61 protein-coding genes and 2 tRNA genes (1 of these 63 only partly in view) are annotated in these 56495 nt (G+C 31.5%); 18 read left to right on the top strand and 45 right to left on the bottom strand.

Annotated features, from left to right (window positions below):
• Nucleotides 1–1149 (top strand): hypothetical protein (locus L8T90_RS05240; RefSeq protein ID WP_263736912.1); only part of this gene is annotated, 1149 nt, incomplete at its 5' end.
• A gap of 3 nt (nt 1150–1152) precedes the next feature.
• Nucleotides 1153–1425 (top strand): hypothetical protein, encoded by a 273-nt coding sequence (locus L8T90_RS05235; protein ID WP_263736911.1) that lies wholly within the window; start codon nt 1153–1155, stop codon nt 1423–1425.
• An 8-nt stretch (nt 1426–1433) separates the two neighbouring features.
• Here L8T90_RS05235 and L8T90_RS05230 read toward each other — a convergent pair.
• A tRNA-Met gene (locus L8T90_RS05230) sits at nt 1434–1510 on the bottom strand.
• A gap of 116 nt (nt 1511–1626) precedes the next feature.
• On the opposite strand from L8T90_RS05230, the gene L8T90_RS05225 reads away from it, so the two are divergent.
• Nucleotides 1627–2277, top strand: a complete 651-nt coding sequence (locus L8T90_RS05225; protein ID WP_263736910.1) for a putative metalloprotease CJM1_0395 family protein — start codon at nt 1627–1629, stop codon at nt 2275–2277.
• Here the strand turns inward: L8T90_RS05225 and L8T90_RS05220 are convergent.
• Nucleotides 2278–2365: transfer RNA gene (locus L8T90_RS05220), tRNA-Ser, on the bottom strand.
• Between the two features lie 171 nt (nt 2366–2536).
• On the opposite strand from L8T90_RS05220, the gene L8T90_RS05215 reads away from it, so the two are divergent.
• Entirely contained in the window at nt 2537–3406 is an 870-nt protein-coding gene (locus L8T90_RS05215; RefSeq protein ID WP_263736909.1) for a hypothetical protein, read from the top strand.
• Here the strand turns inward: L8T90_RS05215 and L8T90_RS05210 are convergent.
• Nucleotides 3390–4247, bottom strand: coding sequence for a radical SAM/SPASM domain-containing protein (locus L8T90_RS05210; protein WP_263736908.1), 858 nt, complete (start codon nt 4245–4247; stop codon nt 3390–3392). The two genes, L8T90_RS05215 and L8T90_RS05210, sit on opposite strands and share 17 nt — an antisense overlap.
• Complete coding sequence (gene mutY, locus L8T90_RS05205) at nt 4237–5280, bottom strand: A/G-specific adenine glycosylase (protein WP_263736914.1); 1044 nt, start codon at nt 5278–5280, stop codon at nt 4237–4239. The genes L8T90_RS05210 and mutY overlap by 11 nt, the downstream gene beginning before the upstream one ends.
• Nucleotides 5281–5355: 75 nt before the next feature.
• Between mutY and L8T90_RS05200 the strand changes: the two genes are divergently transcribed.
• The 7 genes from L8T90_RS05200 to L8T90_RS05170 all read left to right on the top strand — a co-directional run bounded on the left by L8T90_RS05200 (nt 5356) and on the right by L8T90_RS05170 (nt 10243).
• Nucleotides 5356–6108, top strand: a complete 753-nt coding sequence (locus L8T90_RS05200) for an SIMPL domain-containing protein (protein ID WP_263736907.1) — start codon at nt 5356–5358, stop codon at nt 6106–6108.
• A gap of 62 nt (nt 6109–6170) precedes the next feature.
• Entirely contained in the window at nt 6171–6587 is a 417-nt protein-coding gene (locus L8T90_RS05195) for a DUF1104 domain-containing protein (protein WP_263736906.1), read from the top strand.
• 1 nt (nt 6588) lies between these two features.
• Nucleotides 6589–7275: a response regulator transcription factor gene (locus tag L8T90_RS05190; protein WP_263736905.1), complete on the top strand. Its 687-nt coding sequence runs from the start codon at nt 6589–6591 to the stop codon at nt 7273–7275.
• Nucleotides 7265–8572 carry a sensor histidine kinase gene (locus L8T90_RS05185; protein ID WP_263736904.1) on the top strand — a complete coding sequence of 436 codons (1308 nt, stop codon included), beginning with the start codon at nt 7265–7267 and terminating at the stop codon, nt 8570–8572. Before L8T90_RS05190 ends, L8T90_RS05185 begins: the two co-directional genes overlap by 11 nt.
• A gap of 8 nt (nt 8573–8580) precedes the next feature.
• Nucleotides 8581–9270: a uracil-DNA glycosylase gene (ung, locus tag L8T90_RS05180; RefSeq protein ID WP_263736903.1), complete on the top strand. Its 690-nt coding sequence runs from the start codon at nt 8581–8583 to the stop codon at nt 9268–9270.
• Between the two features lie 49 nt (nt 9271–9319).
• Nucleotides 9320–9577 carry a zf-TFIIB domain-containing protein gene (locus L8T90_RS05175; RefSeq protein ID WP_263708728.1) on the top strand — a complete coding sequence of 86 codons (258 nt, stop codon included), beginning with the start codon at nt 9320–9322 and terminating at the stop codon, nt 9575–9577.
• Nucleotides 9578–9703: 126 nt separating this feature from the next.
• Nucleotides 9704–10243 (top strand): superoxide dismutase family protein, encoded by a 540-nt coding sequence (locus tag L8T90_RS05170; protein ID WP_263736902.1) that lies wholly within the window; start codon nt 9704–9706, stop codon nt 10241–10243.
• A 31-nt stretch (nt 10244–10274) separates the two neighbouring features.
• On the opposite strand, the gene L8T90_RS05165 is transcribed toward L8T90_RS05170, so the two are convergent.
• Genes L8T90_RS05165 through L8T90_RS05110 form a run of 12 tightly spaced genes read right to left on the bottom strand, consistent with a single transcriptional unit; the run spans nt 10275 to nt 20279 of the window.
• Complete coding sequence (locus L8T90_RS05165; protein WP_263736901.1) at nt 10275–10796, bottom strand: flagellar FLiS export co-chaperone; 522 nt, start codon at nt 10794–10796, stop codon at nt 10275–10277.
• Nucleotides 10797–10838: 42 nt separating this feature from the next.
• The gene (locus L8T90_RS05160; RefSeq protein WP_263736900.1) at nt 10839–11432 is read right to left on the bottom strand and encodes a hypothetical protein; all 594 of its coding nucleotides are present in this window, start codon (nt 11430–11432) and stop codon (nt 10839–10841) included.
• A gap of 1 nt (nt 11433) precedes the next feature.
• Nucleotides 11434–12261, bottom strand: coding sequence for an MlaD family protein (locus L8T90_RS05155; RefSeq protein ID WP_263736899.1), 828 nt, complete (start codon nt 12259–12261; stop codon nt 11434–11436).
• Nucleotides 12261–12983: an ABC transporter ATP-binding protein gene (locus L8T90_RS05150; protein ID WP_263736898.1), complete on the bottom strand. Its 723-nt coding sequence runs from the start codon at nt 12981–12983 to the stop codon at nt 12261–12263. The genes L8T90_RS05155 and L8T90_RS05150 overlap by 1 nt, the downstream gene beginning before the upstream one ends.
• Nucleotides 12980–14080 carry an MlaE family lipid ABC transporter permease subunit gene (locus L8T90_RS05145; protein WP_412175002.1) on the bottom strand — a complete coding sequence of 367 codons (1101 nt, stop codon included), beginning with the start codon at nt 14078–14080 and terminating at the stop codon, nt 12980–12982. Before L8T90_RS05145 ends, L8T90_RS05150 begins: the two co-directional genes overlap by 4 nt.
• 1 nt (nt 14081) lies before the next feature.
• The gene (tkt, locus tag L8T90_RS05140; protein WP_263736896.1) at nt 14082–15986 is read right to left on the bottom strand and encodes a transketolase; all 1905 of its coding nucleotides are present in this window, start codon (nt 15984–15986) and stop codon (nt 14082–14084) included.
• Between the two features lie 3 nt (nt 15987–15989).
• Nucleotides 15990–16835: a polyprenyl synthetase family protein gene (locus tag L8T90_RS05135; protein WP_263736913.1), complete on the bottom strand. Its 846-nt coding sequence runs from the start codon at nt 16833–16835 to the stop codon at nt 15990–15992.
• On the bottom strand, nt 16835–17914 hold the full coding sequence (locus tag L8T90_RS05130; RefSeq protein ID WP_263736895.1) for a PDZ domain-containing protein: 1080 nt from the start codon (nt 17912–17914) through the stop codon (nt 16835–16837). Before L8T90_RS05130 ends, L8T90_RS05135 begins: the two co-directional genes overlap by 1 nt.
• A complete protein-coding gene (locus L8T90_RS05125; RefSeq protein ID WP_039617208.1) occupies nt 17911–18216 on the bottom strand; it encodes a YbaB/EbfC family nucleoid-associated protein in 306 nt (101 codons plus the stop codon). The genes L8T90_RS05130 and L8T90_RS05125 overlap by 4 nt, the downstream gene beginning before the upstream one ends.
• A complete protein-coding gene (locus L8T90_RS05120; protein WP_263736894.1) occupies nt 18217–19500 on the bottom strand; it encodes a UDP-N-acetylmuramoyl-L-alanyl-D-glutamate--2,6-diaminopimelate ligase in 1284 nt (427 codons plus the stop codon).
• Nucleotides 19484–20023 (bottom strand): histidine kinase, encoded by a 540-nt coding sequence (locus L8T90_RS05115; RefSeq protein ID WP_263663742.1) that lies wholly within the window; start codon nt 20021–20023, stop codon nt 19484–19486. The genes L8T90_RS05120 and L8T90_RS05115 overlap by 17 nt, the downstream gene beginning before the upstream one ends.
• Nucleotides 20010–20279, bottom strand: a complete 270-nt coding sequence (locus tag L8T90_RS05110; protein WP_041570315.1) for a NifU family protein — start codon at nt 20277–20279, stop codon at nt 20010–20012. The genes L8T90_RS05115 and L8T90_RS05110 overlap by 14 nt, the downstream gene beginning before the upstream one ends.
• Before the next feature lie 123 nt (nt 20280–20402).
• Between L8T90_RS05110 and L8T90_RS05105 the strand changes: the two genes are divergently transcribed.
• Nucleotides 20403–21644 carry a multidrug effflux MFS transporter gene (locus tag L8T90_RS05105; protein WP_263736893.1) on the top strand — a complete coding sequence of 414 codons (1242 nt, stop codon included), beginning with the start codon at nt 20403–20405 and terminating at the stop codon, nt 21642–21644.
• 128 nt (nt 21645–21772) lie between these two features.
• Nucleotides 21773–22354, top strand: a complete 582-nt coding sequence (locus L8T90_RS05100; protein WP_214118545.1) for a zeta toxin family protein — start codon at nt 21773–21775, stop codon at nt 22352–22354.
• A 167-nt stretch (nt 22355–22521) separates the two neighbouring features.
• Here the strand turns inward: L8T90_RS05100 and flgE are convergent, their stop codons facing one another.
• The 17 genes from flgE to infA form a co-directional block, all read right to left on the bottom strand.
• Complete coding sequence (gene flgE, locus L8T90_RS05095) at nt 22522–24912, bottom strand: flagellar hook protein FlgE (RefSeq protein ID WP_263736892.1); 2391 nt, start codon at nt 24910–24912, stop codon at nt 22522–22524.
• Nucleotides 24913–25224: 312 nt separating this feature from the next.
• Entirely contained in the window at nt 25225–25851 is a 627-nt protein-coding gene (gene hisIE, locus L8T90_RS05090) for a bifunctional phosphoribosyl-AMP cyclohydrolase/phosphoribosyl-ATP diphosphatase HisIE (protein ID WP_263708708.1), read from the bottom strand.
• Between the two features lie 10 nt (nt 25852–25861).
• Complete coding sequence (gene hisF / locus L8T90_RS05085) at nt 25862–26629, bottom strand: imidazole glycerol phosphate synthase subunit HisF (RefSeq protein ID WP_039625107.1); 768 nt, start codon at nt 26627–26629, stop codon at nt 25862–25864.
• Complete coding sequence (gene hisA / locus L8T90_RS05080) at nt 26611–27345, bottom strand: 1-(5-phosphoribosyl)-5-[(5-phosphoribosylamino)methylideneamino]imidazole-4-carboxamide isomerase (RefSeq protein WP_263736891.1); 735 nt, start codon at nt 27343–27345, stop codon at nt 26611–26613. Before hisA ends, hisF begins: the two co-directional genes overlap by 19 nt.
• Nucleotides 27346–27351: 6 nt before the next feature.
• Complete coding sequence (gene hisH / locus L8T90_RS05075; RefSeq protein ID WP_263736890.1) at nt 27352–27933, bottom strand: imidazole glycerol phosphate synthase subunit HisH; 582 nt, start codon at nt 27931–27933, stop codon at nt 27352–27354.
• Nucleotides 27930–28772 carry a DNA-methyltransferase gene (locus L8T90_RS05070; protein ID WP_263736889.1) on the bottom strand — a complete coding sequence of 281 codons (843 nt, stop codon included), beginning with the start codon at nt 28770–28772 and terminating at the stop codon, nt 27930–27932. The genes hisH and L8T90_RS05070 overlap by 4 nt, the downstream gene beginning before the upstream one ends.
• Entirely contained in the window at nt 28765–29601 is an 837-nt protein-coding gene (locus L8T90_RS05065; RefSeq protein WP_263726690.1) for a type II restriction endonuclease, read from the bottom strand. The genes L8T90_RS05070 and L8T90_RS05065 overlap by 8 nt, the downstream gene beginning before the upstream one ends.
• Entirely contained in the window at nt 29598–30665 is a 1068-nt protein-coding gene (hisB, locus tag L8T90_RS05060) for a bifunctional histidinol-phosphatase/imidazoleglycerol-phosphate dehydratase HisB (protein WP_263736888.1), read from the bottom strand. Before hisB ends, L8T90_RS05065 begins: the two co-directional genes overlap by 4 nt.
• Nucleotides 30662–31942 (bottom strand): histidinol dehydrogenase, encoded by a 1281-nt coding sequence (hisD, locus tag L8T90_RS05055; RefSeq protein WP_263736887.1) that lies wholly within the window; start codon nt 31940–31942, stop codon nt 30662–30664. Before hisD ends, hisB begins: the two co-directional genes overlap by 4 nt.
• Nucleotides 31943–31951: 9 nt before the next feature.
• Nucleotides 31952–32851 (bottom strand): ATP phosphoribosyltransferase, encoded by a 900-nt coding sequence (gene hisG, locus L8T90_RS05050; protein WP_039667846.1) that lies wholly within the window; start codon nt 32849–32851, stop codon nt 31952–31954.
• Nucleotides 32852–32968: 117 nt separating this feature from the next.
• Nucleotides 32969–33322 (bottom strand): 50S ribosomal protein L17, encoded by a 354-nt coding sequence (rplQ, locus tag L8T90_RS05045; protein ID WP_012660847.1) that lies wholly within the window; start codon nt 33320–33322, stop codon nt 32969–32971.
• Between the two features lie 3 nt (nt 33323–33325).
• Nucleotides 33326–34339 (bottom strand): DNA-directed RNA polymerase subunit alpha, encoded by a 1014-nt coding sequence (locus tag L8T90_RS05040; protein ID WP_263736886.1) that lies wholly within the window; start codon nt 34337–34339, stop codon nt 33326–33328.
• 14 nt (nt 34340–34353) lie between these two features.
• Nucleotides 34354–34980 (bottom strand): 30S ribosomal protein S4, encoded by a 627-nt coding sequence (rpsD, locus tag L8T90_RS05035; RefSeq protein WP_039617184.1) that lies wholly within the window; start codon nt 34978–34980, stop codon nt 34354–34356.
• A gap of 30 nt (nt 34981–35010) precedes the next feature.
• A complete protein-coding gene (gene rpsK, locus L8T90_RS05030) occupies nt 35011–35403 on the bottom strand; it encodes a 30S ribosomal protein S11 (protein WP_012660844.1) in 393 nt (130 codons plus the stop codon).
• Between the two features lie 9 nt (nt 35404–35412).
• Nucleotides 35413–35778 carry a 30S ribosomal protein S13 gene (rpsM, locus tag L8T90_RS05025; protein WP_012660843.1) on the bottom strand — a complete coding sequence of 122 codons (366 nt, stop codon included), beginning with the start codon at nt 35776–35778 and terminating at the stop codon, nt 35413–35415.
• Between the two features lie 3 nt (nt 35779–35781).
• A complete protein-coding gene (rpmJ, locus tag L8T90_RS05020) occupies nt 35782–35895 on the bottom strand; it encodes a 50S ribosomal protein L36 (protein WP_002781429.1) in 114 nt (37 codons plus the stop codon).
• 174 nt (nt 35896–36069) lie between these two features.
• Nucleotides 36070–36288: a translation initiation factor IF-1 gene (infA, locus tag L8T90_RS05015; RefSeq protein ID WP_012660842.1), complete on the bottom strand. Its 219-nt coding sequence runs from the start codon at nt 36286–36288 to the stop codon at nt 36070–36072.
• 132 nt (nt 36289–36420) lie between these two features.
• Here infA and L8T90_RS05010 point away from each other — a divergent pair, with 132 nt between their 5' ends.
• From L8T90_RS05010 to L8T90_RS05000, 3 genes are read left to right on the top strand one after another with little or no spacing between them, the layout of a single operon-like run.
• Entirely contained in the window at nt 36421–37710 is a 1290-nt protein-coding gene (locus tag L8T90_RS05010; RefSeq protein WP_263736885.1) for an MFS transporter, read from the top strand.
• A gap of 53 nt (nt 37711–37763) precedes the next feature.
• The gene (locus tag L8T90_RS05005; protein WP_412175001.1) at nt 37764–38687 is read left to right on the top strand and encodes a cytochrome-c peroxidase; all 924 of its coding nucleotides are present in this window, start codon (nt 37764–37766) and stop codon (nt 38685–38687) included.
• Nucleotides 38671–40473: a methyl-accepting chemotaxis protein gene (locus L8T90_RS05000; protein WP_263727981.1), complete on the top strand. Its 1803-nt coding sequence runs from the start codon at nt 38671–38673 to the stop codon at nt 40471–40473. Before L8T90_RS05005 ends, L8T90_RS05000 begins: the two co-directional genes overlap by 17 nt.
• 16 nt (nt 40474–40489) lie before the next feature.
• Here the strand turns inward: L8T90_RS05000 and map are convergent, their stop codons facing one another.
• Nucleotides 40490–41245: a type I methionyl aminopeptidase gene (map, locus tag L8T90_RS04995; protein WP_039617176.1), complete on the bottom strand. Its 756-nt coding sequence runs from the start codon at nt 41243–41245 to the stop codon at nt 40490–40492.
• A 692-nt stretch (nt 41246–41937) separates the two neighbouring features.
• Here map and L8T90_RS04990 point away from each other — a divergent pair.
• Nucleotides 41938–42117: a hypothetical protein gene (locus tag L8T90_RS04990; RefSeq protein ID WP_263736884.1), complete on the top strand. Its 180-nt coding sequence runs from the start codon at nt 41938–41940 to the stop codon at nt 42115–42117.
• 323 nt (nt 42118–42440) lie between these two features.
• A complete protein-coding gene (locus L8T90_RS04985) occupies nt 42441–46760 on the top strand; it encodes a pertactin-like passenger domain-containing protein (protein ID WP_263736883.1) in 4320 nt (1439 codons plus the stop codon).
• A gap of 30 nt (nt 46761–46790) precedes the next feature.
• Here L8T90_RS04985 and L8T90_RS04980 read toward each other — a convergent pair whose 3' ends face one another.
• The 11 genes from L8T90_RS04980 to rpsE form a co-directional block, all read right to left on the bottom strand.
• On the bottom strand, nt 46791–48158 hold the full coding sequence (locus L8T90_RS04980; protein ID WP_066007744.1) for an L-serine ammonia-lyase: 1368 nt from the start codon (nt 48156–48158) through the stop codon (nt 46791–46793).
• 11 nt (nt 48159–48169) lie between these two features.
• Nucleotides 48170–49453: an aromatic amino acid transport family protein gene (locus L8T90_RS04975; protein ID WP_412175000.1), complete on the bottom strand. Its 1284-nt coding sequence runs from the start codon at nt 49451–49453 to the stop codon at nt 48170–48172.
• A 101-nt stretch (nt 49454–49554) separates the two neighbouring features.
• The gene (locus tag L8T90_RS04970; protein WP_263736881.1) at nt 49555–50583 is read right to left on the bottom strand and encodes a tRNA-dihydrouridine synthase; all 1029 of its coding nucleotides are present in this window, start codon (nt 50581–50583) and stop codon (nt 49555–49557) included.
• Nucleotides 50584–50808: 225 nt separating this feature from the next.
• Nucleotides 50809–51360, bottom strand: coding sequence for a ribonuclease HII (locus L8T90_RS04965; protein WP_263679245.1), 552 nt, complete (start codon nt 51358–51360; stop codon nt 50809–50811).
• Complete coding sequence (locus L8T90_RS04960; protein ID WP_263736880.1) at nt 51360–51833, bottom strand: DNA-deoxyinosine glycosylase; 474 nt, start codon at nt 51831–51833, stop codon at nt 51360–51362. Before L8T90_RS04960 ends, L8T90_RS04965 begins: the two co-directional genes overlap by 1 nt.
• A gap of 54 nt (nt 51834–51887) precedes the next feature.
• Entirely contained in the window at nt 51888–52535 is a 648-nt protein-coding gene (locus L8T90_RS04955; RefSeq protein WP_012660833.1) for a ferritin family protein, read from the bottom strand.
• An 83-nt stretch (nt 52536–52618) separates the two neighbouring features.
• Entirely contained in the window at nt 52619–53650 is a 1032-nt protein-coding gene (locus L8T90_RS04950; protein WP_256374651.1) for a type II asparaginase, read from the bottom strand.
• A gap of 115 nt (nt 53651–53765) precedes the next feature.
• The gene (gene murI / locus L8T90_RS04945) at nt 53766–54506 is read right to left on the bottom strand and encodes a glutamate racemase (protein ID WP_263663720.1); all 741 of its coding nucleotides are present in this window, start codon (nt 54504–54506) and stop codon (nt 53766–53768) included.
• Nucleotides 54507–54547: 41 nt separating this feature from the next.
• Nucleotides 54548–55810 (bottom strand): preprotein translocase subunit SecY, encoded by a 1263-nt coding sequence (gene secY, locus L8T90_RS04940; RefSeq protein WP_039667833.1) that lies wholly within the window; start codon nt 55808–55810, stop codon nt 54548–54550.
• Entirely contained in the window at nt 55810–56202 is a 393-nt protein-coding gene (gene rplO, locus L8T90_RS04935; protein ID WP_039617163.1) for a 50S ribosomal protein L15, read from the bottom strand. Before rplO ends, secY begins: the two co-directional genes overlap by 1 nt.
• Nucleotides 56203–56205: 3 nt before the next feature.
• Nucleotides 56206–56495: the 3' portion of a 30S ribosomal protein S5 gene (gene rpsE / locus L8T90_RS04930; RefSeq protein ID WP_039617161.1), read on the bottom strand. Its footprint extends 154 nt past the window's final position; only the last 290 of its 444 coding nucleotides appear in the window; the start codon falls outside the window, past its right edge — the gene reads right to left on this strand; the stop codon is at nt 56206–56208.

The raw sequence follows: 56495 nt of genomic DNA, 5'->3' as shown, positions 1-56495 counted from the left end.
ACTTATCCAAGTTATAAAGGACAAGAAAAAACCATAGATTATGAAAGTCCTTATGAAATTAAAATAAGTAATCTTTTACCTAATTCAGTTATTGATGGAATTAGTGGAAGCAAAGGAGTTAATCCTGAATCTACTAGCTTTAAGGTAAATGAAAAAGGCGAAGCTGTTTTAAAATTTAAAGCTATTGAAGATTATAGTATTAAAGATATTACTATTCAGTTTAAGTATATTAAGCAAGGTAATGTTAAAGAGGAACTTAATTTAGATAAAATCAAACTTTATCAATATAATCTACAAATACAGTCAAATCGAAATTGGTTTTACAATAAACTCAATGAACAATCTGAAATAAAAATTACTGGAGGACGATTAAATTCTGAAATCACATGGAACATCCAAGGAGATGGGACAATAATCAATAAAGATAGCAAATTCAATTCTCAGGGTGAAGCTAAAGCAACTATTACTTCTAAAGATCCATTTGAAAATGAAATAACAATAAATGCTTCGACATTAGGAAAAAAAATGGATCAAAAAATTTCCTATAAATGGGAAAAATTTTTCTTGCCAAAAATTATATTTCCTTATGGTTTGTTATATCCATATGAAGTTTATTATGTGAAACATTTTCCGGTAACAATAACTCATTTAAAGCCGGGATTTATTAAAGTTATACTGCCAGATGGAGTTAAAAGCGAAAAAGATCTTAGCAGATTATATACCAATGGAGAAACAACCATAAATCTATATGTTGATGACCCACATCTTAGATATTTTAGAATAGAACTTGAATGTGAATATAGAGAAAGTACAAGCGAATTAAAAAAATTTAAATCTGATGACGTTAAAGTACTGTTCCCAGAAGTTTATTTAGATAGAAAAAATTGGAGAGTAGGATACAATCCTATGACTCTTTTTTCACAATTTTCTTTAAAATTTAAAGATGAAGACATAAAAAATTCTCCAGATTGCAGGATAACTTCGTATGAATTAAAAAAATATATGACTAGGGTATCAAGTGGAGGTATAGGATTTAGTTCCATTACCTTTGTTAATAATGACGATGCGGGAAGCTATGATGAAGGTAAAATTAACTTCTCTTGTTTTGATGGGGAACGAAATTTTGGATTTACTGTAGAAGGAATATAAAATTTGCCATTTTACAATTTTATGCAATTTCTATCTCTGTTAGCTCAACTTTCAGAGGTAGAAATTAAAACTCTTATGGAATATAAAGATTTATTATTAAAAGCATTGTCATCTTTAAATGAATCAAAAACATTTGATGTAAAAGAATGCGCGCGACTTGTTAACACTCTTGAAGAAACTTTTTTAGATAAACTACAAATAGAAGAAAGCAAAAAGAAAGAAATTTGCAAAAATATCATCAAAATACTAAAAAATCATTGGAAAATGTTTTTTTGAAAGCTAGATGGTGTCAAGGGGGAGACTTGAACTCCCGACCTCCGGCTTATGAGACCAGCGCTCTAGCCAGCTGAGCTACCCTGACATAAAAAGAAGTTAAAATTATACTTTATTTTGCTTAACATTTTATAAAACATTTATTTTATAAATTTTTCAACTTTTTTGTGATAAAAATATGAAATTATATTAGAAAGGATTTTTATGCAAATAAGCTCAAGTTATAACAATGCTTTTTATACACAAAATCCTTATCAAAACAAAGACAAAGAAGAAATCAAAGAAAACATTTCTGAAAAAGAAAATCCACAGCAAACAAAAGAAAATAAAAACAATCAAGAAAAAGAAGAAAAAACTCAAAAAGTCAACGGTAAAGACTTAAGTGCTGAAGAGGTAAAACAAGTACGAGAACTTGAAAAAATCGACAGAGAAGTAAGAGCTCATGAAGCAGCCCATCAAGCAGCTGGCGGAGCTTTAGCTGGTGTTGCGAGCTTTGGCTATACAAGGGGTCCTGATAATAAAATGTATGCAGTCGAAGGGGAAGTGCCTATAAGAATGCAAAAAGGCAATACTCCTGAAGAAACTATAGCAAATGCAATGCAAGTAATTGCTGCAGCTATGGCACCAGCTGATCCTAGTCCACAAGATTACAAAGTAGCAGCTAATGCTATGCAAATGCAAAATGACGCGCGCGCCGAACAAGCTAAGATAAAAGCAGAAGAGCTAAAAGCACAAAATAAAAAAAACGAAAATGAGAATGAGGAAAAAACAAATTCAAATTCCAAAGCTATAAATTCATACACACAAAATGCATCACAAGATTACATAGGAAGTCAGTACAACAAAAGCGCATAGTGGCAGAGAGGAAGGGATTCGAACCCTCGGTGAGTTGCCCCACACACGCGTTCCAGGCGTGCTCCTTCGACCGCTCGGACACCTCTCTAAAATTAAAGATTATAACTTATTTTTTTAAATTTATAATAAAAATTTTATAGACTTTCTGGATATTTAATCTTGAGTATAAAATTTGCAGTCAAGATATGATTAAACTTTATAATGTTAAAATAAAAATAAAATATTTATTTTATTATTTAAAAACAAAAAGAGAATAGTTATGATAAAAAAACTACTTATACTTTTTTTAAGTCTTGTTTGTACTTATCAAGCACAGGCTGTTTTAAACAAAGAAAGTCTTGGAGAAGGCTTTGGAAGTACAAGAAGCGAAGCGATTAAAAACGCTATTAATGATGCCTTGGGAAAAACAGAAGGTTTAAAACAAGTCAAATTGAAAAAATTTGAGTTTAATTTTAATGGAAATTTTAATATAGGTTATGATGAAGAACTTGACTTTGTTAGCAATGGTGTTTTTAATAGTTATGATATAAAGTCTCTAACTCAAACAAATCAAAGTGAATTTCACGCAAAAGTTTTAATCTATAAAAAACTTTATAGCGACAAAAGTCTTGAAAATAAAAGCTCTCTAATCATCATTAATAGAATCAAAACTGGACTTTCAGCCAAATTTGAACAAGAGCTTTTAAGTGTTTTACTTCAGAATAAAAAATTTAAAATCTTAGATAAAACAAATCTTGATCTTTATAATCAGGAAAAATTTTTGCTTTCTAAAAATTCAAGCGATGAAGAACTTGTAAAGCTTTATAAGACTTTAGAAGCTGATTTTTTGCTCATTTTAAACCCAAAAATACAACAAATACAAAATGAAAACAACACTCAATCTTATGATATTATCATTGATTATCGCTTAATAGAATTTGCTACAAATGAAAGCAAATCTTCTAATACTTTAGAGTTTAAAATGAGCTCTACAAGTAGTTCAAGCAAACAAAAAGCTCTTAGAGGTATTGCTACAAAAATTACTGAAGATATTTTTAAACATTCTAAAGACAATCAAGAAGAAACAAAACAAGACTTGGATACAAATCATCAAATCAATGATGAAGATGAAATTAATTTAGGTTTTTAGCCTCTAAAAACTCACACCTTTTACAAAGCTCGGCTTTTAAAATTCCTTGTTTAAAACCTTCTTTTAGTTCTATATATAAAGAGGAATTTAAAAGCTCATTAAGATCTTTTTCAAAGCAATTTCCAAGTTTTATATCCCCTTTAGTATCCAAACAACAAGGCACTAAAGTCCCATCACTTAAAATAGCAATTTGCCCATTTAAAGCATGACAAAACCCATTCTCTCTAACAACCTCATCCTTTAAAGAAGGCCATTTAAAAAGTCTAGCTTGGTGTAAGATAATATGCCTTTCTAAGCGATTTTTAGTTTTTTGCTTTTGAATTTTTATTTTAAAAATTTGCTCTAAAAAATCATAAATTTTCTCATTTTCTAAAGGTGGATTGAAATTTTTATCTAAATTCCAAAGTCTTAAGTTGATAAAAGAATTATTTTTATTTTCCAAGTGTAAAAAAATAAGTTTCAAAATAGGTTCAAAATATTCTTTTAAGCTCATTCTACTTTGAGATAAAAAAGCACCTAAGGAAATATTGATTTGTCGTACGTTTTTAGAGTCTAAAATGAGTTTTATCTTCTCATCATCAAAATAAAACCCACTTGTAGTAAGCTCTATTTGCATATTAAATTTTAAAGCTATTTTTAGATACTCCGTTAAATTTAAAATCCTTAAAGGATCTCCAAGCACGTGAAAAGTAAAAAGCTTGGCATGATTATGCACGCTTTTGCAAATTTTTTCAAAATTTTCAAGGTTCATTTGTTTTCTTTGGGCTTTTTGGCTAGGACAAAAATCACATTTTAACCCACAAATATCACTTAATTCTATATAAATTTTCTCAAAATACATAATCACTCTTTTTAAAAAGCTCAAGTGTTTTTAGAGCAAGTTTTGAAAGAGTAAGATGCTCTAAATCTTTATAAGAAAACGCTTTTGCTTTTAAATCTTTAAAATCATCATCTTTTAAAAAATACACCTTAGCATTGATTTTGTATTTGGTATAAGAATGCTTAAATTCTCCTATAAATTTTGCTTTTTTTTGATTTTTATATTCTAAAAAATTATACATATTAAAATACAATTTTTCCTCACTTTTAACAAGTAAGAATTGCTCATTTTTTTGCACTATAAGTATATTTAAAACAATGTTTTCATATTGAATTTTTTTAGGTAAGTTAAATTTTTCATATTCATTTTTTCCACTACAAAAGCTTTCTAAAGGACAAAGCTTACATTTTGCATTTTTAGGCAAGCAAACCAAAGCCCCTATATCTAGCAAAGCTTGATTATGATCAAATGCATTATCATGGTTTAAAAACTCTTTTGCTTTTTGCACTAAAATCTTAGAGTTTGGATTTTGTAAGCCATAAAATCTACTCAAAACTCTTTTAATATTTGCATCCACAAAAGACTTAGCTTGCAAAAAGCCAAAACAAGCTATAGCTCCGGCTGTATATTCTCCAATACCAGGAAGTTTTTGAAGCTCTTTAATCTCAAATGGTAATTTTGCATCAAATTCTTGCACACAAATTTTTGCGCATTTGTGCATATTTCTAGCTCTGGTATAATACCCAAGTCCTTGCCAAGCTTTTAAAACCTCATCTTCACTTGCCACAGAAAGTACTTTTAAAGAAGGAAATTTAGCTAAAAACTGAAAATAATAATTTTGCAAAACACTTTTTACCTGAGTTTGCTGAAGCATAATCTCACTAACATAAACAGCATAAGCAATATCAATATTTTTTAGTTTTTTTAAATCATCCTCGCTACCATATTTTCTATACTCTTCGTGTAAAATACGCCAAGGAAGGTTTTTCCTGCCATTTTGTTCATACCATTTTAAAATACTTTTATGAATTTTTTGCATTAAGACTTTCTTTATTTTTAAAAAAATTATACAATCTATTCTTAAAGGCTTTATGTTAAAATTAAAAAATATTTTTAAAAAGGAGCAAAAATGAAAAGTTTTTTAAAAGGCTTAGGCTTAGGACTACTTTGTTTAGTATTATTTGTACTAGGAGTGGTTTTTAACACTGAATTTTTAGGCTTAAAAAATCACAATAAACAAAATATAGAATTTTCAAGAAACATAGAAGTATCCAATGAAATCATGCCAAATATCTTTAATGCTACTTTAAATTTTAGTGCTAGCGAGGAACTTAGTAAAAAAACCATTGTTTCTAGTGAAGAAAAAAATCATATTGCTAAAACTTTCAAAGAAATCTCAGATCGTATTGCTAAAGAAAATTATTGTAAAGGTGGAAGTTATACTTTAGAACCAAGTTATAATTACTATCAAGGGGTAAAAACATTAAATGGATATAGATTACACTCTAATTTTACTTGTCAAATCCCGCAAAACAAAAATAAAGACTATGAAAATCTTATAAAAGATATAGAAAATATTAGTGCTACTAATACTTTAATTTCTTTTAACACCAAAGCTTTGCAAGCTGGTTTTGATGAGGCTATTTTAGAAGCAAATAAAGAAGATTTATATGATCTTGCATTTAAAAAAGCTTTTGAAAAGGCTCAATATTATTCTAAAACTTTGGCAAAAACTTGCGTGATAAAAAACATTCATTTTGATAGTTGCAACATCAAACACAATGCTCCAAGTTTAGCAGCTAGTGCAGATAGTGTTGTATTGCCTATTATTAAAATTGAAAAACAAAATTTAAGAGCTAATGTGCTTTTTATTTGTCAATAAATTTCATTTTGGCTTTATTTTGAGCTTTTATAATTTCTCATCATTAATTTAAAGGAGAAACAATGAAAAAAATTGTAAGTTTATTTATCGTGGGTTCTTTGGCTGCTTCATTTGCCCTAGGAGCTGATTTTTCTAAAAAAAGTAATGATGAGATTTTAAATCTTGCAAAAAGTGTAAAAGCGCAAGATCAAGCTGATTTAGTTATTGAGATGAAAAAAAGAATGAATGAAATGAAATACAAAGATGCAAAAGATTTTCATCAACAATTTAGAGCTAATTTACACGAAAACATCTCTAAACTTTCTACTCAAGAAAGAAACCAAAGAAGAGTTATCGTTCAAGAAGATATGCAAAAACTAACCGATGAAATGAGTGGCAAAGAAATAAGAGAGTTAAATTTGCACCATTACAATAACACCCATTCCCATAAAAATCATCATGGTTTAAGATCACACCATGCAAATTGTCCGATGAGATAAAATGGCAGCAAAAATTCTGCTCTTAGAAGATGATTTAAGTTTAAATGAAATTATAAACGAAGCCTTAAGTGATGAGGGCTTTAAAGTCTCTTGTGTGTATGATGCACAAGAGGCACTAGAAAAAGCCTATGAAGAAAATTTTGATCTTTGGATTTTTGATGTTAAAGTTCCAAAAGGCAATGGTTTTGAAGTTTTAAAAGAATTAAGAGAAAGTGGTAAAAATACTCCTGCTATATTTTTAACTTCTTTATCTATGCTTGATGATGTAAAACAAGGATTTTTATCAGGTTGTGATGATTATGTTAAAAAACCTTTTGACATAGATGAATTAATTATCCGTGTAAAAAATATCATTAAAAGAAATTTTAGCCACCAAAAAGAAGATCTAATTTTGCTTAACTCCTCAAAAAATATTTCTTTTGATACGCTTAATAAAACTCTTTATCAAGATAAAACAATCATCAATCTTACTAACAAAGAAAAAGAGCTCTTAGCCTTGCTTTTAAAAAAACGCCCACACTTTGTAAGTATAGAAACCATTTTTGATGAAATTTGGAGTTTGGATGAAGAGCCAGCAATTATGAGCCTTAGAGTTTATGTAAAAAATTTAAGAAAAATTCTTGGCAAAGATCTTATTATTAATCAAAGAAACATAGGCTATGCCATAAGGTTAGAAAATGAAAAGTGAAAATTTTAATAATACTATTTTTAAAATTCTAGCCCTTTATATCATCACAAGTGGTGTATTTCTAACAATTTTTTTTATCACTTTTTATCAAAAAGAAGCAAACTACATACGATTAAATCAAATAACACATTCATACACTCACTATAATTATATTTTGCAAAATATCATCGAAGCAAGACACGATAGAACATATTTAAATCAAGAAGATTTTTCCTATATATCCAAAAGACTCAACACTCAATTTGCCATTATCGCAAATAACCAAGTTATTTTTAGCAATTTAACTTTTGATGCTTTAAAAATATTAACACAACTTAAAAAAAATGATTTTATTTACAATGAAAACAAAAGATTATTTATAGATTTTTCAAGGATTAGAAATCTCAACACCTATATAGACACAAGTAATCTAAAAAAACCAAAACACCATTCTCATTTCTTAAGACATAAAAATATTCATATCATTATAGAAACTGATGATCTTGGTTTTAAAAAAGAACAATACCGCAAAGATAATTATAATAATCTAGACATCAATGATTTTTCCCATGAGCTTTGGAAATTAAAATTAAAAACTATTTTTTATACTCTTATATGTATTTTGTTGCTTGCTGTGGTTGCTTACATACTCATCTTGCTTGTCTTTAAAAATATCAAAGAACAATTTAAAGCACTGAATGATTTTATCAAAGATACCACGCACGAAATTAATACACCTTTAAGTGTGATTTTAGCTAGTATTAAAAAATTTGATGATACAAATTTAAATCCAAATAACATAAAAAAACTAAATCATATCAAACTAGCAAGTAAAAATTTAAACCACATCTATCAAAATCTCATAGCCTTGAATTTTTTCTTGCAAAAAGAAAATACAAAAGAAGATATCAATTTAAAAGAGCTTTTGGAACAAAGGTTAGAATACTTTGAAACTTTAATCACGCAAAAAAATCTCATCATTGAAAAAAATCTTTTAGAGCAAAACTTTTATGCCAATAAAGAAGAAATGCAAATTTTAATCGATAATCTTTTAAGCAATGCCATAAAATACACCAATGCTCATAAAAAAATCTATATTTACTTAAAAGAAAAAACACTTAGCATTAAAGATGAGGGTCAAGGTATGAGTACTAAAGAAATAGCTCAAATTTTTACACGCTACAAACGCTTTAATCAAGATCAAGGTGGCTTTGGCATAGGTTTAAACTTAGTCAAGCAAATAGCTGATAAAAACAATATCAACATTAAAGTTTTAAGTAAAGAAAATGAGGGAAGTGAGTTTATACTTTCTTGGTAAGGATAAAAATGGATATTTGTTTAGAAAAAATAAAAATAGAACAAACTTGGAAAGATTTTTTAAAAGATGAGTTTTTAAAACCTTATTTTTTAGAGATAAAAACTCATTATATCAATGCCTTAAGCGAAGGAAAAACTATATATCCACCAGCAAATTTAATCTTTAATGCATTTAACCTAGCTCCTTTACAGGATTTAAAAATCATACTTTTAGGACAAGATCCTTATCACAACCCTCATCAAGCTATGGGTTTAAGCTTTAGCGTACCAATAGGAGTTAGAATTCCCCCATCTTTACTTAATATCTACAAAGAATTACAAGATGATTTAAACATTCCTATAGCAAGACATGGAGATCTTAGCAAATGGGCTAAACAAGGAATTTTACTTTTAAACTCTATCTTAAGCGTAGAAGCAAACAAACCTGCTTCACATGCACATTTTGGCTGGCAAAAATTTACCGATGCAGTTATATCAAAACTTAGCGATGAAAAAGAGGGATTAGTGTTTTTGCTTTGGGGAAATTATGCTAAAAATAAAAAAGTTTTAATCAACCCTCAAAAACACTTTATCCTAGAAGCAGCACATCCATCACCTTTAGCAAGGAATGCTTTTTTAGGTTGTAAACATTTTTCAAAAAGCAATGAAATTTTATTAAAACTTGGCAAAAGTCCTATTGATTGGGATTTAAACTCATAATTTACTTTAAGCCTATATACTTTAATGAAATTTTTTATAAAGGATAAATATGAATTGCCCAGTTTGTGCAAATACAGCTTTATTAATGAGTGAAAGAAATGGAGTTGAGATTGATTATTGTCCAAAATGCCGTGGTGTTTGGCTTGATCGTGGTGAACTTGATAAAATCATAGAAAGAAGTACATCTCAAAGCACGCCACAACAACCTCATCAACAAAACTATAACCAACAAGCAAACTATCATCATAACAATGGTTATAAATACAAGAAAAAAGAAAGTTGGCTCGGAGAATTATTTGACTTTTAAGCCAAAAGGCTTAAAAGTTTTACTTAAACCCTCATTTTTACTTCTATATTATTTTTATTTATCAAAAAATACTTTTTATTAATAATATATGCTACAATAAAATAATTTTTAACAAAAGGAGAGAAAATGAGAAAAATAATTCTAGGATCTTTACTAGCATCAAGTTTTTTAATTGGGGCAAATTTGGAAAATTTTGATCCAAAAGCACAAAAAGATCATTTAGTTATCAAAATGGAAATTCTTGATAAAAACACCAACAAAAACGCAGGTGAAGTAGTAGCAGTACAAACTCCTTATGGGGTAGCGTTTTACCCAAATCTTCAAGGCTTAGAAAGTGGAATTCATGGTTTCCATGTTCATGCAAACGCTGATTGTGGAGCAACTGATAAGGGTTTAGGTATGAAAGCTGGTGGTCACTGGGATCCTGAAAAAACTGACGCACACTCAAGCCCATGGGATGATAAAGGCCACAGAGGTGATTTACCACCACTTTATGTAGAAAAAGATGGCAAAGCAACTAATCCTGTATTAGCACCAAAAATCAAAACACTTAATGAACTTAAAAATCACTCTTTAATGATACATTTTGGAGGAGATAATCATAGCGATCATCCTGCAGCACTTGGCGGTGGTGGTGCTAGAATGGCTTGTGGAGTTATTAAATAAAACACATACTAAAGGCTTTTTGCCTTTAGTATTATTTAAAAAGCTTAGTAAAATCTAAATCATTCATAAAATCATGGTTTGATCCGCCAAAACTTTGACTAGGACTATAAGTAGCAATAGCCACTGCAAGATCACTAAGCATAGAAGCTATTTCTTCTCTTTTATCTATTATATAAGCTTTCATACCCTCATAATCACTAGTTTCTAAAATTTTTAAAGGGTTGTAAATTTCAAAAGCAAAAGCCTTTGAGCCTACATTTACATTATAATTATTATCAAATAAAGCATTTCCTAAAAACGAGCAATTATCTACTATTTTTAAACTTTCACTTGCGATTAATACCTTATCTTGCACATCTTCATAGTTTTTATCTTCTAAAAGTTTTGAAATTTTTTTCAACGAAGAATCTAAAATTTGCAAAGCACCAACAAAATCATTTGCATCAGTAATATCTTCGCTAAATTTTTGTGTTTGGTGTTTTAAATTCGCACCATCTATACTTGAACCTACTTGTCCTAAATGCTTTTGTAAGATTTCTAATTCATCTCTCATAATACACCTTCCTTGTTATTGCTACAACAAGAAAAGCATTTTTTATTCCAAATTTTGATCTATCCAAACTCTAAAATCTTTAGCAAAAAGCAAAAAAACCTCATCATAATTTTGGATTAAATTTTGGGGATTAGTATCATTTAATTCTTTTTCATAGTAAAAATGCTTGCTTGCTATAAGTTTTTTAGTGTTTATTTGCACCAAATTTAAATTAATACCTAATTTTATTTTAGAATACACCTCATCACTAAAATCTTGCTCTAAAATATCTACTTTACTTTCTAAAACATAATCAGCACTAGCTAGACTATCTTGGTTTAAAACTGCTTTAAATACTCCTAAATCTTGCAAATGAAATTCCAAAAAAGTTTTAATCATCAAAGCAGGATTTTCTTTCCAAAAATGATAAGCATAAGCATCAACAACATGATTTTTTTTATAAAAAATTTCATTAGTATAAGATAAGCCCTTAGGTAAAGAAACCATGATGGTAGAATTTTTTACTTTATTTTGACTTTGCTCTAGCTTTTCTAAATTAATACTAAAATATTTATTTGCAGGCAAAGTTTGACTTGGACTAATCAAAGAACAAGCACTAAAAAAAATAGCTATTAAACTAATATATAAAAATTTCATTTTATTCTCCTGGAGCATATTGAATGGCTTTATCTTTATAAATCACATCTGAAGGATTTTGCTTTAAATTTTTTAATAATTGTGTAAAATCTAAAAACAAAACTCTTAAAATATCTAGATTTTCATTTAAAAGCATTCTACTTTTATTAAGCTCATTAAGTTGGCCATTAGCATTATTTAAAAAATTTGAAAAATCATCTGAACTTTTACCAAGTTTAGAGCTTGTTTTATTTAAATTTTCCAAAAATACTGGTGTTTTAGTATTTAAATACGCAGAAAACTCAGATGTATTTTGTAAAATACGCTCTATGTTTTTTAAATTTTTATCACTTAAAAGACTTTCTAATTTTACTTTTGAACTGGTAATTAATTCTAATAAATTTGAAGTTTGTTTATCTATGCTTGCAAAAAAACTTTCTTTTGATTTTATAATAGGATATACATCACCATCTGTTTTTAAAACACTAGCTTCCTCACTACCTCCTGCAAGCTGAATAAACTTAAATCCTGTTATACCTTGAATTTGTAAGCTTGCATAAGTGTCTGTTTTAACCGCTAAATCAGAATCAAGCTTGACTAAGATTTTCACTCTTAGTTGATTACTTGAACTATCTATGCTGATATTTTCAACACTTCCAACATCCACTCCTAAAAATTTAACCGGAGCTTTAACGCTAAGCCCTGCAACCGATTCTTCCATATAGATCTCATAATATTTAAAAGATTTTTCATCTTTTAAATTCCCATACCACACTATAAAAAACAAGCTAATAAAAAATAATACACTAACAAAAATTCCAATCAAAATATAATTTGCTTTATTTTCCATTATTGCATAAACCTCTCATAAAGTCTTGGATTTTGCTCTTGTAAAGTCTCAACATTTCCCAAAAAACCAACTTTTTTATTCTCTATAATCAAAAAGCGATTTAATACATTTTTCATACTTTCTTTATCATGAGTAATTAAAACCACACATAATTTAAAGCTTTGTTTTAAACTCAAAAGCAACTCATCAAATTCTCTTGAACTATAAGGATCAAGCCCTGAAGTTGGCTCATCTAAAAAAAGCAATTTAGAATCAAGTGCCAAAGCTCTAGCTATGGCCACTCTTTTTTTCATACCCCCACTTAATTCACTTGGATAAAGCTTAGCCACACTCTCATCAAGCCCCACCATTTTAAGCTTCATCATGGCTATTTCTTTGATATCGTTTTTGCTAAGTTTTGTGTATTCAACTAAAGGTATGCTAATGTTTTCAAGTATATTAAAAAAGCTAAATAATGCTCCATATTGAAAAACAACACCCCATTGTTTTTGCAAAAACAAAGCATCTTCATCGCTTATATTTTTTAATCTCTTGCCTAAAATTTCATACTCTCCCTTATCAAAATGCTCAAGCATTAACATTTGTCTTAAAAGTACAGATTTGCCACTACCACTACCACCTAAAATGCCAAAAATTTCATTATCTTGTACTTCAAAACTAATATCCTCATGTACACATTTACTTCCAAAATAAGTGCTGATATCTTTAGCCTTTATAATCAAAATCCAGCCTTTGTTAAAAATACAGAAAAAATCGCATCAAAAGCTATCACCCAAAAAATAGCATTTACAACACTTTTTGTCGTATAAACACCTATACTTTCGGTGGTTTTTTGCACAAAAAATCCTCTAAAACAAGCAATAGAAGCAATCAAAAATCCAAAAATAGGTGCCTTTATAAGTCCTATGATGATATGTTTAAGCTCCACTGCTTCTTTAAAGCGACTCATAAACTCACTCGCACTAATTTCTAAACTAAACCAAGCAACTACAATTCCACCTATAATACTTAAAATATCAGCTACTATTACCACTAAAGGCATGGCAAGTGCTAAGGCTAAAACTCTAGGTAAAATGATAAACTCACTTTCTTTAAAACCCATAGTTTTCATCGCATCAATTTCATCAGTAAGTTTCATCACTCCAATTTGAGCTGTATAAGAACTTGCACTCCTACCAGCTATAACAATAGCACTAATTAATGGCGCAAGTTCTCTAGTAGCAGAAATTCCCATTAAATCAACAATGTAAATATTAGCTCCAAATTGTGCAAGTTGATACGCAGCTTGATAAGCAAGCACCACACCCACAAGTAATGAGGTTAGCATAATAATAGGCAAAGCATTAATAGCACTATTTTCTACATGATATAAAAATGCCCTAAAACGAAGTTTTTTAGGGTTTAAAAGTGTTTTAAAACAAGTATAAATAATAAGCCCTATGAAATTTAAAAACTGCACCAAGAGGGCAAAAGATTCAATAACCTTTTTTCCTAAATTTTCAAAAAAATCTTTGATTGTTTTTTTATTTTCATGAGTATTATGAAAACTTTTATAGTGTTTTTGACAAAGTTCAAAAAGCTTAGCATGTTCGCTTTTAAGATTTATCCTACTAAACTCAAAACCTTTTTGCTTAAGTTCATTTTCTAAAGCTAGAAAATACCTAATCCCCGCAGTATCTATAAAATCTAAATTTGCAAAATCAAAAATAATATTTTTTTGAGTAGGAAAATCTAACTTTTCTAATTTTCCTACGCTAGTTTTATCCCATATACCAAAAACACTAAAAACACATTCTTGGTTTTTAATATCTTTGATGATTTTATTTTTCATTACATAAACTTAAAACATATGAGCTTAATTTTTCCTCACTAAATCCAAAATGCTCAAATACATCTTTATCTTTACCGCTCTCACCAAAACTTTCTATGCCATAAAGCTCATCACAAATTCTATAAAGTTCATTTGAATTTGCAGCTTCCACGCCTATAACCTTACCTTGTAAAATTCTTTCTTTATAAGATTTTTCTTGAGCGATGAATAACTCATAACAAGGCATAGAAACTACATTGACAATCACACCTTTTTCTTTTAAAATCTTAGCTACTTTTAAACACAATGATACTTCACTACCACTTGCTAAAAGTGTAAATTGCGCATTTGCGTTTTCTTCTAATAAATAAGCCCCATTTTCCACATCTCCAAAAACAGGCTCGCTTAAAGCGCTTAGTTTTTGACGCGATAAAACAAAAACACTTGGCATATTAGTTTTAAGTGCAATCTGCCATGCTTTTACATTTTCAACCCCATCAGCTACTCTAAATGTCAATGAATTTGGCATAGCTCTAAAAGTGCTAAGTTGCTCTATAGGTTGGTGTGTTGGGCCATCTTCGCCAACCCCTATACTATCATGAGTAAAAATGAAAAAGTGTTTAACCCTCATCAAAGCTGCTATTCTTGCAGCAGGTTTTAAATACTCGCTAAATATAAAAAAGGTAGCACAATAAGGCAAAAACAAACCATATCTAGCAAAAGCATTTGATATAGCAGCCATTGCATGCTCTCTTATACCATAGTGGATATTTTTTCCATTTGGAAAATCCCCCATATCTTTAAGCTCGGTTTTATTTGATGGACCTAAATCTGCACTACCACCTAAAAATCCCGGTAAAGCTTTAGCGATAGTATTTAAAATCATACCATTACTATCTCTAGTAGCTAGATCTTTTCCTTTAAAATCAGGAAATTGTATTTTTGAAAAATCAGGTTCTAAAAGCTCTTTTAATAAAGCTTGTTTTTCTGCATTTAAATTTTGCACTTTTTGATTCCACTTAGCTTGTGCTAAATCTCCAAGCTCTATTGTGGCATTAAAGCGAATTTTAACTTCTTCTGGGATTTCAAAAGTTTTTTGTGGATCAAAACCTAAAGCCTCTTTTGCTTTTTTAATAAGCTCTTCACCCAAAGGCGCTCCATGAGAATGATGACTTCCTTCAAGCTCCAAAGCTCCTTTAGCTATGGTAGTATGAGCGATAATTAAACAAGGCTTTTTACTTTCTTTAGCTGTTTTTAATGCTAAATCAATTTGCTCAAAATCATGCCCATCTATCTCAAGTACTTCAAAATTTTGCGCTCTAAAACGCTCTTTTACATTTTCATTAAAGGCAATAGCCACATCACCTTCGATTGAAATATTATTACTATCATAAATGATGATTAAATTATCAAGTTTGTGAAGTCCTGCTAAAGAACAAGCTTCATAAGAAATTCCTTCTTGTAAATCCCCATCACCACACAAACAATATACTTTGTGATTGATAATATCCTCACCCAAGAGCAAACTTGCCTTTTTAGCTGCCATAGCAAAACCAACCGCATTTGCAATGCCTTGTCCTAAAGGCCCTGTAGCAATTTCAACACCTGGGGTAAAAATTTCAGGATGGCCTGGGGTTTTAGAGTGTAATTGACGGAAGTTTTTTAAATCTTCTAAACTTACATCATAACCACTCAAATGTAAAAAGCTATAAAGTAAAGCACTAGCATGACCGCCTGAAAAAACTAATCTATCGCGGTTTAGCCATGTAGGATCTTTTGGATTATGCACTAAATGAGTACTTAAAACACTCATAATATCTGCTAAACCCATAGGTGCACCTGGATGGCCCGAATTTGCCTTTTGTATCATATCCGCACATAAAAATCTTATAGTATTGGCTTGTTTTTGTAACATTGTTTAACCTTTTAAATATTTATCAATCAAAATTTGAAGCTCATTAGCAAGCTTAGAGTCTAAATTTTTCATTTTTTCTTCACATAATGCAATTTTATCATCTTTTGCCTTTTTGGCACCTTCTAAACCCAAAAGTTTTACAAAAGAATTTTTATGCAAATCATTATGAGTTGGCTTTCCTGCTTCTTGGGCATCTAAAGTCGCATCGATAATGTCATCTTTAATTTGAAAAACCAATCCTATCAAAAGCCCTATTTCATAAATTTGCTCACATTCTTTTTCATCTAACTCACAAATTTCACAGCCCATTTTTAAAGCTGCTGCAATCAATCTTGCAGTTTTATGGATATGCAAAAACTCAACTTGTTCTAAATTTAAAGGTATATCTTCAAAATAACAATCAATAGCCTGACCAATGATCATACCACCAAGCCCTGCATTAAAAGCTAAAGTTTCTATGAGTTTTAATCTAACATTTTCTTTTAAATCAAGTCTTGAAAGTAGTAAAAAAGCTTGAGTATTTAAAGCATCACCCACTAAAATAGCTGTAGTTTCATCGTATTTTTTATGTAAAGTTTGCTTTCCTCTGCGCAAAGAAGCATTATCCATAGCAGGCAAATCATCATGTATTAAAGAGTAAGTATGGATAAATTCTAAAGCCAAAGCCGCATTTAAAGCCTTTTCAAACAAAGCAGGATTTTTAGCATTCACTATCCCTAAAAGCAGTTGGGCTCTAAAATGCTTCCCACCAGCTTCTAACATCCATTTTAAAGCTTCATTGAAAAATGGATGAAAGCTTTGAGTTTTAGGAAAATTTTGCTCTAAATGTTGTTTGAATTTTTCTAAAATCACTTATTTAGCCTTATAAAAAAGTCAAAGTATCCTTTATTAAAATGCTCAAAATCATTATTTTTCGCTGAAGGGATATTACTTGCTTGTCTTGAGATCAAAATATCAAAAGTATTAGCTTGAGTTAATATGGCTTGAAGCTCATTGAAATTATTGATTTTTTGATTATTAATTCTTAAAATTTTATCCCCTTTTAAAAATCCAGCCATTTGCGCTTTAGAATTTGGAGTTACCTCTGTAACATTCATTTTCATATCTACGCGCAATCCTAGATTGCTATAAAAAGAAGTTGGCTTAGCTTGAACTACTTTTTTAGGTTTAGCAAATATACCCAAATCTTTATCAAAAACTGTCGTAGAAATATTAATATCTTTATTATCCCTTAGCATATTAAAATACAAAGTTGCACCACGATCAGCAAATAAAATTTTCTCATTTAATTTTCTTATATCATCATAAACTTGTCCATCTACACTCACAAGCTCATCATTAAGTAAAAATTGTCCATTTTTACGTACATTTTTAACATAAATTTTGCCATCACGCATATCAAAATCCACACCTATATCACCCCAATAAACATCAGGATATTTTGCAAAGTGTTTTAAATAGCGATTACCTATAAGCTTACCATCTTCTAAGCTTATACCAAGCATTTTACAACATGGTGAGTTAAGCTCTCCGATTTTAGAAGTAAAATCAAGTTGATCACGCTCTGTTAAACTTTGTCCAAAATACTTCAAATGTCCTATATAGCTTTGATTATTATCTAAAATTCCCACCCAGCTATTGCGTGTTAATTCTTCTTCATTTCCCATAGGCGCTGGGATTAAACTAAAATCAGTTTTTACTAAATATAAATTTAAATAAGGATCATATTTAGTATAGCTGTTTAATTTTGCATTTTTAGTTTTAACTACTGCTAGGGTGTTTTCATTTAAAGCAAAAGCAGGTAAGCCTTCATAAATTAACATACTAGCTTTATTTTTTTCATAACAACCCAAAAAATCATTAAAAGTCGGTCTTGGCACAGCAAAAAGCACACAAGTTATACCCAAAATACAAAGTAAAATTCTCATAGCATTCCCATTCCGCTAAATAAATTACTAGCCATTGATTTTTTATTTTGTTCTACCATTTTCATCACATCATTCATCGCTGCGATTAATAAAATTTGCATAGATTCTTTATCTTCAAGCAAAGAATCATCAATATTTATATCGATGATTTCACCTTTTCCATTAGCGCTAACTTTTACTAAACCACCGCCACTTTTTGCGCTAAATTCTTTTTTTAAAGCTTCTTGCTCTAATTCATTTGCTTTTTCTTGAGCCTTAGTTAAAAGCTCACCCATTTTAGAAAAATCCATATTTTCAAACATTTATTTTCCTTCTTTTAATATCTCTAATACCACTTCTTTATCATTAAAAGGATATTTTACTCCTTTAATCTCTTGATAAGTCTCATCACCCTTACCCAAAATCACTACAAAATCATTTTTCGTTTTAAGCTCTAATGCTTTTTTTATCGCTTCTTTTCTATCGCATTCTATAAAAACACTCTCATCTTTTTCTATCCCACTTAAAATATCATTAATGATATCCATAGGCTCTTCTGAGCGTGGATTATCACTTGTGATGATGAGTTTTTTAGCATAATGTTTGGCGATTTTAGCCATTAATGGACGCTTAGTTTTATCCCTATCTCCCCCTGCTCCAAAAACCACAATCAAATCGCGATATTTTAAAGCATCTAAAACTTTTTCTATACCATCGGGCGTATGAGCAAAATCCACAATCACATCTTTTGCAACTACTTGCATTCTACCCTCAATGCCGCCAAAATTACTAATGGCCTTTTCAAGTTCTTTTAAATTTGGCTTAACAAGTTCATTCACACAAGCACTTGCAGCCAAAAGATTATAAAGATTAAAAAGCCCCACTAAAGAAGAATCAATCATAAAAGTTTCTTTGCCAAAATTTACCACAGCTTCAATGCCATTTTTTAAAGCATAAGCTTTGATATGATAATAACTTGGATTTTCTACTCCATAAGTAAAAGCACCTTTGACATTAAAATTTATAGCTTTTGCATCTTTATTGATAAATTTCATACACTCATCAGTAAAAAAACTTTCTTTTGCCGCTTGATAGTTTTGAAAGCTTCCATGAAAATCTAAATGATCTTGAGTGATATTCGTAAAAATTTTAGCCTTAAACTCAAGCCCTTCAATGCGGTTTTGTACCAAAGCATGTGAGCTTACTTCCATAATTAAAAATTCACATTTTTCCTTACTTGCTAAAGATAAAAGCTCTAAAGTTTGCAAAATAGGAGCAGTGGTTAAGCCTTTTGGAGAGATATTTTTATCATTTATAAAACTACCCCTAGTTCCCATCAAGGCACATTTATAACCTAAATCAAGCAAGATAGAGTAAATAGCCCCTGCAGTAGTTGTCTTGCCATTTGTGCCTGTAATGCCTATGATTTTTATATTTTCATCTATATTTAAAAGTTTCTTGCACTCAGCTATATTTATAACTTTTGCTTGTTTTTCTAAAGCTTGGTGAAGAAATTTTTCATTTTGAGCAGTTTTTAAGAAAAAACAATCTTTTTCGCATTCATTAGAATTATCACAAATGAAAGTATTTTCAATCTTTACTATCATAATTTAATTCCTTGATTTTCTCACTAAGCTTGATAAATCTATAATTAGAATAAAAATGCACCGAAACATCTTCCATATAGGCTACAAGCATATCTTTATAACCATGCTCTAAAAGTTTTTCTAAAAAATCCACAAAATCTTCTTTATCATTAATGATAAGTTTATTTGATATTATAACATTTTCCAAAGCTTGTTTAAACCCAACTTTTGCTTCACTAAGTAAAAAATCTTGATAACTCAACCCCTCAAAGTCTTCACTTTCTTCTTCATACTGCACACTTTGACTAAGACTAATGAGTTTTTCAATATCTTTATCTACTTTAGTATTTTTATAATTTTGCATAAAAAACTCAAAAAACACAAAGGCTTCTTCAGGGCTTTTTAAAGCTAAATCACAAATGTTGATAAAAGTTAAGAGTCTTTTATTTTTACGCTTTTCATAAGCAAGAGAAAAATACATCTTAGCGTTTTTAAAATCTTTTTTATAAAAGCATTCTATGGCTATTTTTTTATAATTTTGCAAATTCGCTTTCCCCGCCTGCTAAATTTACTATAGTTATATCTGGGTGTATGTCGATTTTAAGCTGTTTTTCTAAGCCATATTTCAAAGTCGTTCCACTTGAAGGACAACCATGACAAGCTCCGGTTAATTTCACATAAACCACACCATTTTTAACCCCTAAAAAATCAAGCCCACCACCATCATTTTCTAAAATATGCATAGTTTTAGCCAAACTTGCTTTTACAGGCTCGATTAATTCCTCATCACTAAAAGGCATATTCATAACTTTTCCTTGATTGTTTTTTAATTTAATTTTATCTTATTTGCCTTTAAAAAATGTAAATTATTGTTTATTTTAGACTTTTTGCTATACAATGGTAAAAATATTTTAGGATTTTGTATGCAAAAACGCACTCAAATAAAAGGTTTTGAAAAGCTCAAACTCATTTTTATACTAGGCTTTTTATCTGCCATAGCACCACTTTCAACTGATATGTATTTACCTGCTTTAAATGAGGTAGAAAAAAGCTTTCAAACCAATTCTTTTTACACTCAACTTTCTCTTGCAAGTTTTTTTATAGCCTTTTCTTTGGGTCAGCTTTTTTATGGGCCATTAAGTGATGTATATGGTAGAAAAAAACCTTTATATATAGGACTTTTTCTTTTTATTTCTTCAAGCATTGCTTGTGTTTTAGTTGATTCCATTCATGCTTTTATAGCTTTGCGTTTTTTTGAAGCTTTGGGAGGTTGTGTGGGTGTAGTTGTAGCAAGAGCTATAGTAAATGATGTTTTTGAGCTTAAAGAAGCAGCGGGAGTTTATGCTTTGATGATGGTTTTTACTTCTTTAGCTCCTATGCTCTCTCCTACTTTTGGTGGGATTTTGCTTGAGTTTTTTTCTTGGCGTAGTATATTTTTGACATTGTTTATCTTAGGTTTTATTTTATTTTTACTTGTTATTTTTGCCTTAAAAGAAAGTAACCTCAACACCCAAGGTAAAAAATTCAATCACAAAGAAGTTGCAAAAAGTTACAAAAAAATCTTAAAAGATCGTCGTTTTGTGGTGTATTTGCTTTGTGGGAATTTAATCTTTGCAGGATTTTTTGCTTATTTAACTGGCTCATCTTTTGTTTTTACGCGTGTTTTTGAACTCAGCCCTCAACAATACGCAGCCCTTTTTGGAGCTCATGCTTTAAGTTTTGTTATATGTGCTAATATAAACGCAAGGATAGTTCTTAAACTCTCACCTTATTATGTTTTACCAAGAGCACTTATGATGATTACCTTTTTAACTTTTTTACTTATTTTAGGAGCAACTTTTGATCTAGGTTTTTGGGCTTTTGAAATTCCTTTATGTTTAATCATAGCAAGTTTGGGTTTTATCCTGCCAAATACCACCACTTTAGCTATGGCAAGATCAAAACAAAATGCAGGTAGTGCTTCAGCACTCTTAGGGGCAGCACAATTTGCTATGGCGGGAGTGATGGCATTTTTAGTAAGTCTTTTAAATGCTAATACACCTATATTTTTATCGCTTATTTTAGGAACTTGTGCATTTTTATCTTTGATTTCTTATCTGAGTTTGATTAATAAAAGAAAGTTAAGTAAAATCAAAAAGAAGTTAAGCGTGATTTCTCACGCTTAATTAAGCAATATTTTTGAAAAGATTCACTGACTATATCGAACCTTTTTCAAAAAACTTTATATTTATTTTCAAAACACTTATAAACAATTTATGTTAAAATTTCTCATCAATCAATAAAGGCTTTATTAATGAAAAAAATAGCTACTATTTTTGCAGGAGCCGAAGGATGTGGAAAAACTACCTTGTATTATAATGAACTTGAAAAAAACAAAGACTTTGGGCTTAGAATCAACATCGATGAAATTGTAAGTAGCTTTGGCGACTGGAAAAATCAAGAAGATCAATTTAGAGCTTCAAGGATAGCCATTAAAATGCGTGAAAACTATATCAAAAAAGCTTATGATTTTAACCAAGAAACCACACTTTGTGGCACTAGCATTTTATCTTTATTCAAAAAACTACAGAAAAATTCTTACACTATAAATCTTTACTACATCGGACTAGACTCTCCAAGTACGGCAAAGCAAAGAGTTAAAATTCGCGTTGCTAAAGGTGGGCATGATATAAAAGAAGAACTTATAGAAAAAAGATACTATGAGTCTTTACAAAATTTTAACACCGTTGCTAAATTTTGTAATCACATTACTATTTTTGATAATACCCAAAATTATAAAAAACTCTTAGAATTTAAAAACAATAAACTAGAAGTATTTGAAACTACTAAATGGCTAGAACCATTAATGATAAATTTTAAAAATCCAAGTTTATAAATTTTTATTTTAACTTGTCGATATGCAAATCATGCTACTCACTCCTTAAGGCAAGAAAGAAGTGAGTTAGCAATAGATTGAAGGCTTCAAGGTCATCAAGTATTACAAGGCTACCTTGATAACCTTGTAAAGCTTGATCCCAAGGTTTTAAAAACCTTGGGTTAGAATTATTGTTTTAATTGAAGCAAAGTATTTAAAAGCTGATCACTTGTGGTAATCGTTTTTGAGTTTGCTTGATAACCCCTTTGGATTACGATAAGCTCAGTTAATGCACGACTTAAATCCACGTTTGACATTTCTATAGCTGAGCCTTTTAAGCCCCCTCTACCACCTTCACCAGCATGACCTATAGTAGGTGTTCCTGAGTTTGCTGTCGCTTTGAAAAGGTTATTACCCATTTCTTCAAGACCCATATTATTTGGGAAAGTAGCTAGAGCAACCTTAGCTAAAGCTAGAGTTTTACCATTTGTAAATTCTCCATAAATATAACCATTCTCATCAGTTCTTAATGCATCTGGCTTTAAGTTACCCCCTGTGTAACCATCTGTTTCTTGTTTAGTGGTAGCTGAGTCTTTATCATAGCTTGTTAAACCATCAAAACCACCTGTTGTACCAAAGTCAAGTTTTATAACTTGATCAGGTTTTGAGCCGTTATTTCCAGTGAAGTTTAATACATTTGGCGTATAGCTTTGAAGTGAGCCATCATTACCAAATCTTAAATTTCCTACTACTATGTTTCCTGGGGCTCCGTCACCACTAAAATTTATCTCTGCAGGCTCAGGTACTGAGATGATGATAGACCACTCAGCTCCACCATCTGCTGTTTTACTTTGCTTAGTAAATTGCACAGTTAGCTCATGTCTAGTTCCTAATGAGTCAAAAATTTCTATACTAGCAGTGTGAGCTGATAAATACATGTCTTGAGAGTATTTTTCATTATTACCTGCATTGAAATTTCCATCTAAGGCGCTAAACATTGCTGTAAATTTATCATTGGTAGAAATTTTATTAGCTTCATTAGAATAACCCGTAACTTTAAAAGTCATATCCTTGGAATTATCATCTAACTTAGGATTTGTAATTTTATATCTACCATCACTTTCTACCACTACTTTCACACCAACATTCGCATCAGTTTGTTCTCTTTGTCCACTTCCATCATAATCCACTGCAAATCTAGCATCTCTTTGTAAAAGCTCTCTTAAATCCTCTGTAGTATGAAAAGTTCTTCTTCCAGTCATATCGGGCCAAGTTTGCATATCATCAGCTTGTGGATTCTCTCCAATATCTACACTATTTGAACTATAAATATACTCATGAGCAGTAATAACACTTACTGGACCATTTTGATTTCCTAATATAAAATTATTTCCAGGATTAGGAGGAGTAACGGTTATAGGATCTGCTTGAGCTCCAGTAGTAACTTGACCGCCAGCAGTATTTGTAGCACCCACTGTAATATTTAAATTCTTAGATTTTGCTGTAGTTCCTGTGCTATTATCATTAGTAAAAGTCATTCTACCGTCTACTATAGAAGCTACTACACCTGTTTCTGATGTTTTAGCGTTAATAGCATTGATAAAAGTATCTTTTCCTACACCTGTAGCTGTTATTTGAACACCATTAATTGTAATATCCAATGTAGCAGGAACCTGAGTACCGTCTTCTCCAGTATAACCCCAAAAAGTATAATTTGTATCTGGCTGAAAATCTGCCTGATTAGCTGGCAAATCTGCAGCAAACTGTTGATCGTTTGTCCATTTTGCCTCTTTATAGCTTACCCATATGCCTTGCCCATCTCTTAAATTTAAACCCTCACCCTGAGCATTAAATACTACGCCCATATCAATACCTTTTTCAGTTACTTGGGCTCCACTTTTTGAAGTAGTATAAAACTCAGTATGGCCAGTATCATTTTCATCTACAGTTGTTCCAGTATCTTCCCTATGACCATGAGTAGAATCTAGTGCATAAATAGGTCTTTTAGCAGAAGCATTAGCACCTAGGGTATTACCACTATCCAAATTTGCTGTAAGGCTTACTGAAGTACTTGGTCTAGCAGGCATGCTCATACCAGGTGGGATCACTATATCGCCTACTGAGGTTGAAGAGTCGATTTGCCCTGTTTCTTGATTATAGTTCCAACCTTGAACGGTATAGCCGTTATTATCTACGAAATTTCCTACAGCATCTGTTTTAAAGTCCCCTGCACGGGTATAATACTGAGTAGTACCACCATCATTTGAAACGATGAAAAATCCATCACCATTGATAGCCATATCGGTGTTTTTATCTGTAGTTTGGATATTACCTTGAGAGTGAATTCTAGTAGTAGAATTTACACCTGAACCAAGTCCTACTTGCATAGGGTTTTTACCACCTAGGTTACCATCTGGAGCTGTAGCTATCTTAGAAGTTTGACTCATAAGCGTTGAGAAATCCGCACGAGAATATTTAAAACCAAATGTATTAACATTGGCTATGTTGTTACCTTCTACATCCATTGCGTATTGATGTGCTTGGAGTCCAGAAACCCCAGCCCAAAGAGATCTCATCATAATTAAATCCTTTAAAAAATATTGCTTTGTGAATATCTCACAATCTTCTATTGCTTATGCAGATATAAAGCAATAAGTGTTCCAAAAATACAAATAAAATGTTATTTAATTGAATACATATATTGCAAAAGTATTTTAGTAAAATAATGGAGAAATCAAGCTTTTAGTCAAAAATTAATGTCTAAATTTTCATAACAAATTGTTATAAAAATGCATACTATGTCTTTAAAGTGTAAAGTTTTTTTAAAATTACTCGATATAGTCAGTGAATCTTTTCAAAAATATTGCTTAATTAAGCGTGAGAAATCACGCTTAACTTTTATTTCTTTCTTTTAATTTAGCAATCACATCATTTAAACTCAAATCCGCATCAGCTAATAAAACATCTAAATGATAAAGTAAATCAGCTGCTTCATTTATCAACTCATCTTTATCTTTAACAGTAGCAGCTAAAGCCGTTTCAACGCCTTCTTCGCCTACTTTTTGTGCTATGCGTTTAGTGCCTTTTGAAAAAAGTTCAGCCGTGTAAGAAGAGCTTGCACAGGTACTTTTACGTGAATTAATCAGTCTTTCAAGACGCGATAAAAACACAAAATCAGCCTTTTTAGAAAGCGTTTCAAAACAAGAAGTATCACCCGTGTGACAAGTAGCCCCGCTAGGTTTAACTAAAATCAAGATACAATCTCTATCGCAATCAAGCCCCATATCTATAATATGCAAAAAATTCCCACTCTGCTCGCCTTTCATCCACAAACGCTCTTTAGTGCGTGAGTAAAACACAACCTTTTGGTGCTTAAAACTCTCTCTTAAAGCTTGTTCATTCATAAAACCTTGCATTAAAACTTCACAAGAATGATAATCTTGAATGATCACAGGAACAAGGTTATTAACCTTTTGCCAGTTAATGCTTTTTATGAATTCTTCTTCATTTATCTTCATAGCTTTTCCTTTAAATACGAATTTGTATGCCTTGATCTTTTAAAAATAGTTTTAATTCTTTAATATCTATAAGTTTTTTATGAAACACTGAAGCTGCCAAAGCTCCATCAACACCAAGTTTAAAAGCATCTAAAAAATGCTCTTTGGCTCCTGCGCCACCGCTTGCTACTAAAGGCACAGGGCAAATCTGTCTAACTTTAGCAAGTTGATCAAGATCATAGCCCTTTCTCATACCATCTTGATTCATCATATTTAGCACGATTTCACCCGCTCCTAGCTCACATACTTGCTTTACCCACTCTAGTGTTTTTTTACCGCTATGATGAGATTTGCTCTCATCTCCGGTGTATTTATAGACTAAAAGTTCGTTGTTTTCATCTTTAAAAGTATCTATACCTACAACTACGCATTGCACTCCAAAGCTTTTTGCAAGGCGTGAGATTAAATCAGGGTCATTTAAAGCAGGGGAATTAATAGAAATTTTATCAGCACCATTTGCTAAAAGCTCTTTTGCGTCATCTTCGCTTTTTATACCCCCTGCAACACAAAATGGTATAGAGATATTTTGTGCTACTTTGCTTACCCAAGTTCTATCAATGCGCTCATTTTTAGCTGAAGCGGTTATATCATAAAATACAAGCTCATCAATGCCATTTTGTGAGTAGAATTTAGCAAGCTCGATGATATCGCCCATATCTTCATGGTTTTTAAATTGCACCCCTTTAACTACTCTACCATCTTTTACATCCAAACATGCGATTATGCGTTTTGCAAGCATTCTTGAGCCTCCTTTATGCTAAATTCTTTATCAAGCAAGGCTTTACCTACGATGATACCACTTACTATGCCATTTAACTTTTTAAAATCTTCTAAGCTTGCCACGCCTCCGCTTGCTTGAGTTTGTAAATGTGGGAATTTCTCATGCAAAGTTTTATATAAAGTGATATTTGCTCCACTCATCGTGCCATCTTTAGAAATATCTGTGCATAAAATGTGCTTTACATCTTTATAAAAATTTAAAAGCTCAAATAATTTTTCATCGCTTGTTTTACTCCATGCATCAACAGCCACAAAAAACTCATCTTTAATGTAAATACTATCAAGCGCTAAGACTATATTTTCTACGCCAAATTCATTTAAAAGCTTTTGTGTAAAGGCTTTGTTTTTAACCGCTAAAGAGCCTATAACTACGCGTTTAACACCACTATCAAACAAAGCTTTAACCTCATCTTTAGTGCGAACTCCTCCGCCTACTTGAAGATTTACTTTGATTTTAGAAGCTAGGTTTTCTATGAGTTTTAGTTGTCTTTTACTAGGATCTTTTGCACCGCTTAAATCCACCAAATGAAGCCAAGTAATGCCTTGAGCCTCATACTCTTGAAATTTAGCCAAAGGGTCAAAGCTGTATTCTTGCTTTTTAGCATAATCACCCTTATAAAGCCTTACTACTTTACCATCTATTAAGTCTAATGCTGGAATGATTTGAGTTTGCATTTTTACCTACATATTTATGAAATTTTTTAATAACACTTCACCTGCTTCGCCACTTCTTTCAGGGTGAAACTGCACACCATAAAAATTGTCTTTGTTTAAACTTGCACTAAATTTGGTAGAGTACTCACACTCTGCGATGGTGTATTCATTTAAGCCCACACAATAACTATGCACAAAATAAAAATAAGCTCCATCTAAGCCTTTAAAAAGCTCATGTGAGCTAAAGACTTGATTCCACCCCATATGCGGGAAAGTAAAATTTGCTTTTTCTTGGAATTTTTGCGTATCAAAAGGCATAATGCCAAGTGTTTTTTGGTGTAATTCTTCTGAAAATTTACCCAGAATTTGCATACCAAGACAAATTCCTAAAAGTGGTTTTGTAGTAGTTTGGATAAAATTTTCTAAACTAAGTGCTTGTAAATTTTCCATTGCTTTAGCTGCTGTGCCAACCCCAGGAAGCAAAAGCTTATCTGCTTGTGAGAGTTCTTTTAAATCATGCGTGATGATACTTTTTTGCCCTAAACGCTCGAGTGCAAAAGCAAGTGAAGCTAAATTCGCACAACCTGTATCTATAATAGCTAGTTTCATATCATTCTCTCTTGAAATAAATTTGCTTTTGTTAAAACTTTCAAATCGTTAATCTTGTTTTTAATCATTTGAAAATTTTTCTCTAACTCTATTTTACGATTTACAGAAATTTTAATAAATTCATCTTCCTTTTCAAACCCTATAAATTTTCTATTTAATAAATTAGCTGCAATCCCTGTAGTCGAACTTCCACTAAATGGATCGCAAATTAACGAATTTTCATTACTTGCCATTAAAACTAATCTAACAAGTAAGGATAGTGGCTTTTGGGTGGGATGTTTGCCATTATTTTTTTCCCACGGAGCTATAGCGCTAAATTGCCATACATCTCGCATTTGCTTATTATCATTTAATTTTTTCATCAACTCATAATTAAATATATGTTTATGTTTAGGACTTTTTCTAGCCCATATAATCTGTTCTGTAGAATGAGTTAAATATCTACAAGAAAAATTAGGCGGTGGGTTAGTTTTTTGCCAAGTAATAATATTTAAAATTTTAAAATCAAGTTTTTGTAAAATTCTGCCAAGAGAGAAAATATTATGATAAGTTCCGCTTATTAAAATACTTCCAGTATCTTTAAGTGCTATTTTTGCATTTGAAAGCCATTTTAAGTTAAACTCATCTATTTTTTCAATATCATCACCTTTATCCCATTGCCCCTTATTTACACTTACTATTTTACCACTTTGGATACTCAAACCATCATTAGATAAAAAATAAGGGGGATCTGCAAAGATTAGATCAATTTGATTTTTAAATTGAGGTAATAATTTATTACAATCATCTTGATAAAGCTGAAAAAGTTTATCTTTACTTGTAAAAATAGACTTAGACATTTTTTACCTTTAAGATAAAATCATTAATATTGGAAAGATTATAAATTTCTACTTTTTCATAAGCTTCTTCAAGTTTATTTTTTGCATCTAGCCAACCATATCCATCTGTAATCCATATAAATTCATATTGAGGAAATTGATCGAATTTTGGAGCTAATTCTTGATAGGCTCTAGCGACTTCATTTAATTTACTCCCTCCACTGGTATAAAAATTACACTCTATACAGTAAATTTTATCTGAAGTAAAAATCACAAAATCAAATTTTTTAACATCTAAGCCAAATATTTTTTCTATCTCTTTTAAATCTTCTATTTTAACCTGTTTTTTAAAATTTAATTTAAAGTTTGTAAAAATATTACTTATTAAATTTTCCATAGCATTACCGCTACGATTTTTTCTAGCATTAGTATCAAGTCCTACTTCTACTCCAAAAACAAAATCATTTAAATCTTTAATTTTTTTATTAAAAAATATTACAAACAGTCCACTTTCATAAATAAACTCATAAATTTTATGTGGCGTTTTTAAATAAGAATTCATGTTACATATTTGGCCAAAGCTGTTAAATAATTTTTCATTATCAGCATCTCTAACTGCAATTAATAAAGGTAAAACACTAAAAGCTTTTGGATATTCTTTGAAAAGTATTTCAATTTTTCCTTTAAGTTCATTATCTCCAACACCTAATAATAAATTTAAATGATTTAAAGCGATTTCAATTTCATCTTTATTTTTCAAACATTTTTCCCAATCTACATAAAAATCTAAATGTCTATTTGTAGCTTGCAAACTATTTATAAATTTTTCAAAACTAAGTTTATTTTTCATATCACTCCTTTAGAGCTTGCTAGGTTTTCATTTTCTATTTTTATAGCCATTTTTAAAGCTCTTGCAAAGGCTTTAAAAAGTCCTTCGGCCTTGTGATGATCGTTTTTGCCTTTAACTTTTAAATGCAAACTCGCACCCATAGCATAACTTAGTGAGTAGAAAAAATGCTCTATCATTTCTGTGCTTAATTCTCCAAGCTTTTCTTTTTTAAATTTAGCCTTATAAACTAAATGTGGCCTATTGCAAAAGTCAATCGCACAACTTGCTAAGCACTCATCCATAGGCAAAACAAAGCCATACCTTGCAATGCCTATTTTTTGATCTAGTGCACTTTTGATAGCCTCACCCAAAGCAAGTGCGACATCTTCTACACTATGATGTTCATCAACTTCTAAATCCCCTTTGCATTTTATCTCTAAAGATATATTTGTATGCGTAGCGATTTGCTCTAACATATGATCAAAAAATGCGATATTTGTTTTTATATCAGCTTTTGCTTTTTCATTAAAAGCTATTTTAACTTGAATTTGAGTTTCTTTGGTATTACGCTCTATACAGGCACTGCGGTAATTTTGCAAAATAAAATCAGCGATTTGCTCCCAGTTAAAATCGTTTTTATCATATTTTAAACCTTGAATTTCAAGATTTTGCGCCAAAAGCATATCGCTGTCTCTATCGCCTATGACAAAACTTTTATTTTTGTCATAAAGTTTATTTTTGATATAGTTTTCAAGCATGGCAGTTTTTGGCTTCCTACAGGCGCAATTTTCATGCTCAAAATGTGGGCATATAAAAATATCTTCAAATTCTATACCACAACTTTGAAAAACACTTAGCATTTTTTCATGAGCCTTGTCAAAATTTTCCCTAGGAAAAGAATTTGTGCCTAGGCCATCTTGATTACTCACCATAACAAATTTAAAACCAAAATTTTTTAACTTTAAAAGTGCATTGATGGCACCTTTTTCAAACTCAAGTTTTTCTAAAGAATCGATTTGAAAATCATCTTTTGGTTCATCAATGAGCGTGCCATCTCTATCAATAAATAAAATTTTTACACTCATTTTAGACTTTCTAATCTTAAACTCACGGCATTTTTATGCCCATCAAGCCCTTCAGCTGCTGCTAAAATTTCCACCACAGGCCCAAGCTTTTTAAAGCCTTCTTTACTAAGTTCTTGTACAGTCATTCTTTTCATAAAATCAGCCAGCCCTAAAGAAGAATAAGACTTAGTAAAACCATAAGTTGGCAATACATGATTTGTTCCACTTGCATAATCTCCCATGGATTCTGGAGAATACTCACCTAAAAATACTGAACCTGCATGCATAATATCATCAAGCAAGCTAGATGGATTTTGTGTATGAATGATCAAATGTTCGGGTGCATAGTCATTTGAAATACTTATGGCATGTTTTATATCTTTTGCAAGAATGATTTTAGAGTGTGCTAAAGATTTGGAAGCAATTTCTTTACGCGAGAGTTTTTCAAGCTGTAAAGCAACTTCACTATCTACTTCTTTGGCTAGTTTTTCACTTGTACAAACTAAAATCGCTTGAGAATCTGCTCCATGCTCAGCTTGTGAGAGTAAATCTGAAGCTATAAATTTAGCATTAGCAAACTCATCTGCTAAAACTAACACTTCAGAAGGTCCTGCTTGCATATCAATAGCTACTCCATGATTATTAACTTGCTTTTTGGCTTCAGTTACAAAAGCATTTCCGGGACCAAAAATTTTATCCACTTTTTGCACACTTTGCGTTCCATAAGCAAGCGCTGCTATGGCTCCTGCTCCACCTATTTGATACACTGCATCAACTTCGCAAAGTTTTGCTACAAAAGCAATGGCAGGGTGTAGTGGTGCTGGGGAAGCTAAGGCTATAAATTTACATTTTGCAATTTTAGCTGGGATAGCTAACATGAGTGCAGTTGAAAAAAGTGGTGCTAAGCCTCCTGGTATATAAAGTCCTACTTTTTCAATAGCTCTTGTTAGCACCTTACAAGTTACCCCTTCAAAGGTTTGAACTTCTATAGTTTGGCTTTCTTGAGCTTTGTGGAATTTATAGATATTTTCATAAGCTATTTTAATAGCTTGTTTTAACTCATCATCAATTTGCTCTGCTAAATTACTAAGCTCTTCATCACTTAGTTTGATGGAATTTAACTCTACTTTATCAAATTTTATAGCCATTTGTTTTAAAGCTTCATCGCCATTTATTTTGACATCTTCAATGATTTGTTCTACTATGGTTTTAACCTGTGCATTAGCGCTTATAGCAGGACGCTTGAGTGCTAATTCTTGTTCGCTTTGGTTTAATTTTTCAAAATCAAGTATTTGCATTTTTATCCTTTAAGAGAGCATTTTTTCAATAGGTAAAACTAAAATCGCACTTGCGCCTTCTTTTTTCAAAGCTTCCATAGTTTCCCAAAATAAATTTTCTTGACTTACCATATGTAGCGCCACTCTAGCTTTATCATTTTCTAAAGGTAAAATCGTAGGTTTTTCAACACCTGGTAACAAGGCTGTAATTTTTTCTAGCTTTTCAATAGGAGCATGCAACATGATATATTTTGACTCTCTTGCTTGCATAACTCCATTAATCCTAATGAGTAATTTATCGATTAATTCTTGTTTATGTGAAGCTAAACTTTCTTTTCTTTGGATTATGCAAGCTTTTGACTTATAAATCACCATAACTTCTTTAAGCCCATTTGCTTTCAAAGTAGCACCACTTGAAACTAAATCACAAATTCCATCAGCTAAATTTGCACTTGGCGCTACTTCAACTGAGCCTGTTAGCATACAAGTTTTATAAGGAATGTTATTTTCTTCCATAAAACGCTTTAAAAGCTGTGGATAAGAAGTTGCTATGCGTAAATTTTTAAAACTTTCTATACCTTTATACTCACTATTTTCTGGCAATGCTAAAGACAAACGGCACCCACCAAAATCAAGCTTTTTAAGCATTATAAAATCTGCGTTTTCGTTTTTTGATTTTCTTTCTAGTTCATTTTCTTCTAAAACATTTTCTCCAACTATGCCAAGATCTACTACTCCATCAAAAATTAGCCCTGGTATATCATCATCTCTTACTCTAAGTAAATCAATAGGTAAATTTGTAGAAAAAGCAATCAAGCTTTGATCATGTATGCGAAGTTTTACACCTATAGACTCAAGCAAGGCGATAGAGTCTTTACTTAAACGACCTGATTTTTGTATAGCTATGCGTAATCTTGAATTTTCTTGCATTTTTTTCCTTTTTTGTAGTTAAAAAGATTAATAGTAGCAAAAAATGGATAAAAATACAAAAAATAGTAAGTAAATAAATAAAAATAAGAAGTTTTTAGCCTTTAAAAAGGCTAAAAATTAAGCTACGAATTCGATGAAAGCCATTTCTGCAGCATCGCCACGGCGGATTCTTGTTTTGATAATTCTTGTATAACCACCGTTTCTATCTGCAAATTTAGGTGCGATTTCTGTTACAAGTTTATTTGTAGCTTCTTTATCTTGCAAGCTAGCAAAAACTGCTCTGTGAGCATTGAAATCACCTTTTCTTGCACGAGTGATCAATCTTTCAACATAACCTCTTAATTCTTTTGCTTTAGGTAATGTTGTTTCTATTTTACCTGCTTTAATAATAGCAATGGTAAGGTTTTTTAATAAGGCTGCACGGTGAGTAGAAGTGCGACCTAACTTTCTATATCCATGTCTATGTCTCATTGATTATCCTTCATTTTGTGCTTTTAATTCTGTAATTTTTTTCTTTAGCGTTTCTTTTGCACTATCACTGAGTTTTGAATTTCCTATAGGAAAACCTATAGATTCCATCACACTTTTAATCTCATCTAAAGATTTTTTACCTAGATTTTTTAAATCTGCAAGTTCGCCTACACTCATTAAAGCAAGCTCACCGATATAAACCACATTTGCTTTTTCTAGGCAATTAAAGCTTCTTGCGCTTAAATTTAACTCAGTTATATTTTGAAGTAATTTTACATGTTCTACTTCATTATTTTGTGTTTGGCTTCTTACAACGCTTTGCGCATTAGTGATTTTATCAAACACCGATAATTGTTTATACATTGCTTCTAAAGCATTTTTAAAAGCATCACTTGGTGAAATTTGACCATCAGTTGTGATTGTAAAAACAACTTTTTCATAATCTGGGTTATCTTCAAAAAGCACTTTTTCTATATCATAAACTGCATGTTTTACCGGAGTAAAGAATGCATCAAGTGCTATAAATTCAGGATCTAAGAAATTTTGCACTTCTTCAGAAGGTACATAACCTATACCTTTTTCAATGATTAAGGTAAATTCTAAATCTGCATCTTCATTGATCGTTGCAAGATAGCTATCTGCGTTCACAACCTCAACAACATCGTTATCTAAGTCTTTTCCGCAAATTTCTTTTGGTCCTTTAAAACTAAAAGTTATAACTTCTTTTTCAGAATCTGTTTTTAGTTTAAATCTTAATTTTTTTAGATTGATAATAAACAATGCTACATCTTCAAGCATACCACGCATACTATCAAATTCATGTGCTACGCCTTTGATTTTAACTCCTGTTGGAGCAAAACCTACTGTGCTTGAATAAAGCAAACGACGCAAAGGATGCGCCAAAGTAATAGCATAGCCGATTTCAAAAGGCCATGCGCTTACTTTTGCTACTGTATCACTGATATTTTCAATACTAAACTCTGTCGGTGTATAAGCAGAAGTTGTAATATGTCTCATATCAAAAACCTTTATTATTTAGAGTACAACTCAACGATATATCTTTCCTCAACTGGAATGATAACTTCTTCTCTTTCAGGTTTTCTTGTAAAAATTCCAAATCTTTTATCTTTTTCTACATCAACCCAAGCAACTATACCAGTTTGAGCAGTAAGTTCGATCGCTCTTGAAATTTGAGGATTGTTTTTGCTTTTTTCAATCACTTCAATTTTTTGACCTGCTTCTACTCTATAACTAGGAATATCCACTCTTTTACCATTTACTAAAATATGTCCATGAGTTACAAGTTGTCTAGCAAAACGGCGTGTTGTAGCAAAACCCATTCTATAAACAACATTATCAAGTCTTTGTTCTAAAAGCTGGATTAAAAGCGCACCGGTGTTGCCATCTTTTCTAGCAGCTTCGCTAAATAATCTTCTAAATTGTTTTTCACTAACTCCATACATAAATTTAGCTTTTTGTTTTTCTCTTAATTGAAGTCCGTATTCGCTGATTTTAGCTTTTCTTTGTCCATGCTGACCTGGTGCGTAAGGGCGTTTATCTAAAGCACTTTTACCTGCTAATCTTCTTTCGCCTTTCATTGCCAAGCTTACGCCAAGTCGTCTTTCTAATTTCTCTACTGGTCCTCTATATCTTGCCATTATAATTCTCCTAAATCTTATATCTTATTCTTAGACACGACGACGTTTTGGTGGTCTACAACCATTATGAGCTAATGGGGTAATATCTTTTAAGAAAGTTACTTTAATACCTTCCATAGCACCTACACTCTTAACCGCTGTCTCACGACCACTTCCTGGTCCTTGTACTTTAATACCTACTTCTTTAATACCATGTTCTTTTGCTTTATTTAAAGCATCTTCTACTGCTTGTTGTGCTGCATAAGGAGTTGATTTTTTAGAACCTTTAAATCCTAAACCACCTGCACTACTCCAAGCGATAGCATTTCCCATTTCATCAGTTACAGTAACCATAGTATTATTAAATGTTGCACTGATATAAACTATACCTTTAGCTATATTTTTTTTAACTACTTTTTTCTTAACTACTTTTCTTTTTGCCATTTTCTATCCTTATGATTTTGCACCAACGGTTTTTCTCTTACCTTTTCTAGTTCTGGCATTTGTTTTTGTTTTTTGACCACGAACCGGTAAGCCTTTTCTATGTCTTAAGCCTCTAAAGCTTCCTAGATCCATTAATGCTTTGATATCCATAGCAACTTGTTTTCTAAGATCACCCTCAACCATATAGTTTTCTTGAATTTCTTTACGGATAGCTGCTGCTTCATCTTCACTTAGTTCATGAACTCTTTTATCATAAGAAATTCCTGTTTTATCTAAGATTTTTCTTGAAGTATGCAAACCTATACCATAAATATAAGTCAAACCATATTCAATTCTTTTTTTCTTTGGTAAATCCACACCTGCAATACGAGCCATAAATTATCCTTGTCTTTGTTTGTGTTTTGGATTTTCGCAAATAATGCGAACTACGCCTTTACGACGAACTACTTTGCATTTGTCACACATCTTTTTAACAGATGGTCTAACTTTCATGCTTTACTCCTGTTATTGTAAATTCCACTTTTTTTACAACTGCACCAGGTTTTTAGAGCAACCAACTATTTTCAAAATAAGTGGTGATTTTGAAAATACTTCTTCATACAGTTTTATTGCAATTTCTGCAAAAGTGCTAATTATACTTTACTTTTGCTTTTAAACAACTTAGACTTATTTGTATCTAAATGTAATACGACCCTTATCAAGGCTATAAGGTGTTAGTTCCACTTTAACTCTATCGCCAGGCATAATCCTAATATAATGCATACGCATCTTACCTGCAATATGACAAAGTATCACATGTTTATTATCTAATTCAACTTTAAAAGTTGCATTAGGTAAAGCTTCGATTACATTACCATCAATTTCGATAATATCATCTTTTGCCAATGCTTTTCTCCTTTCTACAAAATACAAAGCTATTATTTTATCACAATTTTTCTTTTTAAATTTTTAATATTTTTTACAAACTACGGCATTTTTTATTATAATTACCAAAACACTATAAAAGAAAGTATTTAAATGTTAAAAAGTTTAAAAAGAAAAGATTATAAAACACTTTCTTTATCTTCTTTGGGAGGAGCTTTAGAATTTTATGATTTTGTGATTTTTGTCTTTTTTGCTAATTATATTTCAAGAATTTTTTTTCCAAGCGATATGAGTGATTTTTGGAAACTTTTAAATACTTATGGAACCTTTGCAGCAGGATATTTAGCTAGACCACTTGGTGGTATAGTTATGGCGCATTTTGGTGATAAATTTGGCCGTAAAAAAATGTTTATGCTAAGCATATTACTCATGGTGCTTCCAACTTTTTCTTTAGCTTTTATACCTACTTTTGAAAGCATAGGTTATCTAGCTCCGGTATTTTTACTACTTGTTAGAATAGCTCAAGGTGTAGCTATAGGCGGGGAACTACCTGGTGCTTGGGTGTTTGTAAAAGAACATGCGCCTGATGGGAAAGATGGTTTTTGTGTTAGCGCTATTAATGCTTCTATGGCTTTTGGAATTCTTTTAGGATGTGCTGTTGCATTGGTAATTAATCATTGTTTTGAGCAAGAATCAATTTATGATTATGCTTGGCGTATTCCTTTTGCTATAGGTGGATTTTTTGGCATTATTTCTATATATCTTAGAAAATTTCTAGAAGAAACACCGATTTTTCAAAAAATGCATCAAGAAAATAATTTAGAAAAATTTCCGCTAAGGACACTTTTTAAAGAAAAAAATATTTTTTTAGACATCATCGCCTCTATGCTTTTAACATGGATGCTTACAGCTTGCGTGATTATACTCATTTTACTTATGCCAAATTTTATACCTGAGGTTTTAATTCTTGATAAAACAGATGCTATTTTAATACAAATGATTGCGATAATAATTTTATCTTGTGGAACCTTGCTTGCTGGAATTTGGGTAGATAAATTTGGCTTTTTAATCACTAGTTTGATATTTACAATAGGTTTTAGTCTTTCTTGCTTTTTTTATTTTTATTTTTTCTATGCTCAAATTTTACATTTAAGTATATATTTTTATTTTATTGCATGTTTTTTTGGTGGTATTAATGCCTTAGCGCCTATTTTAATGTGTAAAATTTTTAAACCAAGTATTCGCTTTAGTGGAATTTCTTTTTCTTATAATATAGCCTATGCTATAGCAGGTGGTTTTACACCTCAGCTTGTATTTATGTTGCATTCTTTAGCTATAAAACCTGAGAATCCTTTTATTTATGGAATTTTTATTTATATTTTATTTTTATCATTTATAACACTTCTAACCACTGTATTTACTTATAAAAGATTAAGATTTTAGTGCTATAATTAATAAAAATTATTAACTAAAAATTTATAAAATAAAGGAAAATGATTATGAAAACTTTTATTATTTTAATATTTTCTTTACTACCACTTTTAGCACTTGAAATGATTACCCCTTTGCCTGAAAGCGTTCCTTATGATAAAGAAAAAGCTATCTTAGGCAAAAAGCTTTACATGGATACAAGTTTATCAAAAGATAAAAAAATATCTTGTAATACTTGTCATGATATTACAAAATTTGGAGTTGATAATAAAACTTTTTCAACGGGTATTAATGGCATAATAGACGAACCATTTCATACACCTACAAATTTCAATGCTGTTTTTAATCTATCTCAATTTTGGAGAGGCAATGCAAAAGACTTGCAAGATCAAGCCAAACATCCTTTATTAAATCCCAAAGAAATGGGCTTAAAAGATGAAAATGAAGTAGTACAAATTGTAAAAGCTAACCCAATTTATGAAAAAGAGTTTAAAAAACTTTATGGAGAAATTAGCTTTGAAAATATAACACACGCTTTAGCTGAGTTTCAAAAAACCTTACTCACTCCAAATTCTCCTTTTGATCGCTACTTAAAAGGTGATAAAAATGCAATAAGCGAGCAAGCAAAAAGAGGTTACAATGCTTTTTTATCAAATGGTTGTATAGCATGCCATCAAGGTCAAAATATAGGTGGCAATATGTATCAAAAAATGGGAGTATTTGTACCTTATGATAATGGAACAAACTGGAAAGGGCGCTATGAGATTACCCAAGATCCTCATGATCAATTTGTAGTAAAAGTGCCAAGCCTTAGAAATATAGCCAAAACTGCTCCTTATTTTCATGATGGCTCCATGCCAACACTTGATGCTTGCGTGCAATTTATGGCTTATTATCAACTTGGTAAATTTTTAGAACAAGATGTGGTTGATGATATAGTTGCTTTTTTAAATTCTTTAACAGGAGAATACCATGACCCACTCAAATAAAAAATCTTTTTCTTTTTTAAAACAATTCATCGCTTTGTCTATAGTGGTTTTGGTGTTACTTTTAACTTTGACTTTATTTATCTTTAATACCTACAACACCACAAAAAGAAATTCACTCATCATGGGTTCTTTTCAAAAATTAGAAATTCTAGATACCAAAATAGATGAGATTTTTAAAAATAAACTCAATTTACAAAATTATGACACTAGCGTTGCTTTAATACAAGATTTTGAAAATACTTTAGCAATTTTAAAAGCCAATAAAATAGACACTAAAAAAATACAAACGATTTTTGAGAAAAAAAATGCTCAATTACAGCATTTTAAATCAGCTAATTCTATTGCTATAAATTCAAAACTTTATCTTTATGAAATTCAACAAGAAATCATTAAACAAACAAACAAGCTAGCACTTACTGCTCAAGAAGCTAGACAAATAGAATCTATCGGGGATATATTAAGCATCATAGGAACTATGGATATACTAGAACCTTTAGCACAAAATCGTCTCCAAAGTTTAGTAGCAAATTTAAACACAAACGATCCACAGCTTCCACAAGAATTATTTGAACTTTTTAGCACACATTGTAAAATGATACTAAGTCAGATTAAAATTTTAAAAGATAATTCTCAAAGTTTTCTTGATCAAGAATTACAAAAAGAAATCATATCTCATAAAAATTTCATTGCTCAAGAAATTAATCTTAACAACAAATACAATCTTTACACCGCTATAGGAATTTTCTTATTCACCTTAGCTGTATTGATTTTCTTCATACTTTTAACATTAAAAAAAGTAATCATACCTATATCTTTACTTGAAAAACTAAGTGCAAACTTAGCTGGCGAGCATGCGAATTTAAGTGCAAGATTAGATATTGATAAAAAAAGTGAATTAGCAACAAGTGCTGGCTATATAAACTCTTTTATACAAATAGTGCAAAATTCGGTTTTAGAAGCTATACAAACTGCAAATTCAAGTCACAAAAGCTCACAAAAGCTTTCTCAAAATGCTGAAGTTTTACAGCAAAGTTCACTTTTACAACATGAACAAATTTCTAATGTCCATGAAATAAGTTCTATCTTAGAAAGCCATATAGACTTAACACAAAATTTAGCTAAAAACACTATAAATGATATGCATGGTATGCAAGAAGTAATGGCTAAAGTTGAGCTTACACTTAAAGAATTAGTAGAGCTTATATTATTAAGCGGCGAAAAAGAACAAAGTGTTTTAAGTGCTATGGATATGCTAGTACAAAGTGCTGATAGCATAGTAGAAGTTACTACAACCATAAAAGATATAGCCGATCAAACCAACTTACTTGCACTAAATGCAGCTATTGAAGCAGCGCGTGCAGGCGAGCATGGACGTGGCTTTGCTGTGGTTGCTGATGAAGTTAGAAATCTAGCAGATAAAACCACAAAATCTTTAGTTGCTATAGAAACTACTGTAAGAACTATAGTGCAACAAATCAATGATAATAAAAGCTTGATGGATGGAATTCATCAATCCATGAATGATACCTCTAACAAAGCTAATATCTTGCAAGGTGAGGTTGGAACTTCTATAGAAAAATTAAAAACAAGTATTCATTCTACTAAAATCATGGAAGAAAAAAGTGATGAATCAAAAGCTAAAATGAATGAGCTAGAACAAAATATAGAAAAAGTAACCGAACTTGCAAATTGTGTTAAAAATTACTCCCTTGATTTAACACAAATTTCACAAGATGTTTTAGAAAATGCTTCTAAACTTTCAGAAAAACTAAAAACATTCGAGTAAGAAAGATTAAACTTTCTTACTTGGATAAAATATCTGCCTTACCATTTATAATAGCAACACAATGCTCATAATGAGCAGCATTTAAACCATCTTTGCTTCCTGCTTCCCAATTACCTTTTAAATGCACTGGCGTGCCATCTTTTTGACATACCATAGGCTCTATGCAAAATACCATGCCATTTTTGATTTTAGGTCCACTTTTTGCACTAGCACCTGGTTCTAAATAATTTGGAATTTCAGGCTCACCGTGTGGCTTTTTGCCTATACCATGACCACAATAACCCTTCAAAGGCACAAAACCTCTTTTAGCAATAAACTCACCAAGTTCATAAGAAAGCTCTTTAAAGCGCATACCCTCTTTGATAATATCTATAGCATAATACAAAGCATCTTTAGCACAAGCAATTAACGCCTCATCAGTAGCTGAAATTTTACCTATAGGTATAGTCCTTGCTGCATCTCCATAATATCCATCTATGCAAGTGCCCACATCAAGCCCTAAAATATCGCCTTCTTTTAAAATACGCTCATCGCCTACACCATGAATGCAAGCTTGATTAAGCGAGATACAAATACTGCCTGGAAAACCATACAAACCTTTAAAAGATGGTTTTGCACCATGATCAAGTATAAATTCTTCCGCTTTAATATCAATTTCTTTTAAACTCATACCTGGAACTATAATACCCTCTAGATAATCAAGCGTTCTAGCTACAAGCTCATTTGCTTTGCGTAGTTTTTCTATCTCTGCTGGTTTTTTGATTTCTATCATTTATATTTTCCTTAAAAATTTTTAAAAATTTAGCATTTATGCGCTTTTAAAAGCTTTAAATTTTTATGTTGTAAATTTATTTTAAATTTATAAAAAAATATTTATAATCATAATATTTTATTTATTATTTTAAATAGGAGTAAATGAGTATGAATCGGACTTTAAATACCCATGGGGGGGGGATAGCCTTTCTAAAAATACAAAAGAATGTGAACTTTTAAAAAATTCTCTTAAATTTTCTACTTTAGTTTTAAGTCTTTCTTTAGCTTTTTCATCTACAGAATTAAATGCAGCTGGGATCGGGGAACACGGAAAAAATGGTGGAGTCGTAACAGAAAAAGGTCAAGATGGAGCTAATGGAAATGCTTCTCAAAAAGATATTACCAAAGAATTTGATATTAACAACATAAACCAAACTATTCAAATAGATACAAGTGAGCAAAATAAAGCAAATGGTAAAAATGGAACAGATGGATTTAAAGGAAATTCTGGAACAGATGGAAAAACCACAGGCTATTCAGGCGATCAACACATAAATGGCTTTAACGGTGGAAAAGGATCAGATGCTACTAGTGGTGGAAAAGGTGGAGATGGTTCTAGTTTAGGTAATATAAAAATAACAGGTTACATCATCAAAGAAAAAACCAATCTTAGTGATAAAAGCTACACATTAGTTTTAAAAGGTGCCTCTGGTGGTAATGGTGGTAATGGTGGTAATGGTAAAGATGGTGGTAATGGTGGTAATGGTAGCGATGGAAAAAGTAGTGATTTTGGTTGGAGACCAACCAACGCAGAAGGTGGTCATGGAGGCCATGGTGGCGCAGGTGGTAATGGAGGATCTGGTGGTAATGGAGGTAATGGAGGATCTATAAGCGCTACTTTATTTCAAAACAGTGTAAACAATCCATTTGAGCTTTCTGTAAAAGCCATAAATGCAACTGCTACAGGTGGCAATGGAGGTAATGGAGGAAAAGGTGGCAATGGAGGTAATGGAGGAAAAGGTGGCAATGGAGGACACGCTCAATCTTATTGTATAACAGGTTTTTTTGGATGCTTAAGTCCTTTACCTGCCGTCGGTGGTAATGGTGGTAATGGCGGTAATGCTGGTAATGGCGGTGATGGCGGTGATGCTGGTAGTGCAGGTAGTGCAACCATCACAGCTATAGATATAGATGACAATAACAATGCCATAGTAATGATAGACAACATCAAGCTTTCATCTACTGGAGGAAATAAAGGACAAGCTGGATCTGGAGGAAATAAAGGACAAGCTGGAGCTGGAGGAAATAGGGGTGGAGCGAGTTCGGCTGGAGGAGATATAAGCGAAGGTAATCAAGGATGGAATGGCGCAGGCGGTAATGCTGGTAATGGAGGAACTGGTGGTAATGCCGAAGATGCTAAAGATGCCATTGCTAATGGTATAGATTTAAGCAATAGTACTCTAACTTTAGGCAGCGTAAGCGGTAGCGGTATAACCATAGAAACAAATGCAGCCAATGCTAGCAATAAAGAAGCATTTGGCATCAAAGCAAATAATTCAACTATCATTTTACAAGATAATCTAACCATAACATCAAAAATAGACAATGGTGCAAATTCAAACGATAAAAGAGGTGCAAAATTTGAAAATAGCACTTTAAAATTTGATAACACTAAGGGCTACAAAAGCTTTACAACAGACTCTTTGGTCTTAACTGGAAACAATACTTTTGAAATAAATATTGATTCACAACAAAAAACAGGAAATTCAATCAAAACAGATTATATAAGCAATAATGGAAATTTGAATTTAAAAATACAAGATGACTCTTTAGTAAAAGATATACAAGATGGAAAATACTCAAATATAGAAAATCCATACACCATAGATGTAAATCACGATATTATATCTTCTACAAACGGTGGCTTAAACAACATCAATATAAATTCTTTATCCAATGGTATTGACTTAGAAAACGAAAGATACTTGACCACATACGAGCAAAGTAAAACTGATAACAAAATAAGCGTAGATAGTGTTACCATAGATAAATCAAAAGCTGGAGTTGATGGCAAAGATGGAACAAGCCACAATGTTCAAGTTTTAAATCTAAACGGTAGCAAAACAGCTCTTTACTCTACAAATAACACCGGAACTAAAGGTGGAGATGGTACAAAAGGAACCGATGCTAAATTATATGGTGATGGTGGCCATGGCGGAGATGGTGGCCATGGACAAGGTTTTGTCATAAATGGAGTAAATGGCATAAAAGATGGAGAAACTTATACTATCGATAAAGATATTACCATAACAGCCAAAGGTGGAGATGGTGGAAAAGGTGCTGATGGTGGATATGCAGATGGACCTGATCATAAAGATGGAAGAACACAAGCAGGGCACGGAGGAAATGGTGGTGATGGTGGAAGTGTAGAATTGAATGGATTTTACGCTGAAGGAAGAAAAAATATTACTCTAAATTTAAATGCAGATATCACTCTAGATGCAACTGGTGGAAAAGGTGGTGAAGCTGGCAAAGGAGCTAGTGGAGATAAAGGTTATGGTGGTGGAGATTTAACCATACTTGATCCAAATAGAGATCAAACAGCTATAGATGGCATAGATGGGACAAAGGGCGAGGATGGAACTGCAAGCGCTTATGGTATACACATAGCAAATGGCTCTATACTCAATCTTTTTTCAGATAAAGATATAACTATTGATGTAAAAGCCGATGGAAAAGATGCTAAAGCTAGTTCACTATATGCTGATAATGCGACCTTAAAAGTTGGAACAAACCTTACCTTAAAAACCACAACTAGTAATGGAGCTAGTGGTAATGGAGCTACATTTAAAGATTCAAGAGTTGATTTCATACATGAAAATGGGGAATATCACACATTAACATCTGATACCATAAAACTAGAAGGTAATAATAATTTTATTTTCAACACAGACTATACAAAAAACCAAGGAGATAAGCTAATAGTGGATAGGTTTGAAGTTGATGAAAATACCGGAACTCAAACTGTTTCCATAAGAGATCAAGAAATCAATAAACAATTAGAACAAGGTAGTTTAACATCAGGTAGTTGGGATACAAATATAGTGATTATAGAGTCAAAAGAAAACTTTGATAATGGTTTAAAATTTGAGTCAAGCGGAAGTGGAGGAGGATATGACACTATAGACAAAAGATATGGAGTGGAACTCTCAATAAACCAAACCAACAATCAAGTAATAATAGACAAAGTAAGCATAGCAGAAAGCAAACAAGGAGAACATGGTAAAAGTGGTATAGGATATAACTTTGCCAATACCACAGAACTTTCAAAAAACAAATCTTTTAAAGAAGCATTAACATTTAATCAAACCGGAAAAAACGGTGAAAATGGAACAAGCGGTAGCGATGCTTATCTTTATGGAAGTGGTGGAAATGGAGGTCATGGTGGCCATGGAGAAGGATATAGAGTATTTGGATATAACATCAAAAAAGACACAAAAGCGAGTAACTCTATAGTTTTAAATGATATCAATATAGATATAAAAGCTGGTAATGGCGGAAATGGAGGTAATGGCGGAAAAGGTGATGGAGCTGATCATAAATACAATAATGGTAGCGTAAACAAAGTCCAATCTGGTAATGCAGGACATGGTGGTAGAGGTGGAGATGCCATAGGTATAGCTGTTTTAAATCAATCAGGAAAAGAAATAAATATTGATTTAAATGGGGATATTAACATCAAAACTCAAGCTGGAAAAGGTGGCGAAGCCGGCAAAGTTGGAGATATTACTAATGCTACTATCATCAATGAAGATGCTAAGTACCAACAATCTCAAGCAGGAAGCATAGGTTATGATGGGCTTGATGGACTTTCCTATGCAGTAGGATTAGCAGATATTGGAGGCACTCTAAATATAGGCTCTAAGGATGGAAATGTTCACACCATAAAAGTTTCAGCTTCTACCCAAGCAGAAAACAAAGACAATGTTAAAGCTTATTCTATTTACGCAGATGGCTCAAATATAAACTTTTTATCTAGCATTAACTTAGAAACACAGATCAATGATAATGAAGTTGGTAATGGAGCTTACTTTAATAATAGTATTATAAATTTTGGACACATTGACTTTCCTGTAAATAATACCGATGATACAGTAAAAAGTTCAAAATACGACTTCAGAACAGTAACAAGTGATAAATTTACACTAGCTGGAGATAATTCTTTTGGTTTTTACACTGATCTAGCCAACAACACTGGAGATAGCTATGTTATAACAAAAGAAATTGATTTTAAAGCTTTAAATAAACTACACATTAAAATTTTAGACGATGCTAGTGCAGGATTATTTGATGATAAAAATCCTACTACACAAACAATCACTGGAAATCACACACTTATTGATTTAAGTCAAGTTGAAAATAAAGACAAGCTCAATTTAAAAGATTTTATTCTTGCTTCTAATCAAACAGTAGAAAAAGATCATGGCGCTATACGTTACACTATAACACCAAATATCGATCAAAATCAAAGCAATGGAAATATATATATTGATAGATTAGATGTAATCAATAATAACATAAGTTCGTTAGTAGATCCTTCAGAAATTGTTAAAGCTGTAATTGACAATGCATTTTTATTAAACAGAATGCACCTTTTTAATCAAAACCAACTTTCTGAAAGATTTAGATTGCTTAAAGAAAATGAATATTCAAAAGGAGGAATGTGGACACAAGCTTATAATTCACATTTTAATCAGCACACCAATGTTTATAGTCCTAGAGAAATAGACAGTATTTACACAGGAGTAAAATATGGTTTTGATGAAATTATAAATTATCTTAACTTTAACATGATGACCGGTGTTCATCTAGGATATGGAACCTTACATTCTAATCTAGACAAATTAAGCAGTTCTGAGATTAATAATTTTTCAACAGGTATGTACTCTGCAATGTTTTGGAAAAATGGAGTATATCTTGAAGCAGACTTTGCTATAGATCATTACAAAAGCAAAATATCAGCAAATCAGGCAGGAAGTTTTGAAACTAATAGTGCAAAATTCGATAATCTTGCGTATTCTGCTGGTTTTGCACTTGGAAGAAAATTCTATTTACCAAATAATGCATTCTTAGATGCTTATATGGATATTGATTTTACCTATTATCAAGATCACGATGTTAAAACATCTAATGGCATAAGAATGCAACAAGATGATTATAGAAATCTTGGTATTATGGCATCTGTTTTAGTTGGTCAACAATACAATGAAGGAAAATCTATGGTTTATCTAAAAACAGATTTCGGACAATATTTCTCAGATGCCAAAGATCAAGGCAAACTCCAAGATCCATTAACTGGAAATTGGGATTACAAAACAGCAGATTATTCTCATGCTTTTGCCAATGCTATAATAGGATTTAAAGCAAAACCTAGCAATAAAACCGAAATATCTTTTGAGATAAATCGTTACTTTATGGAAGACATGGATGCAAACTATGGTTTTAGAGGAGAATTTAGATATCTATTTAACTAAAAATTCTTGAAGATTTAAAATCTTCAAGAATTAACATACACTTGTAAGATTAGTAGCTAAACCACCTAAGGAAGTTTCTTTGTATTTTGAGTTCATATCCTTGCCGGTTTCATACATAGTTTTTATAACCTCATCAAGACTTACTTTTGGAGTTGATTTTCTACTCATTGCCATTCTAGCAGCCGAAATAGCTTTAATCGCTCCAAAGGCATTTCTTTCTATGCAAGGAATTTGCACTAAACCACTTACTGGATCACAAGTTAATCCTAAATGGTGTTCCATCGCAATTTCAGCAGCATTACAAGCTATCTTTGCATCAAAACCCATCACAGTGGCCATAGCTCCTGCTGCCATAGAACTTGCACTACCAATTTCAGCTTGACAGCCAGCTTCAGCACCACTTATGCTTGCATTTTTCTTATAAAAAGAACCTATTAACATAGCAGTTAGTAAAAAATTAATAGCCTTTTCATCATTAAAACCAACCGTATGGTTTTTAAGATAAAGCATTACAGCAGGCACAACAGCACAAGCTCCATTAGTTGGAGCAGTTACTACTCTAGCTCCACTTGCATTTTCCTCTGCAATAGCAATAGCATATAAAGAAATAAAATCAATAATCCCCAAAGGATCGCTTGTCATAGCCAAACGCTCATTAAGCCCTTTAGCACGGCGCTTTAAGTGCAAATTTCCTGGAAGAAAATCTGAACTTGGATGAATACCATTATAATAAACTTCTTGCATTACTTCCCAAATTTCTAAACAATAAGCTCTAATTTCTTCTTTGGTATGAAATTGAAGCTCATATTCATAAGAAAGTTTTGCTAGATCCCATGATCTTTCTTCACAAATTTTTAAAGCATCACTTGCATTGTTAACATCAAGTTCTAATTTAGTATGTTTTTGCTCGCAAGCTCCGTCTTTGTGTTTTTGAAGCTCAGCTTCACTCATAACAAAACCACCACCCACTGAATAATAAATTTCTTCAGCAATGATTTCTCCATTTTCATCATAAGCGCTTACTTTTAACCCATTTTCATGTAAAGGTAAAAAGTCTTTTTCAAAAATCAAATCTTTATCATAATCAAAATTTAATTCTTTTTGAGCATTTAAAACCAAAATTTTATCTTGTAAAATTTTATTAAACACACGATCTTGCAAAGCAGCGTTGAGTTCTTTTGCTCTTAAGCCGCTCAAACCCCATATAATAGCCTTATCACTTAAATGGCCTTTACCAGTAAGTGATAAAGAGCCATAAAGTCTGATTTGAATTTTTGTAATTTGTGTGATTTTATCTTTAATCTTTTCACAAAACATATTACCCGCTAGCATTGGCCCTAAAGTGTGAGAAGATGAAGGACCAACGCCAACTTTAAATATACTTAAATTACTACTCATTCACTAACACCTTAAAAAGTATAAATTACAGTAATAATTGTCAAAATACCTGTGATAAATACAAATGCATCTAAAGCTTTATTTTGGAATTTTTTCATTTTAGAAACAGTGTAAATTGCAATCATAGGCATTAAGAATAAGATTGCAGCAATAATTGGACCACCTAAGCTTTCAATAAAACCTAAAATGCTTGGATTTACATAAGCAGTAATTAACATAACAATATACATTACTAAAGTAGAATAAACTGCGATTTTTTTCAAATCAGGATTTTCATTACCTGCTAATTTGCAGCATTTTCTAACTATACCATAAGCACCTTCTCTAGCACCAAAATAATGACCAAAGAATGAACTAGAAATTGCTAAAAATGCGATTAATGGACCACCATAAGAAATAAATGGATTATCAAGCTTATTAGCAAAATAAGAAAGCACAGGTATGTTTTGCGCTCTAGCTTCAGCAAGTTCAGCTGGAGTTAAAGAAAGCACACAAGATACCACAAAAAACATAACAAAAGCAAGCAACATTACAGAGGTTCTAAGCAAAATTTGATTTGCTTTTTGTACCGAATTTTCAGGATATTCTCTTTTTACACTTAGAGAAAAAGTAGAAATAGCCGGTGAGTGATTAAACGAAAACACTAAAACTGGTAAAGTTAGCCACACTATAGTGATAAATTCTTTCGTACCAGGAATAGCACTAAAACTTTCAAATGACCATTGTGGAATAAGATATAAAGAAAATAAAAATAAAATAGCACATAAAGGATACACAAGCCATTCGCATACTTTAGTGATTAATTCTTCACTAAAAAGCATAATAAGCATAAAAATACTTACCAAAACAAAAGCAAAAGCAGCTCTATAAAAAGGAAGTAAATTAGCTATAGTTTTTCCTTGCTCATTAACACTTGTTTGATACATAGCACTAATTGCACTTGCAAAAGAACCATTTGAATCTAAAAGTGGTAAGAATTGATTATAAATAAAACTCTCAAAAGTATTAGTTATACCTACACAATACGCTAAACAAATTGGGAAAATTGCAAAGAAATAAAGCACAGAAATAAAAATACTTACTTTTCTACCAAAATACTCTTCAGCCGCATGAGTAATGTCTTTATCATTACCATTTGCTTGGCATACAAAACGACTTAAGGCTCTATGGCTTAAATACACCATTGGAAAAATAATCAAAGCCATCACAACAACTGGCCAAAAACCACCAACACCTGCCTTAATAGGTAAAAATAAAATCCCCGCACCAACTGCAGTCCCAAAAAGAGAAAGCATCCAACGCGTATCAAAAGAATTCCACTTAAGATTATCCACATTTTCTCCTTGTAAAAAATAATAAAAAAAGCTTTTACCTAAAAAAAACTTTTTGTATTATTTTACAAATATGCTCTGGAGTAATTTGGCATAATTTTTTCTCTTTCATTTAAAGCAACTGCGGCTTCATTTGCAAAATTTGGATTTCTTAGTAATTTTCTACCATAACAAACCAAATCACACACCCCACCCAAAAGCAAAGCCTCGCCTTCACTAGCACTATTTATAAGACCTACACAAGATATAGGAATTTTAACAACTTCTTTTAAGGCCTTAGCATAAGGAGCTTGATAAAGTGGTGCTATGTTTGGCACTAAAGAAGGTTTATTGATATTTCCTCCTGCTGAAACATCTAGCATATCAACGCCTAATTTTTCTAAAATCAAGGCAAGTTTTTTACTATCTTCTAAATTCCAACCACCTTCTTGCCATTCCGTAGCTGAAATTCTTACAAATAAAGCAATATCAACTTCTTTTTTTATGCGCTTAGTAATATCACACAAAAGACGTATTCTATTTTCAAAACTACCACCATATTCATCATCTCTTTGATTTGATAAAGGCGATAAAAACGAACTAAGCAAATATCCATGAGCACTATGAAGCTCTACTGCATCATAACCTGCTTCTTTAGCTCTTTTAGCACTTTGAATAAATTCTTGCTCAATTTGTAAAATTTCATCTTTGCTTAAAACATGAAGTTTGGAAAATTTTTCACTAAAAGCTATATTGCTTGGGGCTTTTGATATGGCTTCTTTACACGAATTTTTACGGCCACTGTGATTTAGCTGAATGGCAATTTTAGCACCAAAATGATGACAAAGCTCAACAAGCTCTTTATGTCCTTGAATTTGAAAATCTCCCCAAAGACCTATATCATTATCAGCTATTTTTGCATTTTCATTAATCGCACAAGCTTGAACTATGATAAGCCCAATACCACCCAAAGCTCTGGCTCCATAATGTATCAGGTGAAATTGATTAATCTTACCATCTAAAACTTGTGTTTCATACATATCCATAGGGGGCATTACAATGCGATTTTTTACATAAAAATTTCCAATCTTTAGCTCACTTAAAAGTAAAGACATAATACCCCTTGAAATATTTTTATATTACTATAATAGAAAAAAATTAATTTTTCTTAAAATACATTGTATTTTTAATTGATATTGTAAATTTTAATAATTAATTATCAAAAAAATATTTTTTGAATATATTTTTTTATCTTAATAATAATATTTCAAATGTTAATTTTTCTATTTTTTTCAAAGAAAATGAAAATTTAAAATAAAAAAGTGTAAAAACCACACATTTTAGTCAAATAAGCTTTTCTCAAAACACTTTAGCATAAAGCTTTTGCGGTGCAAGGGCGAATAACCAAATGCTTTAATTTTTTCTATATGAGCTTTTGTACCATAACCTTTGTGTTTATCAAAATCATAATGATTATATAATTTAGAAAAATAACACATTTTTTGATCACGACTTACCTTGGCTAATATACTAGCTGCTGAAACTTCTTGTACTTTCATATCAGCTTTAATCATGGTTTTTATACCTAAAACCCCATAATTTAAATTTCCATCATATAAAATCTCATCTTGATTAAAGTGTTTTTTTATGATTTTTAAAGCTAGTTGCAAACACTGACTAAGCCCCAAAGTATCAATCTGCAAAGGCGAAAAAGCAAGGATTAAAAAATTTGAGCTAGAAAGAATTTGCTCGTATAATTCTTCTCTTTTTTTTGCGCTTAGTTTTTTAGAATCAGCCAAACCATCAATATTTTTTAAAAGCTTGCAAGCTCCTATGTGCATATCTCCAGCCAAAGCCCCGCGTCCAGCCTCATCTACTCCAACTAAAGCCATTATCTTTCCTTTATAATGCTATATTTTTCTACTAATTTTTCTAAAGAATAATTCATATTAGCAGGTGAACTTGAAGGGAGTTCAAAAAATTCTTGTTCAGGATAAAATTTAGCAAAATATTTACTTGCAACTTTACCTAATACACAAATTTTTTCTATATTTGCCTTATCTAAAATCATATTTATATCATTTGCTTTAGCATAAGAAATAGTTTTATCATCTGAATTTTTTATCTTACAACTTGCTATAACATCCCAAAGTGCTATATGATTTGCTTTTAAAAAAGCTTTTTGAACTTGTACTGTTTTTAACTCACACTCAAATAATATTTCAAAAATACGCCAAAAACGATTTTTGCTATGTTGATAATAAAAATTTTCTTCTCTTGATTTAATAGATGGGAAAGAACCTAGTATTAAAACTTTTGAGTTTTCATCAAAAAAAGGTTTGAAAGGATGAGTTAGAATTTGCATATTAGACCTTGATAAAAATAAAATATTTTATCATTTTTATCAAGGTTTTTAAAATTATCCTAAAAATTCGCGTTTGAAGTATTCTTTTGGAGCTTTACATAAAGGACAGGCATTTGGTGCTTTTTTACCACGGTGTATATGCCCACAAACTTCACAAACCCATAATTCTTCTACTTCTGAATTAAAGAAATCTTCTTCTTCAAGCATTTTTTTAAGCGCTAGATATTCTCTTTCATGTTCAATTTCTACTTTGCCTATAGCTGTAAATAATCTTGCTATATTTCTTTTGCCCTCATCTTCTGCGATTTTTGCAAAATTTGGATACATAGTAGTATGCTCATAGTTTTCGCCCTCTGCTGCGCAGATTAAATTTTTAGCAGTTTCTTCTAAAGCTTTACCATCTACTAATTCATGATAAGCTTTAAATTCAGCTCTTGCGTGCCATTTTTCATTTTCTGCAGCTTCTCTAAAATGTTTTGCAATAGCATGCCAACCTTCTTCTTGAGCAATATCTGCAAATAAATCATATTTATTTCTTGCCATAGATTCGCCAGCAAAAGCTTTCATTAAATTTACAGCTGTTAAATCTTTAGTAATACACTCCATTTCTTGACCACAGCAACTAAGCTTTCCACCACCTACATTTTGTACTTCTACTTCATTGCCACATTTTTGGCATTTATAACTTTCATATTGTTTCATTTAATATCCTTGTGATTAATTAAGTAAGATTTTTATTGAAAAATCCACCCAAATGTTATTTTAGCATTTGGGTGTTAAAGGTTTTAGTATTTTAAGAAATATTCTTGGATTTTCTTAGGATCGCTTGTTTTAGTTAGAGCAAGCATTAATAATACTCTAGCTTTTTGAGGACTCATATCACCTGTATCAATAAAACCAAGTTTTGCATCAGCATCACTTACTGCAACTCTACCAGCTACTACGCGTGAGCTTACCGCTACATTAAGACCCTTTTTAAGCAACTCTTTTAACACATCTTTTTGATAATCATGAATACTACCAGCACCTGTTCCAGCTACAACTATACCTTTAGTTCCATTTTCAAACAAAGCTTTTGCTGCAACACCGCTACCATCATTTGCATAACTATAAAGAATATCTACTTTTGGCAATTCTTTTAGTTTGCTAACATCAAATGGAGATTTTTTGGTGTGTAATTTTGTATTAGTATTATAGAAAAATGCTTTTCCATCTACTATATAACCCATATCACCCATATCTGGTGAGCTAAATGCATTTACATTTAAACTATGAGTTTTCATAACGCCTCTAGCACTTTGAATTCTATCATTCATAGCCACCATTACGCCTTTATTTTTTGCTTGAGGATTTGCTGCTAATGCTACAGCGTTGTAAAGATTTTTAGGACCATCTGCACTAATTGCAGTTGATGGGCGCATTGCACCAACCAAAACAACAGGCTTGTCGCTTTTTACGGTTAAATTTAGGAAATATGCAGTTTCTTCCATAGTATCAGTACCATGAGTAATTACAACTCCATCTACATCAGATTTTAAAAGTCTATTAACTTCTTTAGCAAGTTTTAGCCAAATTTCATTTGTCATATCTTTGCTATCAATATTAGCAATTTGATCTCCGCTAATTACTGCCAAATCTTGAATTTGAGGCACTGCCTTAATCAAAGCATCAACCCCCAAAACTCCAGCTGTATAACCTGTAGTAGCTACTGAACTATCAATCGAACCAGCGATGGTTCCACCTGTAGCTAAAATCGCAACTTTTGGTTTTGCTTCCAAAATTCCTGCTCCTAAACTTAGTGCCATAGCTGCACACATTAACATTTTTTTCATGTTAGTCCTTTCATTAGAAATGATAAAGATTATAATGCAACTATGTTTAAATAAAAATAAATTATAAATATAAAAAATACTTTAGTAAATAACCATTAATTTAAAGCCATAAATTTGCAATTTTTTTTAGTTTTTCTACATCACTTGAAGCATAAAATTCAATATTAGCTTCTTCTTGGATTGATGTTAAGTTAAATTCTTGCTGTAATTGCAAAGCTATAGCTTCACCTGAATGAATAAGTTTTGTGTTTTTACCAAAATACTCTTCCAAAGAATGGGCGATTAAGGGAAAATGTGTGCATGCTAAGATTAAAGCATTAGGATGAAATTTGAGCTTATTAAAATAATACTCAAAAGCAGCTTTTAAAAAATCTCCTTGAAAAATCCCTTCTTCAACCATAGGTACAAAAAGCCCAGTTGCTTTTTCTTCCACTTTTAAAAAACCTTCTTTAATTAAAGCTTGTTTATAAGCGTGAGAATCCACAGTAGCTTGTGTTGCAATGACTAATATATTAGAGTTTTTATCTTCTAAAGAGTTTTTAACCGCTAAAACTCCTGCTTCTATAACCCCAAGAACCGGAAATGGTGCATTTGCTTTTAGAATTTCTAAAGCATGCGCACTAACTGTATTGCACGCAATGATAAGCATATCTACTTTTTTTTCTTTGAAAAATTCTAAAGCTTCTAGAGAAAATTTAATGATGGTTTCTTTATCTTTAACCCCATAAGGCACTCTTGCAGTATCCCCATAGTAGATATATTCTTTAAAAAGTTTTGCTTGAAGTAAAGATTTTAAAACACTAAGCCCACCTACACCACTATCAAAAACGCCTAGTCTCATCAAAATCCTTTAAAAAGGAAGAAAGTAGAAAATCTACTTTCTTATAAGCCTACTGCACTTAAAGTTTGGTATTTATTCATATAAATTTGGGCTTCAATTTTTCTCATTGTATCAAGTGCTACTTGAACTACAATCAAAACAGAAGTTCCACCAAAATAAAAAGGCACACCAAACAACTTCACAATAAGCCATGGTAATGTAGCTACAAGCCCTAAATAAATAGAACCTGACAAGGTAAGTCTTGACGCTACTTCATTAAGATAATTTGCAGTTCCTTCACCTGGTCTAATACCTGGTATGAAACCACCTTGTCTTTTAAGATTTTCAGCTATATCTTTCGCATTAAATACAATTGATGCATAAAAATACGCAAAGAAAATAACAAGCAAGAATGTTAAAATATGAAAGAAAAATCCATTTGGATTTAAAAAGTCATAAATTTTTAACACATATTCATTTGTACTTGTTTGTAAAATAGTACTTGGAAACATCAAAATCGCACTTGCAAAAATAGGAGGAATAACACCACTTAAGTTGATCTTAATAGGTATATAGTTCATAATACGTTTGTTTTGATTTTGCATGATTACTTTTCTTGAGTAAGAAATAGGAATTCTTCTTTCTCCAAGTTCTACTACTATAATAGCCCAAATAGTAAGTAAAATTACAACTAAAATGGCAATGATAGTCAAGAAATTCATCTCACCTGTATTTACCAAATTTACTGTTCCACTAATTGCACCTGGAATTGTAGAAACAATACCACCAAAGATAATTAAAGAAATACCATTTCCTATACCGCGTTGAGTGATTTGCTCACCTATCCACATCAAAAGCATGGTACCTGCAAGCATAGAAACAGCAGAAAGTGCGATAAAAGTATTCATATCAATCATAATGGCTGATTGACCTGCTTTTCCATGAAGACTTTGCAAGCCTATAGAAACGCCTATACTTTGTATCAAAGTGATAGCTATAGTAGCATAACGGATAATTTGCATATATTTTTGCATACCATCGCGTTCTTTTTTCATTTTTCCTATATTAGGAAAAGTTGCCGCTAAAAGCTCCATAATAATCGAAGCAGTAATATAAGGCATAATGCCTAGAGAGATGATGCTAAGTCTTTCAGCAGCACCTCCACTAAACATATTAAACAAGCCTAATGCATTAGATGCATTAGAATCAAAAAATTCCTTGATAACACTGACATTAACCCCCGGAACTGGAACATAAGCTAATATTCTATAAGCGAATAAAAAAGCCAATGTTATGAGAATTTTATTTGTCAATGTTTTATTCATTATTTTTGTCCGCTAAAAGTAATCTTCTCGTCTTTAATTTTACTAGCAAGATCTTTAGCGCTTGCTCCAATAAGCTTAACTTTATTTACATTTTTTGAAAGCTTATGAATGCTATTGATTGTTTCAAATGTAATTTCGCTAAGCTCTTTGATTGCTGTGATTTTTTCAACATTAATCACATAAGGTTTTTCAAATTTAGAAGTAAAGCCTACCTTTGGTAAACGTCTTTGAAGTGGTTGTTGACCCCCTTCAAAACCTCTTTTTTCATTATAACCTTTTCTAGCAGTTTGGCCTTTTCCACCTTTAGTAGAAGTTTTACCCATACCACTACCTTGACCACGGCCTATTCTTTTGGTTTTATGTGTTGAACCTGGTGCTTTTGTTAAATTCATTGATTATCCTTTAAGCATTGTAAGTGCTTTGATAGTAGCACGCACAACATTTGCTGAATTATTTGAACCTAAAGACTTAGTTAAAATGTCTTTAATACCTGCAAGTTCCACGATAGGACGTGTTGAACCACCTGCAATAACCCCTGTACCTTCGCTTGCTGGTTTAAGTAAAATTCTACTTGCGTTGTATTTTACTTCTACATCATGAGGGATAGTTGAACCTTTTGTTTTAACTTCAACAATGTTTTTAAAAGCATCATCAACTGCTTTTCTTATAGCATCTGGAACTTCTT

The organism is Campylobacter sp. RKI_CA19_01121 (assembly GCF_025771295.1).
Taxonomy (GTDB): domain Bacteria; phylum Campylobacterota; class Campylobacteria; order Campylobacterales; family Campylobacteraceae; genus Campylobacter_D.
Note: the sequence above shows the minus strand (reverse complement) of the source record. Positions and strands in the feature narration are given on the sequence as shown.

Coding starts and splice junctions, on each gene's coding strand:
- L8T90_RS05225 (WP_263736910.1), top strand. CDS start 1,627: ATGCAAATAAGCTCAAGTTATAACAATGCTTTTTATACACAAAATCCT.
- L8T90_RS05215 (WP_263736909.1), top strand. CDS start 2,537: ATGATAAAAAAACTACTTATACTTTTTTTAAGTCTTGTTTGTACTTAT.
- L8T90_RS05210 (WP_263736908.1), bottom strand. CDS start 4,247: ATGTATTTTGAGAAAATTTATATAGAATTAAGTGATATTTGTGGGTTA.
- L8T90_RS05200 (WP_263736907.1), top strand. CDS start 5,356: ATGAAAAGTTTTTTAAAAGGCTTAGGCTTAGGACTACTTTGTTTAGTA.
- L8T90_RS05195 (WP_263736906.1), top strand. CDS start 6,171: ATGAAAAAAATTGTAAGTTTATTTATCGTGGGTTCTTTGGCTGCTTCA.
- L8T90_RS05190 (WP_263736905.1), top strand. CDS start 6,589: ATGGCAGCAAAAATTCTGCTCTTAGAAGATGATTTAAGTTTAAATGAA.
- L8T90_RS05185 (WP_263736904.1), top strand. CDS start 7,265: ATGAAAAGTGAAAATTTTAATAATACTATTTTTAAAATTCTAGCCCTT.
- ung (WP_263736903.1), top strand. CDS start 8,581: ATGGATATTTGTTTAGAAAAAATAAAAATAGAACAAACTTGGAAAGAT.
- L8T90_RS05175 (WP_263708728.1), top strand. CDS start 9,320: ATGAATTGCCCAGTTTGTGCAAATACAGCTTTATTAATGAGTGAAAGA.
- L8T90_RS05170 (WP_263736902.1), top strand. CDS start 9,704: ATGAGAAAAATAATTCTAGGATCTTTACTAGCATCAAGTTTTTTAATT.
- L8T90_RS05165 (WP_263736901.1), bottom strand. CDS start 10,796: ATGAGAGATGAATTAGAAATCTTACAAAAGCATTTAGGACAAGTAGGT.
- L8T90_RS05160 (WP_263736900.1), bottom strand. CDS start 11,432: ATGAAATTTTTATATATTAGTTTAATAGCTATTTTTTTTAGTGCTTGT.
- L8T90_RS05155 (WP_263736899.1), bottom strand. CDS start 12,261: ATGGAAAATAAAGCAAATTATATTTTGATTGGAATTTTTGTTAGTGTA.
- tkt (WP_263736896.1), bottom strand. CDS start 15,986: ATGTTACAAAAACAAGCCAATACTATAAGATTTTTATGTGCGGATATG.
- L8T90_RS05130 (WP_263736895.1), bottom strand. CDS start 17,914: ATGAGAATTTTACTTTGTATTTTGGGTATAACTTGTGTGCTTTTTGCT.
- L8T90_RS05125 (WP_039617208.1), bottom strand. CDS start 18,216: ATGTTTGAAAATATGGATTTTTCTAAAATGGGTGAGCTTTTAACTAAG.
- L8T90_RS05120 (WP_263736894.1), bottom strand. CDS start 19,500: ATGATAGTAAAGATTGAAAATACTTTCATTTGTGATAATTCTAATGAA.
- L8T90_RS05110 (WP_041570315.1), bottom strand. CDS start 20,279: ATGCCTTTTAGTGATGAGGAATTAATCGAGCCTGTAAAAGCAAGTTTG.
- L8T90_RS05105 (WP_263736893.1), top strand. CDS start 20,403: ATGCAAAAACGCACTCAAATAAAAGGTTTTGAAAAGCTCAAACTCATT.
- L8T90_RS05100 (WP_214118545.1), top strand. CDS start 21,773: ATGAAAAAAATAGCTACTATTTTTGCAGGAGCCGAAGGATGTGGAAAA.
- flgE (WP_263736892.1), bottom strand. CDS start 24,912: ATGATGAGATCTCTTTGGGCTGGGGTTTCTGGACTCCAAGCACATCAA.
- hisIE (WP_263708708.1), bottom strand. CDS start 25,851: ATGAAGATAAATGAAGAAGAATTCATAAAAAGCATTAACTGGCAAAAG.
- hisF (WP_039625107.1), bottom strand. CDS start 26,629: ATGCTTGCAAAACGCATAATCGCATGTTTGGATGTAAAAGATGGTAGA.
- hisA (WP_263736891.1), bottom strand. CDS start 27,345: ATGCAAACTCAAATCATTCCAGCATTAGACTTAATAGATGGTAAAGTA.
- hisH (WP_263736890.1), bottom strand. CDS start 27,933: ATGAAACTAGCTATTATAGATACAGGTTGTGCGAATTTAGCTTCACTT.
- L8T90_RS05070 (WP_263736889.1), bottom strand. CDS start 28,772: ATGTCTAAGTCTATTTTTACAAGTAAAGATAAACTTTTTCAGCTTTAT.
- L8T90_RS05065 (WP_263726690.1), bottom strand. CDS start 29,601: ATGAAAAATAAACTTAGTTTTGAAAAATTTATAAATAGTTTGCAAGCT.
- hisB (WP_263736888.1), bottom strand. CDS start 30,665: ATGAGTGTAAAAATTTTATTTATTGATAGAGATGGCACGCTCATTGAT.
- hisD (WP_263736887.1), bottom strand. CDS start 31,942: ATGCAAATACTTGATTTTGAAAAATTAAACCAAAGCGAACAAGAATTA.
- hisG (WP_039667846.1), bottom strand. CDS start 32,851: ATGCAAGAAAATTCAAGATTACGCATAGCTATACAAAAATCAGGTCGT.
- rplQ (WP_012660847.1), bottom strand. CDS start 33,322: ATGAGACATAGACATGGATATAGAAAGTTAGGTCGCACTTCTACTCAC.
- L8T90_RS05040 (WP_263736886.1), bottom strand. CDS start 34,339: ATGAGACATATTACAACTTCTGCTTATACACCGACAGAGTTTAGTATT.
- rpsD (WP_039617184.1), bottom strand. CDS start 34,980: ATGGCAAGATATAGAGGACCAGTAGAGAAATTAGAAAGACGACTTGGC.
- rpsK (WP_012660844.1), bottom strand. CDS start 35,403: ATGGCAAAAAGAAAAGTAGTTAAGAAAAAAGTAGTTAAAAAAAATATA.
- rpsM (WP_012660843.1), bottom strand. CDS start 35,778: ATGGCTCGTATTGCAGGTGTGGATTTACCAAAGAAAAAAAGAATTGAA.
- rpmJ (WP_002781429.1), bottom strand. CDS start 35,895: ATGAAAGTTAGACCATCTGTTAAAAAGATGTGTGACAAATGCAAAGTA.
- L8T90_RS05010 (WP_263736885.1), top strand. CDS start 36,421: ATGTTAAAAAGTTTAAAAAGAAAAGATTATAAAACACTTTCTTTATCT.
- L8T90_RS05000 (WP_263727981.1), top strand. CDS start 38,671: ATGACCCACTCAAATAAAAAATCTTTTTCTTTTTTAAAACAATTCATC.
- map (WP_039617176.1), bottom strand. CDS start 41,245: ATGATAGAAATCAAAAAACCAGCAGAGATAGAAAAACTACGCAAAGCA.
- L8T90_RS04985 (WP_263736883.1), top strand. CDS start 42,441: ATGATAGACAACATCAAGCTTTCATCTACTGGAGGAAATAAAGGACAA.
- L8T90_RS04980 (WP_066007744.1), bottom strand. CDS start 48,158: ATGAGTAGTAATTTAAGTATATTTAAAGTTGGCGTTGGTCCTTCATCT.
- L8T90_RS04975 (WP_412175000.1), bottom strand. CDS start 49,453: ATGCTTTCTCTTTTTGGGACTGCAGTTGGTGCGGGGATTTTATTTTTA.
- L8T90_RS04970 (WP_263736881.1), bottom strand. CDS start 50,583: ATGTCTTTACTTTTAAGTGAGCTAAAGATTGGAAATTTTTATGTAAAA.
- L8T90_RS04965 (WP_263679245.1), bottom strand. CDS start 51,360: ATGGCTTTAGTTGGAGTAGATGAGGCTGGACGCGGGGCTTTGGCTGGA.
- L8T90_RS04960 (WP_263736880.1), bottom strand. CDS start 51,833: ATGCAAATTCTAACTCATCCTTTCAAACCTTTTTTTGATGAAAACTCA.
- L8T90_RS04955 (WP_012660833.1), bottom strand. CDS start 52,535: ATGAAACAATATGAAAGTTATAAATGCCAAAAATGTGGCAATGAAGTA.
- L8T90_RS04950 (WP_256374651.1), bottom strand. CDS start 53,650: ATGTGTGCAGCTATGGCACTAAGTTTAGGAGCAGGAATTTTGGAAGCA.
- murI (WP_263663720.1), bottom strand. CDS start 54,506: ATGAGACTAGGCGTTTTTGATAGTGGTGTAGGTGGGCTTAGTGTTTTA.
- secY (WP_039667833.1), bottom strand. CDS start 55,810: ATGAATAAAACATTGACAAATAAAATTCTCATAACATTGGCTTTTTTA.
- rplO (WP_039617163.1), bottom strand. CDS start 56,202: ATGAATTTAACAAAAGCACCAGGTTCAACACATAAAACCAAAAGAATA.